Here is a 57,671-nt window from a genome sequence, read left to right as displayed (position 1 = left end):
TTGCGGGACTGGAAGGGCATCGCGCGGCCGGAGCTCTGGGACCCGGCGACGCTGTGCCTGTTCGGGCAGGTGTGCGGCGGCAGCCTGGCCCGGGCGCACGCCCGCTCCGGCGACCCGGTGGCGATCGCGGCCTACCTGGGGGGCGGCGACCGCTTCGACCGGGCCCTGACGGAGTTCGCGCGGGCCTACGCCGAGCAGAACGAGCGGGACTTCGAGGCGCTGGGCACGGCGGTGGCGACGGGCCGGGTCGAGGCCCGGGACATCTGAGAGGGCGGGACGTCCGACACGGCCGTACGGGACGGCGCCGTACGGCCGTGCCGCCGTGCCGTACGGGACGGCGGGGCGCGTGGCTCACTCCGGCAGTTGCCGCATCTCCACCACGCGCAGGCCCAGCGACTGGCAGCGGGCCAGGAGGCCGTACAGGTGCGCGTCGTCGACGATCGGCCCGAACAGCACGGTCTGGCCGGACATCACCACGTGGTCCAGTTCCGGGAAGAGTCTGGCCAGCGTCTCCGACATGTGCCCCTCGACGCGGATCTCGTAGCGCATGTGCTGCTCTCCCGCCGACAGCCGATGGCAGTCCTGTCATCGTCGCGCCGGGCCGCCGCCCCCACCTCACCCGGCGCAGGTGAGCCGGGGGCCGGTGGGGTGTCTCAGTGCGACACCACGATCTTGAACACGACGATCACGAGACCGAACAGCAGGTTGACGGCGGCGCTCAGGGCGATCAGCCGCCGGGTCGCGCCGGCCCGCGCCGCCGCCGCCACGGACCAGCCCACCTGCCCCGCGACGGCGACCGCCAGGGCCAGCCACGCGGTGCCGGAGAGGTCCAGGCCGAGCAGGGGGCTGACGGCCACGGCCACGGCCGGGGGGACGGCGGCCTTCACGATCGGCCACTCCTCGCGGCACACCTGCCAGACGGTCGCCCCGCTCCACGGGCGGTCGGCGAGCCGCGCGCCGAACAGCTGGGCGTGCACGTGCGCCGCCCAGAAGACCAGGCTCGTCAGGAGCAGCAGCACCACGAGCTCGGTGCGGTGGTAGGTGCCCAGGGCGCCGGCGCCGATCACCACCGACGCGGCCAGCATGGAGCCGTAGACGCCGCCGGTGTAGTCGGCGTGCGCCCACAGCCGCGCCCGGCGCTCCCGTGCGGTCGCCGGGTGCCCGGCATCCTGCCGGGCCGTCACAGGAGGTCCAGTTCACGGGCCCGCCGCACGGCGTCGTTGCGGCGGTTGACGGCGAGCTTGCGGTAGACGCTCTTCAGATGCGTCTTGACCGTGTTCACGGACACGTACAGGTCGGCGGCGATGTCCTCGGTGGACATCATCTGGGCGAGCCGCAGCAGCACGTCCCGTTCCCGTCCGCTCAGCGGCTCCACCGGGAAGGGCAGCGCTCCCCGGCCGGGTCCCATCGCCGGGGCGTCGGCCAGGTAGGGCCCGATCCACGGGCCGGCCTCGCGGAAGGGCCGCCGCAGCCGTTCGTGCCGGGCCTCCGCGACCGCCTGCGCGACCAACCGGCGGGCGGTCGCGGTGTCCCCGGCCGTGTGCGCGGCCTGCGCCCGCAGCAGCGTGGCGCGCACGAGCACCGCGGGGCCCGCGCCCACCACGGTCCCGGCCGGGTCGAGCAGTCCGAGCGCCGCGTCCGGGTCGCCCGCCGCGAGCCGGGCCCGGGCGGCGGCGACGGCGAGGACGGGGTGTTCGCCGCCGAGCTGCTCCAGCACCTTCGTCGCCAGGTCGGGCCGCCCCTCGGCGAGGTGCGCCGACGAGGCGACCTGCGCGGTGTGCACCCGCTGCCAAGGGGAGCGGACGGCGGCGGGCACGACGGGTTCGGCGGCCTCCAGCGCGGCGCGCGCCCGGCCGCGGGCCAGCAGCAGCCGGGCCGTCGCGAGCGAGCGGCCCGCCGCCGTGACCGGGTCGTGCACCGCCGGTCCGGGCGTCCCGTCGAGCAGGTCCCGCGCCTCGGTCAGGTCGTCGCGTTCGACGGCCACGGCGGCCAGGACGACGCGTCCGAGCCCGGTGCCGGCGCCTTCGGCCAGTCCGTACCGGTCGGTCTCGGCGAGCGCGGCGGACGCCTTGCGCTCCGCCGTGGCCGGCCGGCCGTCCAGGTGGTCGATGAGCGCCAGGAGTTCCAGGGCGTCCGCGCGCGGCAGGGCCGTAGCCGCCCCGGTCGTGGCGGCGACGGTGGTGAGCGCGGCCCGCGCCTCGTCGAGGTCGCCCGCCCACAGCCGGGCGGAGCCGAGGTGGGTCAGCAGCAGCGCGGACAGTTCCGGGTGCTTGTCCAGCAGGTCGGCGGGCAGTTCGTGCTGGAGCTCGCGCGCCGTGCGCACGGCGTCCTCGGCGCGCTGCGGGGAGCCCGTGACCCGGGCCGCCAGCGCCTCCAGCAGGGCGCAGCCGAGGCGGCCCGCGGCGGTGCCGCCGGGCCCGGCGGCGGCCAGCCGCTCCCGGACGGGCCCGAGGCGGGCCAGGGCGTGGTCGAGGTCGCCGCGGGACAGGTCGCGCGCCACCCGGACCAGGTCGGCGGCGGGGCTGGCCGCCGCCGGGTCCATGCCGGAGAACAGGTCGACGAGGTGGCCGGTGCGCAGCCCGGTGAAGAGCTGCCCGATCGCCAGGTCGTCGACGAGGGCCCCGGCGGTGAGGTCCCACTCCCCGGCGGCGGCCCCGTGCGTCAGCATCTCCGGCAGATGGCCGGAGCGGCCGAGCCAGTGCGCGGCCCGCAGGTGCAGCCGGGGCTCCAGCTCGGCGGAGCGTTCGCGCAGGTGCGCCCGGAGGATCTCCCGGAACAGCGGGTGCAGGCGGTACCAGCCGTGCCCGAGGTCCTCGACGAAGGCGTTCTCCCGGTGCAGGCCGGCGAGGATCGCCTCGGCGTCGCCGCGGCCCGTCAGCTCGTTGGCGAGGTCGGGGCAGAAGCGCTCCAGGACGCTGACGCGCAGCAGGAGGTCCTGGGTGGCGGACGGCTGCCGTTTGAGGACCTCGGCGAGCAGGAAGTCGGCGACCGCGCTGTGCCCGGCCTCGAACTCCTTGAGGTAGGCCTCCGGGTCGAGGTGCTCCTGCGCGGCCAGGGCGCACAGCCGCAGGCCGGCGGCCCAGCCCCCGGTGCGTTCGACGAGGGCGGCCGCGGCCTGCACGGACAGGCGCAGTCCGTGCCGCCGCAGCAGCGCGACCGTCTCCTCGGGGGTGAAGGCCAGTTCGGCGTTGCGGATCTCGGTGATGGCGCCGGACGCGCGGTAGCGGTGCAGCGGCAGCAGGGGCTCGGTGCGGGTGACGAGGACCACGTGCAGGCCGGGCCCGGCGTGGTGCAGGACGAACTCCAGCTGCTCGGCGACCTCGGGGGTGCCGATCCGGTCGTACTCGTCGAGCACGACGGTGAGCTCGTCGCCGTCGGTGCCGAGCTGGGCGGCGAGCCCGGTGAGCAGCGTGTGGGGCACGCGGCCGGCGTCGGCGGGTGTGCCGACCCCGTCGGCGACCGGCACCCCGTGGGTGCGCAGCGCCTGCAGCAGATGGGCCCAGAACATCCCCGGGCCGCCCAGCGACGGGTCGAGGCTCAGCCAGACAACCGGGTGCCGCAGGCCGGCCGCCCAGTCGGCGACCAGCAGGGTCTTGCCGGCTCCGGCGGCGCCGTTGACCATGGTCAGCGGGGTGCGGAGGGCCTGGTCGAGGTGGTGGACCAGGCGGGCGCGGCGCAGGAACGTGGCCGGCCGGGCGGGCAGCGCGAAGCGGGTCCGCAGGAAGGGGTCGCCGAGGGGGTCCGCGTGGGGGGAGCCCGGTCCGGGGGGTATGTCGTCGCTCTCTGCCACCTCGTTCACCGCCTTGCAGCGCGAGACCGGCCTGTCGTCCCCTCCCCCACCACCATCACAGCTTTCGGGGGTTCACGCTCGCCGGGGGCGGGGCACCCGCCGTGGCAGCGGTGACCGCGTCGTCCGGCACCGGTCCCTCCCCTCGTGGGGACCGGTGCCGGACGGCGGCGCGAGGGCCGGGCCACGACCTGTCTCCGGGCTCCGTGGGCCGGCGCGGGTCCGGGCGGGTCGGGCGGTACGACGGCGGCGCGACGCGCGCGACTCCCGCCGACAGCGAGGTGTGAAAGCTGTCCGAGAACGTGCGGCGCCGGATGAGGCGGCTTCGGGCTCTGCGGCTGGTGGGCCCGCCTCGGCGGCGCGCGGCGGCTCCCGCACCTGCGTCGTGATCCTGCCAGTCGGAGGGCGCCCGCGAGGAGGTTCCGGTCTCCGGAGCGGGTCTTCCTCGCAGGTCAGCCGTATAAAGTGAGTTTTCCGGTCCGGAAGACCAGGTGGCGCGCGAGTGAGGGAGTGAGGGTCTTGAGTTCCGAGTCGGCGGCGCGCGCGGCCTTCGCGGAACGGCTCGCGCTGCTCTACAAGGAGGCCGGGAACCCACCCCTGAAGAGCGTGGCCGAGGCGGTCGTCCGCCTCCAGCGGGTCGACGAGCGGGGACGCCCCGTCCGGGTGTCCGCCCAGCGGATCAGTGACTGGCGGCGCGCCAGGAACGTACCGGCGCAGTTCGCCGCCCTCTCGGCCGTCCTGCACGTCCTCGTCCCGCAGGCCCGGCGGCTGCGGCCGTCGCCCGTGTCGGCCGGTCTGTACGACCTGGTGCAGTGGCAGCACCTGTGGGAACGGGCCACCTCCGGGCAGGCGCAGGAGCCCGAGCAGACGGCCCCGGCGGGGGTGTCCGGCGGGGTGTGCCCGTACCGGGGGCTGGCCTCGTACCGGCAGGAGGACGCCCGCTGGTTCTTCGGCCGGGAGCGCAGCACGGACACCCTGGTCGCCCGGCTCCGCGCGGCGGAGCGCACCGGCGGCCTGGTGATGCTGGTCGGCGCCTCGGGCGCCGGGAAGTCCTCCCTCCTCAACGCCGGTCTGGTGCCGGCCGTGCGGGACGGCGCACTGGGCGGCGCCGACGCGCCCCGCGCGAGTGCCGTGCTCCAGCTCGTGCCGGGCGCCGATCCGCTGGGCGAGCTGGTACGCCGGGTGCCGGAGCTGACGGACGTGGTGGCCACTGTCTCCACCGCCCGCGCGCCGGACGGATCGGCTGACGGTGAGGCGGACCTCGTACGGGACGTGCACACGGCCGTCGTCGCCTGGGCCCGGCGCGAGGCCTCGGCCACCGGCCCGCCCGGGTCGCCGTCCGACGCGGCACCCGCCCCTCCCGTACTGATCGTCGACCAGTTCGAAGAAACCTTCACTCTCTGTGCCGACGAGGCCGACCGCCGCGCCTTCGTCCGTGTCCTGCACGCGGCCTGCGCCCCGCCCCGGCCCGGCGCCCCCGCCCCCGCCCTGGTCGTCCTCGGCATCCGCGCCGACTTCTACGAGCAGTGCCTGGTCCACCCCGAGCTGGCCGACGCCCTCCAGCACCGGCACATGGTCCTCGGCCCGCTCACCACCACCGAACTGCGGGAGGCCGTCACCGGCCCCGCCAAGGCGGTCGGACTGGAACTGGAACCGGGGCTCGCCGAGCTGATCGCCCGCGAGGTGGGCGCGGACGGCCCCCGCGGCGCCCATGACGCGGGGGTGCTGCCGCTGCTGTCGCACGCGATGCTCGTCACCTGGCAGCGGCGCAAGGCCGGCCGGCTCACCCTCGCCGGGTACCGCGCGGCCGGCGGCATCCAGGGAGCGGTCGCCGCGACCGCCGAGCGCGCATGGGCCCAGCTGGACCCTGCGGCCCGCACCGCCGCCCGGCTGCTGCTGCTGCGCCTGGTCCGGATCGGCGAGGACACCCAGGCCACCCGGCGCCGCGGCACCCGCCGCCAGCTCGCGGCCGAGGCGGCGGACCCCGCGAAGACGGAGGAGTCGCTGGAGGCGCTGGTCCGGGCCCGGCTGGTGACCCTGGACGCGGACACGGTCGAGATCACGCACGAGGCGCTGCTGCACGCCTGGCCCCGGCTGCGGGACTGGATCGAGGAGGACCGGCAGGGCCACCTGCTGCGTCAGCGCCTGGAGGAGGACGGCCGGGCCTGGGAGGAGTCCGAGCGTGACTCCGCCCTGCTCTACCGGGGCTCCCGGCTGGAGCAGGCGCACGAGTGGGCGCGGTCCGCCGGGGACACCTTCCTCACGCGCGGTGCCGTGGAGTTCCTGGCCGCCTCCGTCCGGCTGCGCCGGCGCACGGTGTGGATCCTGCGCGGCGGGGTCGCGGCGCTCGTCGCGCTGGCGCTGGTGGCCGTCGGAGCGGCGGCGGTGGCGTGGAAGCAGCGCGACGACGCCCTGTTCGCCCAGGTGCTCGCCGAGGCCGACCGCTTCCAGTACACCGACCCCTCGCTGTCCGCCCAGCTCGACCTGGTGGCCCACCGGCTGCGCCCGGACGACGAGGAGACCGGCAGCCGGCTCGTCTCGATCGTGAACGCGCCCCTGGCCACCCCGCTGAGCGGCCACTCCGGCGCGGTCTACCTCACCTCGTTCCGGCCCGACGGCGAGGTCCTGGCCACCGCCGGCTACGACCGGACCGTACGCCTGTGGGACGTGTCGGACGCGCGGCGCCCCCGCGCCCTGGGCAAGCCCCTCACCGGGCACCGCAGCTGGGTGAGCAGCGCGGTCTTCAGCCCCGACGGACGCACCCTCGCCAGCGCCGCCGACGACGGCACCGTACGGCTGTGGGACGTACGGCACCCGGAGCGGCCGAAGCCGCTCGGCGCACCCCTGACCGGGCACGAGGCCACGGTCTACCTGGTCGCGTTCAGCCCGGACGGCCGCACGCTGGCCTCCGTCAGCGAGGACCGCACGGTCCGCCTGTGGGATGTCGCCGACCCCGGGCACCCGGCGCCGCTCGCCACCCTCACCGGGGCGGAGGCCGCCGTGCGTTCGGTGGCGTTCAGCCCGGACGGCCGCACGCTGGCGGCGGGCGGCGACGACGACGCCGTACGGCTGTGGGACGTGTCGGACCGGCGCCGGCCCGAGCGGCCGGTCCGGCTGACCGGGCACACCGGGCTGGTGCACTCGGTGGCCTTCAGCCCCGACGGGCGCACCCTGGCCAGCGGCAGCGCCGACGACACCGTCCGGCTGTGGGACGTCTCCGACCGGGCCCGCGCCCACCAGATCGGCACCCCGCTGACCGGGCATCTGGGCCCCGTCTGGTCGGTTGCCTTCAACCCGGCCGGCACCATGCTCGCCGTCGCCAGCGCGGACAGCACCGCGAGCCTGTGGAACGTCAGCGACCCGGCGGACGCCTCGCAGGTCGGCGAGCCGCTGGCGGGCGGCAGCGGGGAGATGTACGCGCTCGGCTTCAGCCCGGACGGCCGCACTCTCGCCACCGGCAGCGGCGACGGCAAGGTCCGGCTGTGGTCCGTCCCGACGTCCGACATGACCGGCCGCACCGGTGCGTTCCGGCCCGACGGCAAGGTGCTGGCGACGGCCGCGCGGGACGGCAGCGTGCGTCTGTGGAACGTGTCCAGTCCCGACCGGCCCGTGCTGCTGAACAAGCCCTTTCTGCCCGGCGACGGCGGACAGCGCTCCCTGGTCTTCTCCCCCGACGGGCACACCCTCGCGGTGCTGACCGGCAGCAGGGCGGTCCATCTGTGGGACGTCCGCGACCCCGCCCACCCCTCCCCACTGGGCCCGCCCCTGACGCTGCGCACCCGATTCATGGGCCCCGACGCGCTCGCGTACAGCCCGGACGGCCGCACGCTGGCCACCGCCTACGACGACCGCACGATCCGGCTGTGGGACGTGCGCGACCCGGCGCACGCCGTGCCGCTCGGCAAGCCGCTGACCGGGCACGGCGGTTACATCAACTCGCTCGCCTTCAGCCCGGACGGGCACACCCTGGCCAGCGGCAGCGCGGACGCCACGGTCCGTCTGTGGGACGTGGCCAGGCCCGGCCGGGCGGCACCCCTCGGCGGCCCGCTCACCGGGCACGGCGGGCCGGTCAACTCCGTGGCCTACGCCCCTGACGGGCGCACCCTGGCCAGCGCGGGCGACGACGACGCGGTCCGGCTGTGGGACGTCACCGACCCGGCCGGGGCGCGGGCGCAGGGCCACCCGCTCACCGGCCACACCGAGGCGGTCGTCTCCCTGACGTTCGGCGCGGACGGCCGCACCCTCGCCAGCGGCGGCAACGACAACACGGTGCGGATGTGGGACGTCGGGGACCCGGAGCACGCCTCGGCGGTCGGACGGGCGATGAGCCCCAACGCGAGGACGGGCAACTTCCTGGCGTTCCGTCCCGCGAGCCGGATGCTCGGCGTCTCCAGCGGCACCGACACCGTCCGGCTGTGGAACCTGGACGTGGACCAGGCGATCCGCCGGGTCTGCTCGACGACCCAGGGCGTGCTCACCCGGGAGCGGTGGCACGAGTATCTGCCCCGGCTGTCCTACGAGCCGCCGTGCTCCGACTGAACCGGCGCGACGACTGCGACCGGCGCGACCGGCGCGACCGATGCGACCGATGCGACCGATGCGACCGATGCGGCCGAGCGGCCAGTGCGCAGCGTGAGGGAGCGGGAACGCAAGTGGTATGCCGGGGCTCCGCGGGACAGCGGTTTCCGTGATCCCGATCACAACGCCTCACCGCAGCCGATCCGTCGGCTCCCACGAGGCTCGCGGCCTTGTTACTGTTGGCCGCAGCCCGATCGCTGGTGCATCCCCCGTCGCCAGCGGTCGGGCCTTCGCATGTCCGTCGAAGGGTGGTGAGGGACCCGTGCTCCGGCGCGTCGTCGTCGTGACCGCTGTCCACGGACCGTCGGCGGAGTTCCTCCCGCAGGCCCACGCTTCACTGTGCGCACAGGAGTTACCGCCCGGCTGGGAATGGCACTGGGTGATACAGGAGGACGGCCGCGGCGACACCGTCCGCCCGCACGTTCCCCGCGACCCGAGGGTGACGTTCCGTCAAGGGCGGTCCGGCGGGCCGGGAGTGGCCCGCACGCTCGCGCTCGCCCACACCGAGGGCGCCTACGCGAAGATCCTCGACGCCGACGACCAGCTCACCCCGGGCGCCCTCGCCCGTGACCTGGCCGTCCTCGAAGGCCACCCGTCCGTCGGCTGGACGACGTCCCGGGTGCTCGACCTGCTGCCGGACGGCTCGACGGCCGCGTTCCCCGGCGACCCGGACGACGGCCCGATAGAGCCGGGCGCCCTCGTCGGCCCTTGGCGGGCGAACGACCACCTCGCGCCGGTCCACCCGGCGACCCTGTGCGTCCGCCGGGACCTGCTGCTCGCGCTCGGCGGCTGGATGGCGCTGCCCGCGTCGGAGGACACCGGACTGCTGCTCGCGCTCAACGCGGTCAGCCGCGGCTGGTTCTCGGCCCGGGTGGGGCTGCTCTACCGCAAGTGGGACGGCCAGGCGACGGGGCAGGCCGCCCATGCCGACCCCGCCGAACGGGCCGCGCGGATGGCGGTGGTGGAGGCCAGGGCCCGCGCGCTCGGCTCGTTCGGCTGGACGTATCCGCCGGTCACGGCGCCGGGCTGAGCTCGCGGTCGAAGGGCAGGTCGAGCATCCGGATCGCGTTGCCGCGCAGCAGCTTGTACGCCACCTCGTCGGACAGCCCGCCGACATGCTCCTCGGCGACCCGTTTCGTCTCCGGCCAGGTGGAGTCGACGTGCGGGTAGTCCGTCTCGAAGGTGGCGTTGTCGACGCCGACCGTCTCGATGGCCTCGATGCCGTGCCGGTCCCGGAAGAAGCAGCAGAAGATCTGCCGGTAGTAGTACGTCGACGGCGGCTCCGGGACGAGGTCCTTCACCCCGCCCCACGCCCGGTGCTCCTCCCAGACGTCGTCGGCGCGCTCCAGCGCGTACGGGATCCAGCCCATCTGGCCCTCGCTGTACGCCAGTTTCAGCCGGGGGAAGCGCACCAGGACGCCGGAGAAGAGGAAGTCCATCATCGACGCCATGGCGTTGTTGAAGCTCAGGGACGCCTGGACGGCGGGCGGCGCGTCGGGGGACGCGGCCGGCATCTGCGAGGACGACCCGATGTGCATGTTGACGACGGTGCCGGTGTCCTCGCAGGCCGCGAAGAACGGGTCCCAGTAGCCGGAGTGGATCGACGGCAGCCCGAGGTAGGTGGGGATCTCGCTGAACGTCACCGCGCGCACGCCCCGGGCCGCGTTGCGCCGGATCTCCGCGACCGCGAGACCGATGTCCCACAGCGGGATCAGGCACAGCGGGACGAGGCGACCGCCGCTGTCGCCGCACCACTCCTCCACCATCCAGTCGTTGTAGGCCCGCACACAGGCCAGGGCGACCTCCTTGTCCTGGGCCTCCGCGAAGGTCTGGCCGCAGAAGCGCGGGAAGGTGGGGAAGCAGAGCGATGCCTCGACGTGGTTGAGGTCCATGTCCGCGAGCCGGGCCTTGGGGTCCCAGCAGCCGCGCCGCATCTGCTCGCGCGTGATGCCGTCGAGGGTCATCTCGTCCCGCGAGAAGCCGACGGCCGCGATGATGCGCTTGTACGGGAACAGTCCACCCTCGTACTCCCACCAGTCGGTGATCTGGCCGTCCGGGTCGGTGGTGAACCGGTACTTCCCGCCGACGTAGGCGAGTTCGCCGATGCCGGCGGTGAGGGGCTTCGGGCCCCGGTCCCGGTACCTGGCCGGGAGCCAGGTCTCGAAGAGGTGCGCGGGCTCGATCACGTGATCGTCCACGCTGATGACCTTGGGCAGGTCCTTCGTGCCGCTCTCGGTGTGGGCCACGCCTACCTCCTGGCTGCTGCGCCGCTGCCCGTGGGTGCCTCGGAGCCTTTTTCTGACGATCCGTCAGATACGGGTCAGGGTAGTGCGCGGCCCGGGTCCCGCCAAGGGCTCACCGGGGGCGTGCGGCAAGGGAGTTCACCGGCTGTGGAACAACCGGTCACGATGAGGCAGGCTTCTCCCTCGTGGCAGTCCCGCAGCAGAACTCGACCAGTGACAGCGCCGCGCACATGGTGGTGTGCGGCGACGACGGGCTCGCGCACCGGCTGGCCGCCGAACTGCGCGGCGTGTACCGGGAACAGGTCACGCTCGTCGTCCCGCCGTCCGAGCGGACCGTACGGCCGCCGGTCGTCGGGCGGGCCCGGGCCGCGTCGGCGGCGCTGCTGGGGGCGGTGACCGCGGCCGTCAACCGCACGGGCACCGGCGCCCTCACCGCCGAACCGGGCGGCACCCGGGTCCTGGAGGCCGCCGAGCCGACCGAGGCGACCCTCGCCGAGGCCGGAGTCGAACGGGCCGCCGCCCTCGCCCTCGTCTACGACGACGACGAGACCAACATCCGCGCCGCCCTCACCGCCCGCCGCCTCAACCCGCGCCTGCGCCTCGTCCTGCGCCTGTACAACCGCCGCCTCGGCCAGCACATCGAGGAACTCCTCGACCAGGCCGCCTCGTTGGCGGCGGGCGTCGGCGAGGGCGGCCCGGACGCCTCCACCACCGTGCTGTCGGACGCCGACACGGCCGCCCCCGCGCTCACCGCCACCGCCGTCGCCGGCACCAGCAAGGTCGTGCAGACCGACGGCCTGTTACTGCGGGCGGTGGAACGGCCGCCGGGCGAGACGCGCCCCACCGACCTGGCCACCCTGGCGCTGCTGTCCACGACCCGCAGCGACCCGGCGGGCACGGACGGCTCGGAGGACAGCGGCGAGCACGGCCCCCTGCTGCTGCCGGACGCCGCCCAGGTCGCGGCGGCCGAGACACGCGGCACGGTCGTCCTGGAGCAGGTGTCCTACGCCGGTCCGCCGATGCCCCCGGGCAGCGGCGGACGGAGCCTGATGCCGTCCTTCGGCTCCCTGTTCTCGCGGCGGCTGCGCTGGTCCCTGGCCGGTCTGGTGACCTGTGTGGCGGGACTCGCGGTGGCGCTGACCGTGGTCAGCGGCGACCACCCGCTGCACGCGACCTATGTGACCCTGCTCGACCTCTTCGCCATCAACGAGCCCGCGCTCCACCAGCCCCTGGCCCACCAGATCCTCCAGCTGCTGTCCGGGCTGACCGGACTGCTGCTGCTCCCGGTGCTGCTGGCCGCGGTGCTGGAGGCCCTCGGCACCTTCCGCTCGGCGTCCGCGCTGCGCAAGCCGCCGCGCGGACTCGGGGGCCATGTGGTGCTGCTGGGGCTGGGCAAGATCGGCACCCGGGTGCTGACCCGCCTGCGCGAGCTGCACATCCCGGTGGTGTGCGTCGAGTCCGACCCCGAGGCACGCGGCATGCCCACGGCACGGCGGCTGCGAGTGCCGGTGGTGCTCGGCGACGTCACCCAGGAGGGTGTGCTGGAGGCCGCGAAGATCCATCGCGCACACGCCTTCCTCGCGGTGACCAGCGAGGACACCACCAATCTGGAAGCGGCCCTGTATGCCCGCTCGGTCCGCCCCGACCTGCGGGTCGTCCTGCGGCTGTACGACGACGACTTCGCCAAAGCCGTGTACCGCACCCTGCGCGCCGCGCACCCGCGCGGCTTCACGCGCAGCCGCAGCGTGACGCATCTGGCCGCGCCCGCGTTCGCCGGGGCGATGTCGGGGCGGCAGATCCTGGGCGCCATCCCGGTCGAGCGGCGGGTGCTGCTGTTCGCCACGCTGGAGGTGGGCGGCCACCCCCAACTGGAGGACCGGACCGTGGGCGAGGCGTTCCGGCCCGGCGCGTGGCGGGTGCTGGCGCTGGACCGGACCCCGCCCGGCGAACGCCGCGACGACCCGGCCGCCGAGCGGCCCCACGAGGACCGGACCGGCACCGGGTCCGGGTGGGTCTGGGACCTGCCCGACACCTACGTGCTGCAGCGCGAGGACCGCGTCGTCCTCGCGGCCACCCGCCAGGGCATGGCCGAACTGCTCAGACGCCGGGGCCGGGAGCGGGCCGGGGCCTGACCTGGCCGGCCGGTTCCGGCATGCGACCCAGGGCCTGACCTGGCCGGTTTCCGCCACGCGCCCCAGGACCTGACCTGGCCGGTGCCGGGGCGCGACCCGGTCGGTCCCGGGCCGTTCTGAACGACCGATTCCGGGTCGCTCCGGGCGGCCGGTTCCGGGCGGCCGGTTCCAGACGGTTCCCGGCGGCCGGTTCCGGGCGGGCGGCCCCGGAACCGGCGCACTCCGCAGCCCGGAGCCCCCGCTACTTCACGCGCGCCGGCAGGTGCCGCGCCGCGAAGTCCAGCTCCAGCCGCACCTGCTTGATCCGCTCGTCCACCACCAGCGAGCCGTGCCCCGCGTCGTACCGGTACACCTCGTGCACGGCGCCGCGCGCCTCCAGCCGCTTGACGTAGTTGTCGACCTGGCGGATCGGGCAGCGCGGGTCGTTGACCCCCGCGGAGATGTAGACCGGGGCCTTCACCTGGTCCACGTAGGTCAGCGGGGACGACGCCTCGAACCGCTCGGGCACCTCCTCGGGCGTACCGCCCAGGAGAGTGCGGTCCATGGCCTTCAGGGCTTCCATCTCGTCGTGGTACGCCGTCACGTAGTCGGCGACCGGGACCGCCGCGATGCCCAGCGTCCACGCATCCGGCTGCGTGCCGAGGCCGAGGAGCGTCAGATAGCCGCCCCAGGAACCGCCGGTCAGGACGAGCCGTTCCGGGTCGGCGAGACCCGAGGCGACCGCCCACTCCCGGACCGCCGCGATGTCCTCCAGCTCGATCAGCCCCACCCGGTGCTTCAGCGCGTCCGTCCAGGCCCGCCCGTAGCCCGTGGAGCCGCGGTAGTTGACCCGTACGACCGCGTACCCGTGGTCCACCCAGGCCGCCGGGCCGGCCGCGAACGAGTCGCTGTCGTGCCAGGTCGGGCCGCCGTGGAGGTCGAAGACCGTGGGGAGCGGGCCCTCGGCGCCGGCCGGGCGCTGCACCAGCGCGTGGATCCGGCCGCCGGGGCCGTCCACCCAGACGTCCTCCACCGGGACCGAGCCGGGGGACCTCATGCCGGGCGGGTCCAGCACCACCCGGCCGGTCGTGGACCGCACCGCCGACGGCTCGGCAGCCGACGACCACAGGTACTCGACGCTGCCGTCCGGCCGGGCCGTCGCCCCCGACACCGACCCCGCCGGGGTGTCGATGCGCTCCAGCGCCCGCCGGCCCAGGTCGTACCGGAACAGCTCGCTGCGGGCCTCGAAGCTGTGCACGATGAGCAGACCCGTGCCGTCCGGGTACCACTCCGCGCTGACGTCACCGGGCAGCTCCAGCGCCAGGTCCGTCTCCTCGCCGGTCGCCACGTCCCACACCAGGGGCTCCCAGCGGCCGCGCCGCTGATGCCCGACGAGCAGCCGGGCGTCGCCGACCACCGGGGCGAAGCCCAGCACCTCCAGGCCCAGCTCCTCGGTGCCGCCCTTGGTGTCGTCCAGCTCGGCGACCGTCGAACCGTCCGGGCGCAGCACCCGCAGCGCCGCGTGCATGGCGTCGCCGTGCTCGGTGTGCTCGACGGCGATCAGGGTGCCGTCGTGGGAGAAGTCGCCGACACCCGCCGACTCGCGGTGCCGGTAGATCTCCGCCGGCAGTTCGCCCGTGCGCACGAGGTGGATCGTGGTGCCCTCCTCGTCGGTGGAGCGGCCCACGACCGCGGTGCGGCCGTCCCGGCCGAGGGCGAGGCCCGCCGGGTAGGAGGCGTCCAGGCCCGGTGCCGCGGGCTCGTCCTCACCGCCGTCGAAGGGCTGGCGGCGCCAGACGCCGAACTCGTCGCCGTCCTTGTCGTCGAACCACCAGATCCACGCGCCGTCCGGGGAGAGCACGCCGTCCGTCGTGCCGTTCGGCCGGTCGGTCACCTGGCGCTGCTCGCCGGTCGCCCGGTCCCACGCGTACAGCTCGTACGTGCCCGTGGCGTTCGACACGAACAGCGCGCGGTCCGGGGCGTCCTCCGCCCAGTCGGGAAGCGACACCCGGGGCGCCCTGAAGCGCCGCTCCCAGTCCGGCATGTCCTCGTCCTGCTTCCGGTGATCCCGCGAAGCGGACCCGTGGCTCTCAGTCATGACCCCATAGTGCCTGGTCCGGACGACATCGTGCGGCCGGGATCCCCAGCCTGTGGAAAACTCCGCCCGAGCCCGGCCACGACGGCACCCCGCGCCCCGCGGCCGGCCCGCCGCACCGTACCGTTGTGGCGTGTACCGGTTTCTGCTGACGCCCCGCTGGTGGGGGATCAACGTCTTCGTGCTGCTCGCCATCCCGTTCTGCGTGTTCATGGGGTCCTGGCAGCTCGGCCGGTTCGAGGACCGCGTGCAGGACCACCGCAGCGCCGGCGACCAGGCCGCGGAGAACCGGAGCGAACCCGCCCGGCCGCTCGCCGAGCTGCTGCCTGTGGACAAGGGCACCGTGGGCCGCAAGGCCACCGCGCGCGGCCGGTACGCCGAGCAGCTGCTCGTCCCGGACCGCGAGGTCGACGGGAAGCGCGGCAGCTACGTGGTCACCCTGCTGCGCACCGACGACGGCAAGGCCCTCCCGGTGGTCCGCGGCTGGCTGCCCGGCGACGCCGACCCGTCCGCCGCCCCCGCCGCCCCGACCGGCGAGGTCACCGTCACCGGGGCGCTCCAGGCGTCCGAGGTCCCCGGCGAGAACGGCGTCCCCGCACGGGGAGGCCTGCCCGCCGGACAGACCGCGGCGATCAGCGCCGCGTCCCTGGTCAACCTGGTGCCCTACGACGTCTACGACGCCTGGATCACCCTCACGAAGGCCGACTCCGGGATGAAGGCGGTGCCGGTCGCCTCCGTGAACGACTCGGGCCTGGACCTGAAGGCGTTCCAGAACCTCGGCTACACCGGCGAGTGGTTCGTCTTCGCGGGCTTCGTGGTCTTCATGTGGTTCCGGCTGCTGCGCCGCGAGGCGGAGGCCGTACGGGACGCGGAGCTGGGTCTCCTCCCGGAGCCCGGCCCCGCGCCGGAGAAGGCCGACGCCTGACCCGCGGTACGGCTCACGCCCCCGCCAGCACGCCCGTCCAGTACACGGTCCCCGCGCAGGCGTTGGACACGGTCACCGCGGCCGTGGGCGCGGCCGCCCCGGTCGTGTTCGAGACCGTGACGCTGCCGTCGGCCGCCGGGTCCTCGCCCAGCAGCTGGGTGGAGGTGCCCGTGTCGCCGCCCGTCGAGGTGCCGGTCGTGGTGCCGCCGGTGCCTTCGGACGCGGTCGGGTCGGGCGTCGGGTCCGGACCGCCGGAACCGCCGCCGTCGCTCTCCCCCGTCGAGGGGCAGGTCGCCGACGGCACCCAGGCGAACTTCACCTCGTACGAGCCGCCCGGCTTGAGGACGAGGGCCGCGGTCTCCTGGGACGGGTCGGGCAGACCGGCCGCCGGGTCACCCGCGGCATGCCGGAGCTGGCCCACCTTCGTGGCGTCGGCCGCGCCCGCCACCGACAGCGACACCGAACCCGGGCCGCTCACCGTGCAGTCGGCGGTGGAGATGTTGCTGAAGCGGAAGGTGCCGTACACCGCACCGGACGAGTCGGGGACGCCCGCCTCCTGGCCGGCGACGCCGAGCTGGGCCGCGGTGCACGCCGGGACCCCGGCCGTGCTGGGGGCCAGCGGGTCGTCGGAGCCGCCGGTGCCGGCGCCCGGACCGGTGCCGGAGCCGTCGTCCTTGCCCTTGTCACCGCCCTTGCCCTGCCCCTGGCCGCCGCCGGAGGAACCGCCGGACGTGCTCTCGCCGCCCTGCGTCTCCTTGCCCTGGCCGGCGCCCCCCTGCGCCTGCTCGCCGTGCCCGGCGTTCGAGGAGTTGACGTTGGCGCCGCCGGAGTTCGACACGTGCACCAGGGCCGGGACTGCCGTGCCCACGAAGAGCACGGCGGCCGCCGCGCCGACCAGCGCCTGCCGTTTGCGGGCCCGGCGGGCCGGCACCGCCCGGCGCAGATGCTCGAGCGTGCCGTCGCGCGGTTCGATCTCCTGGACCGCGTCCTGCAGTATGCGGCGCAGTGCCAGCTCGTCCGAGTCGAGCCCGTCGGGGCCCTGGTCTTCGGGGCCGTGGTTCACAGTTCCGTTCCCAGCGTGCGATTGCTTCGGCTCATGCTCGTCCGGCCGCCCGGCCGGCCCGCTATGGTCCCCGCTCATGCCGGCGCCTCCATCGCCACCCGCAGCGCCGCGATGCCGCGCGAGCCGTACGCCTTCACCGAGCCCAGCGAGATGCCCAGCGTCTCGGCGACCTGCGCCTCCGTCATGTCCGCGAAGTACCGCAGGACCAGCACCTCGCGCTGACGGCGCTGCAGGCCCTTCATCGCCTTGATGAGGGAGTCCCGTTCCAGCTGGTCGTAGGCCCCCTCCTCGGCGCTCGCCATGTCGGGCATCGGCTTCGACAGCAGCTTCAGGCCGAGTATGCGGCGGCGCAGGGCGGAGCGGGACAGGTTGACGACGGTCTGGCGCAGGTAGGCGAGCGTCTTCTCCGGGTCCCGGACGCGTTTGCGCGCGGAGTGGACCCGGATGAACGCCTCCTGCACGACGTCCTCGCAGGAGGCCGTGTCGTCGAGGAGGAGCGCCGCGAGGCCCAGCAGCGAGCGGTAGTGCGCCCGGTAGGTCTCCGTGAGGTGGTCGACGGTCGTCCCGGCCGCCGCGGCGCTCTCCGCCTCGGAACCGTCACGCTGACTGGGGATGCGGGTCGGCCGCGCTGCGGGCATGGGCGCGATCACCGGCATGCCGCCGGGCGCACCGGGCATGCGGGGTCGGACGGGACGGCGGGGCGGCCGTAGGGCCGTACCGCGGGTCGCCGCGCTGAAGTCGAGAACCTCTGCCACGCCTGTTGGACACGCGTCCCCCCAGGAGGGTTGTACGTGCCGGACGTCACTTTTGCGTCAGTCGCCGCCACCGGCCCTCGCGTGCCAGGCAGCACGACCGACCGTGCGTCAAACGCCCACATGCCTACCCGCTCTTCCCTTGTGCCTCATCTGTGAACGGGCGTCCCCACGCCTGCTCGGTGGCGTCCCCACGCCGGAAAGACGCGTCTCCACGCGCTTGAAGGGCGACCGCAAAGACGCTCCCCGCCCTGCAAGCGGTTGCAGGCGCGGGGAGAAAAATCTTCTGTCGCCGCAACGGTCCTGATCAAGGGGCCAGGACCATCGATCGGCTCACATTCTTCACACAGATCCTACAAACGTGGTGGCCGGACCTCAGCGGGTTTTCCCGGCCACCGCCGCCTCAGGAGATTTCCGCCGCCACGAGCTCGGCGATCTGCGCGGTGTTGAGCGCGGCACCCTTGCGCAGGTTGTCGCCGCAGACGAAGAATTCCAGCGCCGTCGGGTCGTCGAGGGCGCGGCGCACCCGGCCCACCCAGGTCGGGTCGGTGCCCACGATGTCGGCGGGAGTGGGGAACTCGCCCGCCTCCGGGTCGTCGTAGAGCACGACGCCGGGCGCGGTGGCGAGGATCTCGCGGGCCTTGGCGACCGTGACCTCGCCCTCGAAGCCGGCGTGCACGGTCAGCGAGTGCCCGGTGAGCACGGGGACGCGGACGCACGTCACGGCGACCGGCAGCTGGGGCAGGCCGAGGATCTTGCGGGACTCGTCCCGCACCTTCATCTCCTCCGACGACCAGCCGTCCTCGCGCGGCGAACCGGCCCACGGCACGACGTTCAGCGCGACCGGCTCCGGGAACGGCCCGGTGTCGTCGCCGATCGCCCGCCGTACGTCGCCGGGAGCGGTCCCCAGCTCGGTGCCGGCGACCAGGGACAGCTGCCGGCGCAGGGTGTCGACGCCGGCCCGGCCGGCCCCGCTCACCGCCTGGTAGGAGGAGGCGACGAGGGAGCGCAGCCCGAACTCGGCGTGCAGCGCGCCGAGGGCCACGATCATGGAGAGCGTCGTGCAGTTGGGGTTGGACACGATCCCGCGCGGCCGCATCCGCACCGCGTGCGGATTGACCTCCGGCACCACCAGGGGCACCTCGGGGTCCATCCGGAAGGCGCCCGAGTTGTCCACCACCACCGCGCCCGCGGCGACGGCGACCGGCGCCCACCGGGCGGCCACCTCGTCGGGTACGTCGAACATGGCGACGTCGACCCCGGCGAGGGCCTCCTCGGTGAGCGCCACCACCTCGACTTCCTCCCCGCGCACGGCCAGCTTGCGGCCGGCCGAGCGAGGGGAGGCGATCAGACGGATCTCACCCCAGATGTCCGCGCGCTGGGACAGGATCTGGAGCATGACCGAGCCGACGGCCCCGGTCGCCCCCACGACCGCGAGCGTCGGGCGGTGCGTCATCGACCGGTGCCTCCGTACACGACAGCCTCGTCGCTGTCGGAGTCCAGGCCGAAGGCGGAGTGCACGGCCCGCACGGCCTCGTTGACGTCGTCGGCGCGGGTGACCACCGAGATGCGGATCTCGGACGTGGAGATCAGCTCGATGTTCACGCCCGCGTCGGACAGCGCCTTGAAGAAGTCGGCGGTGACGCCCGGGTTGGTCTTCATGCCGGCGCCGACCAGGGAGATCTTGCCGATCTGGTCGTCGTAGCGCAGGGAGTCGAAGCCGATGCGCGACCGGCTCTTCTCCAGCGCGTCGATGGCCTTGCGGCCCTCGGACTTCGGCAGCGTGAAGGAGATGTCCGTCAGCCCCGTGGAGGCGGCGGAGACGTTCTGCACGATCATGTCGATGTTGATCTCGGCGTCGGAGATCGCACGGAAGATCGCGGCGGCCTCGCCCGGCTTGTCCGGCACGCCGACGACCGTGACCTTGGCCTCGGACGTGTCGTGCGCGACTCCCGAGATGATGGCCTGCTCCACCTGCTTGTCCCCTCGCTGAATCGGCTCGCTGCTGACCCACGTGCCCTGGAGTCCGCTGAAGCTGGACCGGACGTGGATCGGGATGTTGTATCGGCGGGCGTACTCCACACAGCGGTGGAGCAGCACCTTCGAGCCGGACGCCGCCAGCTCCAGCATGTCCTCGAAGGAGATCCAGTCGATCTTCTTCGCCTTCTTGACCACGCGCGGGTCGGCGGTGAACACGCCGTCGACGTCGGTGTAGATCTCGCACACCTCGGCGTCGAGGGCCGCGGCCAGCGCGACGGCGGTCGTGTCGGAGCCGCCGCGGCCCAGCGTGGTGATGTCCTTGCTGTCCTGGCTCACGCCCTGGAAGCCGGCGACGATCGCGATGTTGCCCTCGTCCACCGACGTCCGGATGCGGCCCGGGGTGACGTCGATGATCCGGGCCTTGTTGTGGACCGAGTCGGTGATGACACCTGCCTGGCTGCCCGTGAACGACTGGGCGGAGTGGCCCAGGTTTTTGATCGCCATGGCCAGCAGGGCCATGGAGATCCGCTCTCCGGCGGTCAGCAGCATGTCGAGCTCGCGCCCGGCAGGCATCGGGGATACCTGCTCGGCGAGATCGATCAGCTCGTCCGTCGTGTCGCCCATCGCGGAAACCACGGCGACCACCTGGTGGCCGTTCTTCTTGGCTTCCACGATCCGCTTGGCGACGCGCTTGATGCCCTCGGCATCGGCTACGGAGGAGCCTCCGTACTTCTGCACGACAAGGCCCACGTGCGCTCCTCGCTCAGTCCGTGTGTGTCGGCTCATTTTACCGAGCGTCCGAAAACGACCATCGGGTTCCCAGATGGTGAGATTCGGTAGCTCCGGGATGGTCCCTGCCCGGTCGGGCGCGGACCACTCCGAAAGTGGGGGAGGTCACTCCGGGACGTACGGATGGCGGGAGCGCTCCGTCGGACACCCCCTAGGTCGCCGAGCGCAGCCCGAGCCGGCCGCCGATCTCCTGCTGCATGACCCGGCCGGCCTCGAACTCCAGGGTCTCGTCGCCCATGACGCCCTGGTCGGTGTCCAGGCCGTCCAGCTCCTCCAGCGGCTGGTCCAGCCGGATGTGGGCGAGGACGGAGTGCAGCGCGCGCAGGGTCGCCGACGCCGTGGAGCCCCAGTTGGAGAAGTAGGAGAACTGCCACCACCACAGCGCCTCGTCCGTGCGGCCGGCGCGGTAGTGGGCCATGCCGTGGCGCAGGTCGGCGATGACGTCGGCGAGGTCGTCGGAGATCCGGGCCGGGACCGGGGCCTTGCGGGGCTCGTAGGGGTCGAAGACCTCGGAGTAGACGTCCACCGGGTCCAGCAGGCGGGCCAGGTTCTCGCGGAGCTCGTCCACGTCCTGCTCGGGGCCCAGGTCGGGTTCGTAGCGCTCGTCGGGGACGATGTCCTCGTGGGCGCCGAGACGGCCGCCGGCGAGCAGCAGCTGGGAGACCTCCAGCAGCAGGAAGGGCACCGTCGAGCCCGGCTCGTCGCCCTTCGCGACCTCCGTCACCGCGACCAGGAAACTCTCGATCTGGTCCGCGATCTGGACCGCGAAGTCGTCCGGATTCGGCTCGGTCGCGTGCAGCGTGGCGTCAGACATCTAGGAGTCGTCTCCCCTCGAAGGCGCGGCCGAGGGTGACCTCGTCCGCGTATTCCAGGTCGCCACCCACCGGGAGGCCGCTGGCCAGGCGGGTGACCTTCAGGCCCATGGGCTTGATCATGCGCGCGAGGTACGTGGCCGTGGCCTCGCCCTCGAGATTCGGGTCCGTGGCCAGGATCAGCTCGGTGACCGTCCCGTCGGCCAGGCGCGCGAGGAGTTCCCTTATCCGCAGGTCGTCCGGGCCGACGCCCTCGATGGGGCTGATCGCGCCGCCCAGCACGTGGTACCGGCCGCGGAACTCGCGGGTCCGCTCGATCGCCACGACGTCCTTCGGCTCCTCGACCACGCAGATGACCGAGGGGTCGCGGCGGGTGTCGCGGCAGATGTTGCACAGCTCCTCCTGCGCGACGTTCCCGCACGTCGCGCAGAAGCGGACCTTCGCCTTGACCTCCATGAGGGCCTGCGCGAGACGCCGCACGTCCGTCGGCTCCGCCTGGAGGATGTGGAAGGCGATCCGCTGCGCGCTCTTGGGACCGACGCCGGGCAGCCGCCCCAGCTCGTCGATGAGGTCCTGGACCACGCCTTCGTACAACGGACTGCCGTCCTTCCTGGGTTCCTACGGTACGTACGGTAGTTGGCGCGGGCCCGCCCGTGGAAGGCGGCGGATGACGCGCCCTGGCTCAGAAGGGCAGACCCGGGATTCCTCCGCCGCCCAGGCCCTGGGCGAGCGGGCCCAGCTTCTGCTGCTGGAGGGTCTGCGCGTTCTCGTTGGCGGCCTGGACGGCGGCGACGACCAGGTCGGCCAGGGTCTCGGTGTCCTCCGGGTCGACGGCCTTCGGGTCGATCTTCAGCCCCCTGAGCTCGCCGGAGCCGGTCACCGTGGCCCGCACCAGGCCACCGCCCGCCTGGCCCTCGACCTCGGTCCGCGCCAGTTCCTCCTGCGCCCGCTGAAGATCCTGTTGCATCTTCTGCGCCTGCTGGAGCAACTGCTGCATGTTGGGCTGGCCACCACCGGGGATCACGTCGAGCTCCTCGCGTCTGTACGGCTTTCCCGTTCAGCACGAGCCTACGTGCTCCGGGCGGCCGTCGCCCCGGCACTCTTTCGAGTGAGAGGAACTCGAGAGAACTGGATTCCTATACCTGATCAAGACCCACTTCCGGGCGGAAAAGACGCGAAAGACATCTCTTCGCCACCCATTGGGCGGTAGGAAGGGTCCGGCGCGTCAGCCTCAGGTGTCGCGTGACGTTCCGTGCGCCACGGGGGTCGTACCCGGCGCGCGCGTCCCACGCACCGTGATCAGTAGGGAGTGCCGGGTGGGTCAGCCGGAGATGCAGCCCGAGAGGTCGCCGCAGGACGGGTGGGGCGGCGAGGGGGCTCCCGGACTTCGGCCGGGCGATCTGACGGGGCGGGCCTTCCCGCTCGGGGACTGGGGGGAGCCCGCGGTGCGGTTGCACGAGCTGTACCGGTGGGTGGAGCGCCGGGCGCTGGAGACCGCCGCGTGGTATCTCGCGGACCGGGTGTGGAAGCGGCGCGGGGCCAGGGCGCTGCGCGGCGGGGCGGCTGCGGGCGCGGCCGCCGGGGCGGCGCTGCCGCTGCTCGATATGACGGGCGCCCTGGACGGGGCGGCCCGCTGGGGGTATCTCGCGCTGCTGCTGTCCGTGGCCTGTGTCGCGGCCGACCGGTTCTTCGGGGTGACGTCCGGCTGGATAAGGGACGTCGCCACGGCCCAGGCCGTGCAGCGGCGGCTCCAGGCGCTCCAGTTCGACTGGGCGACGGAGAACGTGCGCGAGGTCCTCGGCCCGGCGGAGGGTACGGCGAGCGAGGCCGCCGAGCGGTGCCTGGGGGTGCTGCGGCGGTTCTCGGAGGACCTGAACGAACTGGTGCGGGCGGAGACGGCGGACTGGATGGTCGAGTTCCGCACCGGCTCGGCGCCCCTGGGCATCCAGTCGGCGCTGTCCGGCGGCGCCCGGCAGGACGCCGGGGCCGGCGCGGGCCGCTTCCCGGTCCCCCCGGCGAACGGCGCGCGCCCGAACATGCCCCGTCAGCGGCCGCCCGAGCCCCGGTGACGGCTATTGCCTGCTGTAGGTGAGCTTCTCGCCGCTGCCCACGGTCACCCGCTCCAGCCTGCCGTCGGGCAGCAGCCTGATCTGCGTGGCCTTGCCGGGCGAACAGGTGGGGGGCGCACCGGCGGTCACCGTGGACGGACCGATGGACAGTGTGTTGTCCGCGTTGGGCCCGGCGGCCAGTTCCGCCGTGAACTCGCAGTGGTAGGTGCCGCTCCCGGCGGGCCCGTCGGCGACGAGGGTGAGGACGGTGTCGCCCACCTCGCCCTGCCGGAGGGTCAGCCGGCGGCTGCTCGCGCCGTCGGCGGAGGCGATCGAGGCGTTCCAGGTGCCCAGCATCTCTGCGGGTACGGCGCCGTCCTCCGCCGAGTCGCTCGGGGACGGCGCCGGGGAGGCGGTCGTCGGGTCGCCGGCCGGGTCCTTCGTGGCGCCTGCGGTGGTGGGGGCGGGGGTCGGCCGGCCGCCGCCCTCGTCCTCGTGACCGCCACTCATCAGCGTGTAGACCGAGCCGCCCGCGGCGAGCGCCACGACCAGGGCCACGATCACCAGCACCACGGTGGACCGGCCGCCGCGACCCCCGCGGTCGGGCGGTGCGGGCTGGTACGCCGGGTCGTAGGAGGTGTGCCCGTACGGCGAACCCGGACCGTACGGCGGGGTCGCGCCGTGCGCGGGCGCCTGGCCGTGGGGTGCCTGCGGGTACGACGGGTTCGGGCCGGCCGGCGGATAGCCGTAGGCGTGCGGCTGGGGGTGCTGCTGCGGGACGCCGTAGCCGGGGTGGGCCGGGGCGGCACCGGGCGCGGAGGCCCCCGCCGGGCGGCCGGGAGGCCCGGGCGGCGGGGTGGCGACGTCTCCCGGCCGCGCGGTGACGGTCGGCAACTGATGCGTCGGCGTCACCGGCCCGGCAGCCGCGTGCTCGGGCGAACCGGCGGACACCGGCCCGGCGGGAGCGGGGGCGCCACGAGTGCCGGGAGTGCCGGACGCGGGGGAGCCGGGAACGCCGGGGGCGGGCGGAGCTGCGGGGCCGGGACCGAAGGGTCCGGGGGCACCGGCGGCGGGACCGGAGGCCGCGGGTACGGCGGGACCGGCAGGACCGGGACCCGCGGCACCGGGGACGGCGGGACCGGCAGCTCCGGATGCGGCGTGACCCGCAGGACCGGGACCCCCGGGACCGGAGGCGGCGTGACCGGCCTCCCCGGACGCGGCGTGATCCGCAGGATCAGCAGGTCCGGGGACCGCGGGACCGGAGACCGCGGGACCACCAGGCACGGTCCCCGCGGGACCGGAGACCGCAGGTCCGGCCCCGGAGGCTGCGGGGCCAGCCGAACCGCCGGGTCCGGGGACCGCGGAACCGGCCCCGGAGGCCGCGGGACCGGTGGCCCCGGACGCCGCAGGACCAGGGATCGCAGGCCCGGCACCGGACGCCGCAGGCCCAGCCCCGGACGCTGCGGGACCTCCCGGACCGGCGGGTCCAGGGACCGCAGGCCCGGAAGCCGCATGCCCGGCCGCCGGCCCGGAACCCGCAGGACCGTAAGCCGCATGCCCGGCCGGCCCGGAACCCGCCGCCGCGGAACCGGGTGCGGCCGGGCCCGGGGTCGCATCGGCCCTCCCGGGGCCGGGGGCCGGGGTGGGCGGCGCCGGTATCCCGCCCGGCTGTTCTCCCTCACGTCCCGGGGACGCGTCACCCCCGGCACCTGACGAACCGGCGGTGCCGGCCGGCACCGGGTCCTCCGCGTCCAGCAGCCGTACGGCGTGCCGGCCGAGCTGGGCGACCAGGGCGCTCGGCAGCCAGGGGTCGCGGGAGCGGCCCCCGGAGACGGTGTCCTCGGCGCCCGTGCGCTCCAGCAGCGCGTCCAGGGAGGGGCGGGCCTCCGGCGCCTTGCGCAGGCAGTCGCGGACCAGGTCGGCGATGCCCTCGGGCACCCCTTCCAGGTCGGGCTCGTCCTGGGCGATCCGGAACATCACGGCGTGCGCCCCGCTCTCGATCGAGCCGAAGGGCAGCCGCCCGGTCGCGGCGTAGGCGAGCACCGAGCCCAGGCAGAACACGTCGCACGCCGGGGTGATCCGGTCGCCCCGCACCTGCTCGGGCGCCATGAAGCCGGGGGAGCCGATGAGCGAGCCGGTACGCGTGAGGCCGGTCTCGTCGACCGTCTCCAGGGCCCGGGCGATCCCGAAGTCGATGACGCGGGGCCCGTCGATGGTGACCAGGACGTTCGAGGGCTTCAGGTCGCGGTGCACGATGCCGGCGGCGTGGATGTCCTTCAGGGCGTGCGCCAGCCCCGCCGTCAGGATGCGCACCGACCGCTCGGGCAGCGCCCCGTGGTCGTGGCCGACGACCCGCTGCAGGCTCGGCCCTGCCACGTACCCGGTGGCCACCCAGGGGACCTCGGCCTCGGTGTCCGCGTCGAGCACGGGCGCGGTCCAGAACCCGCCGACCTGCCGGGCGGCCCGCACCTCCTGCCGGAACCGGGCCCGGAACTCGTCCTGCGAGGCCAGCTCGCGCCGGACCAGCTTCACGGCGACGGTGCGCCCGCGGTCGGACCGGGCGAGGTACACGTCCCCCATGCCGCCCGCACCGAGCCGCGCCAGCAGCCGATACGCCCCGATCTGCGGCGGATCCCCCGGCCCCAGCTTCTCCATCGCACGCCCCCAACAGCCCCCGCCTATGCGTCGGCCCCACGATAGTGCGGCGTCATGAGGGGGGAGCGCGCCGGTCTCTACGGTTCGGTAACAGGAAGCCCGGCCTCCTCCAGCGCGGCCGACAGGCATTCCAGGAGGCGGACGGCCTCGGCGAGCTCCTCCTCCCCCATGGCCTCGGCCAGCCGGTCCGCGTAGGCGGCGTGGCCGGGGCCGATCCGGGAGACCGACGCGCGCCCGGCGTCGGTCGGCGCGAGGAGTTTGGCGCGCCGGTGCGCCGGGTTGGGCCGGTACTCGGCGAGGCCCTTGTCGACCAGGAGGTCGGCGACGCGCTGCACGCTCTGCCGGGTGATGCCCATGGCGCGGGCCACCCCGGCGACGGGCAACGGCTCGCGGAGCACCGCCCCGAGCACCTGCCACCACGTCGCCGTCAGCCCGGCGGGCCGGGCCAGCTCCTCGGCGACGGCGAGGAACTGCCCGTTGAGCCGGAACACCCCGAGCGCGCTCCGGCTGAGCAGGTCCTGACGGGTCCGGCTCACAGCACGCCGGCCTTCTCCAGGACGGCGTACGCGCCGGCGTCGGAGTCGTGGAAGAGCCGGTACCAGGCGTCGACGGCCTCGTCGTCGTAGACATGGAGCAGACGCAGGATCTCCCGTGCGAACGCGACCGGTTCGGTGGGCCCGGCGGTGACGAGCGAACCGTCGGTGACGGCGTCGGTGTCGACGTACCGGTCGCCGCCGCCGTATCCGGTGGCCGCCAGGTAGAAGGAGACGGCGCTGGTGTGGTCGCGGTCGTCGAGCAGGCCCTCGCGGGCCAGTCCGGCCGTCGCCCCGCAGATCGCGGCCACCGGCACGCCCGCGTCCAGGAAGGCGCGGGCCGTGCGGGCGAAGGGCGCGAGGTCGTCGCCGGCGTCCCACAGGTCGGCGCCCGGGAGGATCAGCAGGGCCGCGTCGGACGGCCGGACGTCGGCCAGAGCCAGGTCGGGCTGCACGCGCAGCCCGCCGACGCTGGTGACGGGCGCGAGGGTGGGGCCGACGGTACGGACCGGGTAGCCGGCCCGGGCCAGCTGGGCGGTGGCGTGACCGGTCTCCCAGTCGGCGAGGGTGTCGTAGACGGCGAGGTACACGGGCTTGCGGATGGTGCCGGGGCTGCTGTTCATGACTCCTCCTGGAGACGGTGACCGACCCTCGGACATGACAGCATCCTGTCACTTCGACAGTAGACTGTCAATCCTCTCCAGCCCTCCACCCGCCTCCCCACCAGCCCTCCCATCTCCCACCCGTCGACAACCTGTCGCTAAAAGCCCCCGACCGCAGACAGGACGCCGATTCCGCGTCCGGGCCGTCCGTGCCTACCCTCGGGCGCATGACCCCTCAGCCCAACCCCCAGGCCGGCGCCGCCGTGAAGGCCGCGGACCGCGCGCACGTGTTCCATTCCTGGTCCGCGCAGGAACTCATCGACCCGCTCGCCGTCGCCGGTGCGGAGGGCTCGTACTTCTGGGACTACGACGGCAGGCGCTACCTGGACTTCACCAGTGGGCTCGTCTACACCAACGTCGGCTACCAGCACCCGAAGGTCGTCGCCGCGATCCAGGAGCAGGCCGCGCGGATGACGACGTTCGCGCCCGCCTTCGCGGTCGAGGCGCGCTCGGAGGCCGCCCGGCTCATAGCCGAGCGCACGCCCGGCGACCTGGACAAGGTCTTCTTCACCAACGGCGGCGCGGACGCCGTGGAGCACGCCACGCGCATGGCCCGGCTGCACACGGGCCGCCCGAAGGTGCTGTCGGCGTACCGCTCGTACCACGGCGGCACCCAGCAGGCCGTGAACCTCACCGGCGACCCGCGCCGCTGGCCGTCCGACAGCGGCACCGCGGGTGTCGTGCACTTCTGGGCGCCCTACCTCTACCGCTCCCGCTTCTACGCCGAGACCGAGGAGCAGGAGTGCGCGCGGGCGCTGGAGCACCTGGAGACGACGATCGCCTTCGAGGGCCCCGGCACCATCGCCGCGATCATCCTGGAGACGATTCCCGGCACCGCCGGGATCATGGTCCCGCCGGCCGGCTACCTCGCCGGGGTCCGGGAGATCTGCGACAAGCACGGGATCGTCTTCGTCCTGGACGAGGTCATGGCCGGGTTCGGGCGGACCGGTGAGTGGTTCGCCGCGGACCTGTTCGGCGTCGTGCCCGACCTGATGACCTTCGCCAAGGGCGTGAACTCCGGGTACGTGCCGCTCGGCGGTGTCGCCATCTCCGAGGAGATCGCGCAGACCTTCGCCCGGCGCCCCTACCCCGGCGGTCTCACCTACTCCGGCCACCCGCTGGCCTGCGCCGCCGCCGTCGCCACCCTCCAGGTGATGGCCGAGGAGGGCGTCGTGGAGAACGCCGCGCGGCTCGGCCGTACGGTCGTCGGCCCGGCCCTCGCCGAGCTGGCCGAACGGCACCCGAGCGTCGGCGAGGTGCGCGGCACCGGCATGTTCTGGGCCGTCGAGCTGGTCCGCAGCAAGGAGACCCGCGAGCCGCTCGTGCCGTACAACGCGGCCGGTGAGGCGAACGCCCCGATGGCCGCCTTCGCCGCCGCCGCGAAGGAGCACGGCCTCTGGCCCTTCGTGAACATGAACCGCACCCACGTCGTCCCGCCCTGCAACGTCACGGAGGCCGAACTGAAGGAGGGTCTGGCCGCCCTCGACGCCGCTCTGGGCGTGGCGGACGAGTACACGGAATAACCCTTCGGCGACGGCGCCGCGGAAGGTGCCGTCAGGAAAACTCCCGCGGATGCCGAACGCGTAAGGTGGCGTGCTCGTAGACATGTACGTGCACTCGGACACGTGCACGCCACCTCATCGCTACGACGGGAGACGCCCTGACCATGGCCGGGATCGGCGGCACCGGCTCCGTGACGCGGAGCACCCTGCGGCAGCAGCTCGCGGACGCCCTGCGGGACGAGGTGCTGGCCGGCCGGCTCCAGGCGGGACGGGAGTTCACCGTGAAGGAGATCGCCGAGCAGTACGGCGTCTCCGCCACCCCCGTCCGCGAGGCCCTGGTCGACCTGTCCGCGCAGGGGCTGCTGGAGGCCGACCAGCACCGCGGTTTCCGGGTGCACGAGTACTCCGTCGACGACCACCGTGCCATCGTCGAGGCCCGCGGCCTGGTCATCGAGGGCATGTTCCAGGTCCTGGGCCGCGACATGACGGGCCGCCGCGACCCCGACGACCCACGCGTCGCCGCCGCCGTCGCGGGGGTGCGCCGCCGCGCCGAGGAGGCGCAGCGCGCCGCCACCGCAGGCGACCTCACCGTGCTCGTCGGCTACGACCTGCGCTTCTGGCGGGAACTGGGCGCCCTGTTCGGCAACCCCTACCTCGCCGACTTCCTGCACCGGCTGCGGGTGCAGGCCTGGGTCTGCACGGTGCAGCATCTGCGCCGGCTGCACGATCTGCGCGGGCATCTGTGGGCCCGTCACATCGAGCTGACCGACGCCCTCGCCGACCGGGACCTGGTCACGGCCCGCGCCATCATCGCCGCCCACGACCAGGACGCGCTCGCCCTGATCGAGCGGCTGGCGGCCGGATGAGCCATGAGCGGGGCCTGCCGGGAGCGTCCACCGACGACCGGCGGCCCGGCTCCGGCGCGCCCGCCCTGCCCGTGGTCGCCCCCGCCCTGCCCGTGGTCGCCCCAGCCCCGTCCGTGGTCGCCCCCGCCCTGTCCGTGGTCGTTCCCGCCTACAACGAACGGGACCGGCTCGCCCGCACCCTCGACACCGTCACCGAACACCTCGACGCCCCCGGCTCCCCGTGGGACGGCTGGGAGATCGTCGTCGTGGACGACGGCTCCACCGACGGCACCGCCGACCTCGTCACCGCGCGCGAGGACCCCCGCGTCCGGCTCGTCCCGGGCGCCCGCAACCGCGGCAAGGGCCACGCGCTGCGCCTCGGGGTCGCCGCCTCCCGGGGCCGCCGGGTCCTCGTCACGGACGCCGATCTCGCCACCCCCATCACGGAGTTGGCGGCGCTGGACGACGCCCTCGGCGCGGGCCACACCGCGGCCGTCGGCTCCCGCGCGGTCCCCGGCGCCACGATCGGCACCCGCCAGCACCGGCTGCGCGAACTCCTCGGCCGGGCCGGCAACGCGCTCATACGCCGGACCGCGCTGCCCGGCATCCGGGACACCCAGTGCGGTTTCAAGCTGTTCGACGGCGACCATGCCCGCGCCGCCTACGCGGCATCCCGCGTCCACGGCTGGGGCATCGATGTCGAGGTGCTGCGGCATCTGCGGCAGGCCGGGCTGAGCGTCACCGAGGTGCCCGTGCGCTGGTCCCACCGCCCCGGCTCCAAGGTCCGCCCGCTGGACTACCCGCGTGCCCTCGCCGAGGTCGTCCGGATCGCGGCGCGCTCCCTGCGCCCGGCCGACGTCCTCGCCGTCCTCCTCTTCTGCCTGATGTCCACGGCCCTGTACTCGGGCCGTCTCTTCGACCCGGCGCACCGCTATCTGCCGGACTCGATGCGCGACCAGAACCAGTGGGAGTGGTTCTTCGCCGTCACCGCGGACAACGTCGCCCACCTGCGCAACCCGCTCTTCACCGACCTCCAGGGCTTCCCGGAGGGCGTGAACCTGATGGCCAACACGGTCATGCTGGGCCTGTCCGTCCCGCTGACGCCCCTCACGCTGGCCGCCGGTCCCGCCGTCACCCTCAGCCTCGTCATGACGGTGGGTCTGGCCGCGACCGCCGCCGCCTGGTATCGGCTGCTGGTCCAACGTCTCGTGCACAGCAGGGTCGCGGCCCTCGCCGGCGCGTCCCTGGCTGCGTTCGCCCCGCCGATGGTCAGCCACGCCCACGCGCACCCGAACTTCGTGGTGCTGTTCATGATCCCGCTGATCATCGAACGGGCCCTGCGGCTGTGCGCGGGCACCCGCGTGGTCCGCGACGGCGTCGTCCTGGGCCTGATGGCGGCCTACCAGGTCCTGCTCGGCGAGGAGCCGTTGCTGCTGGCGGCGCTGGGCATGCTGCTCTTCGCCGCCGCCCACGCCGCCGTACGCCCCGGCGTGGCCCGCGCGTCCTGGCGCCCGCTGCTGCGCGGCGTGCTGATCGGGGCGTCGGTCTGTCTGCCGCTCGTGGTGTACCCGCTGATCTGGCAGTTCCACGGACCTCAGTCGTACACCGGCATCGAGCACAATCCCCGCACCTTCAACAGCCCGCTCGCCCTGCTCTCCTTCGCCGAGCGGTCCTGGCTCGCGGGCGACGCCGAGCGGGCGGACGCGCTGTCCTTCAACACCACCGAGCAGAACGCCTTCTACGGCTGGCCGCTGGTCCTGCTCGCCTTCGCGATCCTCGTCCTCATGCGCCGGCGGCCGCTGGTCCGGTCCCTGGCGTGCACGGCGGTGGCCGCCGCGTTCCTGTCCCTGGGCCGGGAGTTCCGCATCCCGCTGACGGACGTCACGCTGCCCGGCCCGTGGCGGCTCCTCGCCGACGCCCCGGTCTTCGAGGCGGTCATCGAGAGCCGGGTGGCGATGATCTGCGCACCCGTCCTGGGGATGCTCCTGGCCCTGGCCGTGGAACGCCTGCTCTCCGCCCCAGCCCGCATCCGACGGGCGGGCCTGGCCGCGGTCGCGCTGGCCCTCCTCCCCCTGATCCCCGCCCCGTTGCGGGCGGTCGACCGCGCCGAGGTGCCGGTCTTCATCGCGGAGGGCACCTGGAAGGGGTACGTCCGCGAAGGGGAGTCCCTGGTGCCGGTGCCGCTGCCGGACCCCGGCGACGCGGAGGCCCTGCACTGGCAGACCGAGGCCGGCCTCGGCTTCCGGCTGCCCGGCGGCTACTTCAACGGCCCCTACGGCGAGGAGCGCGTCGGCATCTACGGCGCCGAGCCGCGCTTCACGTCCAACCTGCTGCGCGACGTGAGCGCCTCGGGCGTCGTGCCGCCGGTCGAGGACTCCTGGCGCGACCAGGCCCGGGCGGACCTCGCCCACTGGCGGGCCGGCGTACTCGTCCTGGCCCCGCAGCCGCACGCCGGCGCCCTGCGCGAGACGGTCCGCGAACTCGTGGGCTCCCCCGGCAGGTGGGTCGACGGAGTATGGGTATGGGACCTGCACGGGCCGGGACGTCCGTGAGCGGTACTGATTATCCTTCCCTGACCACCGTGCTACGCCTTTTGCCACATCGTGCGACCGTCGTGTGAGGAGCCCCTTTTGGCCTGTGACCTGTGGCTGGTACCGCTCGTCGACGTGTTGTGCCACACCCCCGACAACCCGTTCGCCGAGGAACTCGCGCAATACAACAAGGTGCTCGCCGAGGCCGGACTTCCGCCGGTGCCGGTGTACCAGTACATGCCGGGCCTGTCCGGCGACGTCGCCCCGGTCGCCGGGTTCGACTACGACGCGCTGCACTTCCTGCGCCGGGCCCATCTCCTCCAGGTGTGCGGACTGCCGGTGACGCCGGTCGACGAACTCGGCGGTGACTACGAGCAGTTGCTGGAGATGTTCGAGTCGACGGCCCAGCAGTCCCATCTGGTCTGGCACTACGACCACGCGGGCGCCTACGTCCCCGTCGACTTCCCGCACCCGCTCGCCGACGACGACCTCCTCGCGGGCGGCGGCCCGCTGGGCTCCTCGCAGGCGCTGCTGCGTGAACTGGAGGCGGTGGCCCAGGTCATCGGCATCGACCCGGCCAACCCGCCCGCGGCCCCCCAGCCCCCGCTCGCGCCGACGGCCCTGGAGGAACCGGCGGTCCCGGCGCCCTACGACCCGAGCCCCTTCGCCCGCGAACGGCACGTGTGGCTGGGCCTGCACGCGGCGGCGACCCGGAGCCTGGCACAGGGTTCGATGATCGTCTTCAGCTGACGGACGCCCTCAGGGCCGGGAACGGGAGGGCACGCGTCGGAGCCCTCCCTTTCCGGTCATCGGTGCCGCGGCAACCTGATCGTCCGCACCAGGGGCATCTCCGCGTACAGGTCGGGGTCGGTGGTCAGCACCCGGCGACCGTCCGGCCAGTCCGGCGTCGGCCGGGACAAATGGACCGCGTGACCGAGCCGCCACTCCATCCCGTCACGCAGCAGGGCGCCCACGGTGGACGCCCCCGCGAAGTCCAGCTCGACGATCTCCACTGCGGGCAGCGCTCCGACGTGCTCGGCGAGTCCTTTGCGCATACCGTCGGCAGCGGCCAGGCACAGCGCGGGCACGTAGACGTGCCGGGTGGGCCCGTGCTCGGTGTTCGCGACGAACTGGGAGGCCAGTGAGTTGCCCGAGCCGAGCGCCAGCAGGGCCGACTCGTCGAACACGACGCCGGTCGACCCGGCCCTCGTGGCGCTCACAGGCTGTCCACGGGCCGGCCGGCCTCAAGGTCCTGCCAGACCTTCTCCACGCGGTCGTGGTCCTCGTCCGTGAGGGTCACACCGAAGTGCGTCTCGCAGTACGCCTTGGCCGCCTCGTAGCGCTTGCGCAGCTCTTCCCTGGTCGGTGTGGCCCCCGCCAGCTCGGCGATCAGGTCACGCATGGTCATCCCGCGCTCGCGGGCAAGGACCATGAGGCGGTCGCGGACGGCGGGATCGACCTTGACGGTGGTGTCAGCCATCACGACAGTATACCTGTGGTATACCACCTCGGGTCGCTCCAGTTCGACAGTCATCGAACACACTCCGTTTCTCTCGAAGAACCGCCGGCCGCAGGTCAGGCCGGTCGGCGTACGCGCACGCGGGAACCGCCCCGCAACCGCGCCTCGACATGGCCGTAAGCCGACGGCATCCACTCGGGCGCCCCCCACGTCACGGCCCTGCGCACCTCGGCGTCGGTCGCCCCCCGCCGCCACCACTCCTCCACCAGCGGCGCGAGCCGCACCGCCTCGGCGCCGGAGAGGCTGAAGGACCGGTCGTAGTCCCCGAAGGCGAGCAGCAGACGCGCCGCGGCGGCCGTGGAATTCCCCAGCGACGCACGCCGGCGCGGAACTTTTTCGGATTCACCCGTTCGTGGCGCGACGTCGCACGCAGCCTCGAACACCGTTTGCGCCAGGCGGAGTTGCCCCGCGCCCTCCGCTTCGGCCACCCCATGCCGCCGGCACCGAAGTTCGTCCAGCTCACGCAGAGTGGCGGCGATCCGCGCCCGCCCTTCGGCCCACACCTCGGCGAGCACCCGGAGGAGGACACGGGCGCCGGCCGGGAGGCCGGGCAGGTACGTCAGTACGCCCATCGCACACCAGAAGACGCCGCGGTCGTGCGGCAGGGCGGCGGAGAGACCTGAAATGACGCGCGCAGGCGTCGTACGATGACCACGCATTGGGAGGGCTAGCTCCTGGTGTCGAGCCCCCGGGTGTTGGCGCACCGCGGGGGCGTTCCTGTTGGCGTGACTCTAAGGCCACGCAGAGCTACGTTCGCAAGTCGAAACCGCCTTTTCCCAGGCGGGAGTTGATGTTCTTCACTCCTGCGAGTGACAACCGCCGACCGCTCCCCTCGTGCCCCCGCCCGGCGTGACCAGCCCCGTCTCGTAGGCCACCACCACCGCCTGCGCACGGTCCCGCAGCCGGAGCTTGGACAGGATGCGGGCGACGTGGGTCTTCACCGTGGCCTCGCTCAGGGCGAACCGGGCGGCGAGTTCGGCGTTGCTGAGGCCCGTGCCCAGACACTGCAGGACCTGCCGTTCGCGCGGGGTGAGGACCGCGAGGTCGCGATGGAGCGCGGCGGTCGCCGCATCCTGGGTGACGAAGCGTTCGACGAGGCGGCGGGTGATGGCCGGGGCGAGCAGCGCGTCGCCGGTGCAGGCCAGCCGGACGGCGGCGACGAGGTGTTCGGGGGTGACGTCCTTGAGGAGGAAGCCGCAGGCGCCCGTGGTGAGGGCGGCATAGACGTACCGGTCGAGGTCGTACGTGGTGAGGATCAGGACGCGGGGCGGGTCGGGGATCGCGCCGGAGAGGATGCGGCGGGTGGCCTCCAGGCCGTCGAGGCCCGGCATCCGGATGTCCATGAGGACGAGGTGGGGGCGGGTGCGCTCGACCGCCGCCACCGCCTCCTCGCCGTCCGCCGCCTCGGCCACCACGTCGATTCCGTCGGCGGTGAGGATCATCGCGAATCCGGTGCGGACCAGGGCCTGGTCGTCGGCGATCACCACACGCGGGGCGCCGGTCACGACGCCCCCTCGGCGGGCTGGTCCTCCCGCGTCCGCACCGGCAGCACCGCGCGCACCCGGAAACCTCCCGCGGGGCGCGGGCCCGCCTCCAGCGTGCCGCCGTAGACGGCGAGCCGCTCCCGCAGACCGAGCAGGCCCCGGCCGCCCCCGGGACCGGTTGGAGCCGCGGCGGTGCCCCCGGTGTCGGACACCTCCACATGGACGGCCTCGGGTGTGTGGGCGACGGACACCGTCACCCGCGCCCCGGGGGCGTGCTTGACGACGTTCGTCAGCGCCTCCTGCACCACCCGGTACACGGCGAGGCCGGGGCCGGCGGCCAACGGCTCCGGGGCACCGGTGACGGTCAGCTCGACGGGGACGCCGGTCGCGCGGACGCGGTCCACGAGCACGTCGAGCTGGGCGAGCCCCGGCTGCGGGGCGAGGCCCGTGTCGGTGGCCGGGTCGGCGCCCGCGTCCCCGTCCATCGTCAGCAGGCCCATCACGTGGCGCAGTTCGGCCATCGCGGTGCGTCCGCCCGCCTCGACGGCCAGCAGCGCCTCGCGGGCGCGGTGCGGCGCGGCGTCCATCACCTTGCGGGCCGCTCCGGCCTGGATCACCATCACGCTCACATTGTGGGTGACGACGTCGTGCAACTCACGGGCGATCCGGGCACGTTCGCGTTCGACCGCGAGGCGGGTGGCGGTCTCCTGGTGTTCCTGGAGGTCCCGGACGCGCTGCTGCCAGGTGTGGATCGCGTTCGCCCCGAGTCCCACCCCGAGCAGCACCAGGAACGGCACGAAGCTCTGGGTGAAGTACGGGAAGTACTCCTCGTGGAACACCGCCATCAGCGCCGCGCCGAGCACGACGCCCGCCAGTGCCGGAACGCGGCGCGGACTGTGCACGGCGGCGCTGTACGCGGCGACCACGCACGACAGGAACGTGTACACGGTCGCGTCCGTCGCGCCGGACCGCTGGCCGAACACCAGGGTCGCCCCGAGCACGGCCCAGAACGCGGCCAGCGGACAACGGCGGCGCGCGATCAGGGGAAGCGCGGTCAGCGCGGCGAGGACCAGCTCCCCGGGGTCGGGCGAGGGGACGGCGAGGACGCCCGGCGGCACGGAGGGCGGCAGGACGGCCGTCTCCCCCATGCCGAGTCTCGGCATCCGCACGGCGGCGTCCTGTTCCAGCGCGGCGCCGACCGTGCACACGGCGAGCACGAGGGCGAGGACCGCGTCGGCCGTCCACATCCACCGCGACGGCCGCGGCAGGGCCGTGCCGGCGGCCCTCCATCGCCCCGCACCCGCCCGTCCGAACATCCCGGCCACCCCGCTCATGGGGCCAGTCTGGCAAGGGCACGGCGCGCCCACATCCCTCCCGCCGAGGACGGCGGCGACGGGCCGTACATCCTCCTCGTACATCTCAGGGATGACGTCCCCGCCGGGTCACCCCGGTACGGCAGCCGCTCTCGCCGTCGCGGGCGACGCGCCCGGCACGCCCCCGCGCCTAGCGTCACGCCGGACCGATCGCACCAGCCGGGGAGAGCCCATGACCACGACCGCGCCGCCTCTGATCGACATCCGTGACGTGAGCAGGACGTACGGGGAGGGGCCGCCGGCGCTGGCCGGAGTGAGCCTGGGCGTGCGGGCCGGGGAGGCGCTGGCCGTCCTCGGGCCGTCGGGCAGCGGCAAGTCGACGCTGCTCAACCTGATCGCGGGCCTGGACCGGCCGAGCGGCGGGAGCGTCACCGTCGACGGGCTGCGGGTGGACCGGCTCGGCGAGTCCGCGTCGGCGCGGTACCGCAGGGCCCGGATCGGCATGGTCTTCCAGTTCTTCAACCTGCTGGAGGACCTGACGGTCGCCGACAACGTCCTGCTGCCCGCCCAGCTCGCCGGCGTGCCCCGCGCCGAGGCCCGGCAGCGCGCCGCGGAGCTGCTGGCCCGCCTCGGAGTCGAGCGGCACGCGGGCGCCCACCCCGCCCGGCTGTCCGGTGGTGAGCGGCAACGCGTCGCGGTGGCCCGCGCCCTGATGAACCGTCCGCCGCTGCTGCTGGCCGACGAGCCGACCGGCGCGCTGGACACCGCGTCCGGCGACGACGTACGGGAGCTGCTGGCCGCGCTCAACGCGGACGGGCAGACGATCGTGCTGGTCACCCATGACCTGGGACTCGCCGCGTCCTGCGCGACCCGGACGATCGAGCTGGTCGACGGCCGGATCGTCCGGGACTCCCGGGACGTCCGTCCGGCGGTGGCCCGGTGAGCGCCCTGGGCGGGGTGGTCCGCGCGGGCGTCGGACGGCGCCGGACGCAGACCGTGGTGCTGGTGCTGACCACGCTCGTCGCGGTCGCGGCGTCCGTCGTGGCCGCCGGGGTGCTCACCGCGTCCCGCGCCCCGTTCGAGCACGCGATGGCCGAGGGGCGCGGCGCCCATCTGGCCGCCCAGTTCGACGGCGACGAGGTCACCGGGCAGGAGCTCGCGGCGACGGCACGGGTGCCCGGTGTGACGGCCGCGGCCGGACCGTTTCGCACCCTGCGGCTGCGTCCGCGCACGCTTTCGGAGTCCGCCGCGCTGCCGGCCGGTGTCACCCTGCCCGCGCTGCAGGTGACCGGACGTGCGGACCCCGGGGGCCCGGTCGACCGGCTGCGGCTGACCGCGGGCCGCTGGGCCACCGGGCCGGGCGAGATCGTGCTGGCCGGGGACGAGTGGCCGCTGCGGCCGGGAGACAGGCTGGCCCTCCCCGGCGCGGCGGGCGGCCCGGCGCTGACCGTGGTCGGCCTCGCCCGGTCGGTCACCGGCACCGCGGACGCCTGGGTGACCCCCGCCCAGGCCGCGGCTCTCTCCCCGGGGTCCGGCGCCGTCACGTACGAGATGCTGTACCGCTTCCGGCACGCCGGCACGGAGGCGCGGATGTCCGCCGCGCGCGCCGCGATCGCCGGCGCCGTGCCGCCGGGTGCCCTGACCGGAACGCGGTCCCACCTCGTCGTCCGGCAGGAACAGCTCGCCAACGCGCTGGCGTTCGTGCCCTTCGTGGCCGCGTTCGGTGTGCTGGGCCTGGCCCTGTCGGTACTGATCGTCGGCATCGTCGTCAGCGGCGCCGTGGGCGCCGCCACCCGGCGTATCGGCGTCCTCAAGTCCCTCGGCTTCACCCCGGCCCAGGTGGTCCGGGCGTACGTCGCCCAGGCGCTGGTCCCGGCCACGCTCGGCTGCGCGCTGGGGGTGGCGCTCGGCAACGTGCTGGCGTGGCCGGTGCTCGGCGACATCGACGACGTGTACGGCGGCGCGCCCGCGTCGGTGCCCTGGTGGGTCGACGTGGCGGCGTCCGCCGCCACCCTCGCGCTGGTGGCGGTCTCCGCTCTCCTGCCCGCGCTGCGCGCCGGCCGGCTGCGCACGGTGGAGGCGATCTCCGTGGGGCGGGCGGCGGCAGGCGTACGGGGGCGGACGGCCCGGCGGATCACCGGGCGGTTGCCGTTGCCGCGCCCGGTCGGGCTCGGTCTGGCGCACCCGTTCGCCCGCCCGGCCCGCTCGCTCACGACGGCCGCCGCGGTGGCCGTCGCCGCCGTCACGGTCACCTTCGCGGCCGGGATGGCGCTGACTCTCGGCGCCGTGCAGTCGCACCGGATGCTCGACTCCACCGCTCCGGTCGTCGTCGGCACCGGGGGTGGGCAGGGGCCGCCCGGCGCCCAGGTCGTCCGGGCCCCCGGTCAGCCGGATAGGCCGGCCGCCGATCCGGCCGAGGTCGCCGCCGTCCTGCGCGCCCAGGAGGGGACCCGCCGCTTCTACGGCACCGCGCGGGCGGAGGTGGGCGCGGCCGGTGTCGCCGGCCGCACCCTCGTGACCGGGTACGAGGGCGACGCGTCCTGGGCCGCTCCGGACCTGGTCGCGGGTACCTGGCCGACCGGGCCCGGCCAGGCGGTGGTCACGCGGCGGTTCCTCGACGCCGCCGGGATCGGGCTCGGTGACCGCCTGACCCTGACGGAGGCCGGCCGCCGCACCACCGTCCGCGTCGTCGGGGAGGCGTTCTTCACCGAGAACGACGGCATGACCGTGCTGACTCCGGCCGGCACCCTGACCGCCCTGGGGGTGGACGCCGGGCCGACGAGCTTCTACGTCCAGCCGTACCCGGGAGTCTCGGAGGACGCCTACCTGGCCTCCCTGAACAAGGCCCTGGACGACCTGGGCGCGTACGCGCACCCGGGCGGGGACGGCTCCTCCGACGTGATCGCGGCCATGGACGCGCTGATCGGCACACTCACCCTGCTGCTGGTGACGGTCGCGGGTTTGGGGGTGTTCAGCACGGTCGTCCTCGACACCCGCGACCGCGTCCACGAACTCGGCGTCCACAAATCGCTGGGCATGACGCCTCGTCAAGTCGTCGGCATGGTGCTCACGTCGGTCGCCGGCATCGGCGTGGTCGCCTCGACGGCCGGGATCCCGCTCGGCATCGCCCTGCATCACGGGGTGACGCCGCTGATGGGCGACGCGGTGGGGATGGACCTGCCCGGCGCCTACCTCGCCGTGTACGCCCCGCCGGTCCTGGCCCTGCTCCTGCTGGGCGGTCCGGCGATCGCGGTGGCGGGCGCACTGCTCCCGGCGGGCCGGGCGGCCGGGACGGACGCGGCCGGGGCCCTGCGCACCGAGTGAGGTGTGAACGCGCGAGCGCCCGGCCGGGGTTGCCGGCCGGGCGCTCACATGTGTGGTCCTACAGGAACGAGTTGACCTCGATCGTCTCGTCCCGGCCCGGGCCCACGCCGATCGCGGAGATCGGGGCGCCGGACATCTCCTCCAGCGCCTTGACGTACGCCTGGGCGTTCTTCGGCAGGTCGGAGAACGTCTTCGCCTTCGAGATGTCCTCGGACCAGCCGGGCAGCATCTCGTAGACCGGCTTGGCGTGGTGGAAGTCGGACTGCGAGTACGGCAGTTCCTCGACCCGCTTGCCGTCGATCTCGTAGGCCACGCAGACCGGGATCTGCTCCCAGCCGGTGAGGACGTCGAGCTTGGTCAGGAAGAAGTCGGTCAGGCCGTTGACCCGGGTCGCGTACCGGGCGATCACCGCGTCGAACCAGCCGCAGCGCCGGTCACGCCCGGTGGTGACGCCCCGCTCGCCGCCGATCCGGCGCAGCGCCTCGCCGTCCTCGTCGAACAGCTCGGTCGGGAACGGGCCGGCGCCGACCCGGGTCGTGTACGCCTTGAGGATGCCGATGACCCGGCTGATCTTCGTCGGGCCCACGCCCGCGCCCGTGCAGGCGCCGCCCGCGGTCGGGTTGCTGGACGTCACGAAGGGGTACGTGCCGTGGTCGATGTCCAGCAGGGTGCCCTGGCCGCCCTCGAACAGGACGACCTTGTCGTCCTCCAGCGCCTGGTTGAGCACCAGGACGGTGTCGGCGACGAACGGCCGCAGCTTCTCCGCGTAGCCCAGCAGCTCCTCGACGACCTGGTCGACGGCGATCGCGCGCCGGTTGTAGAGCTTGGTGAGGATCTGGTTCTTGACGTCGAGCGCCGCCTCGACCTTCTGGGTCAGGATCGACTCGTCGTACAGGTCCTGGACGCGGATGCCGACGCGGTTGATCTTGTCGGCGTAGGTCGGGCCGATGCCGCGCCCGGTGGTGCCGATCTTCCGCTTGCCGAGGAAGCGTTCCGTCACCTTGTCGACGGTGACGTTGTACGGCGTGATGATGTGGGCGTTGCCGCTGATCAGGAGCTTGGACGTGTCGACGCCACGCTCGTTCAGACCGCTCAGCTCGGAGAGCAGGACCGACGGGTCGACGACGACTCCGTTGCCGATGACCGGGGTGCACCCCGGGGACAGGATTCCGGAAGGGAGCAGGTGGAGGGCGTACTTCTGGTCACCCACGACTACCGTGTGGCCGGCGTTGTTGCCGCCCTGGTAGCGCACCACATAGTCGACGGATCCGCCTAGCAGGTCCGTCGCCTTTCCCTTGCCTTCGTCACCCCACTGAGCACCGAGCAGCACAAGTGCGGGCACGCGCGTACACCCCTTCCGGGCGGGGCATGTCCAAGGTCAGGGGTGTACGCCGCACGTGTGCGGGTGATACACCGGCGACCTTCGTTGGCCGCAAACCGTCGGACCGGATGCCCCGGAATAGACGAAGCCCCTGGCGCAATAGCGCAAGGGGCTCTTGCACAAAGATGCTACCCGAGGAAGCGAGGCATGGCCGAGGTGGCGACTTTCGCGAGGTCCGATCAGCTGCTGGTGGTGATCGATCCGGTTGCTCGCAGGACGGACGGAGAGTCCGTGCGGATCGCGAAAGACGTGCTCAGCGCGGGTGCGACCACCAAGGTGTGCCTGCCGGAGGACGGCGACGAGTTCGCCCGGGCGCTGGTGCGGCGCGGTGCGCGCCGCCCGGTCGTGATCGGTGACGACGGCGCGCTGCTGCGCGCGGTGTCCCTGCTGCACCGGCAGCGGCAGCTGGCCGAATGCGTGCTGTCGGTGGTGCCGGTGGGCGCCGCGCTGTCGCTGGCCGCGTCCCTCGGAGTGCCGCTGGGTGCGGTGGCGGCGGCCCGCGCGGCGCTGGACGGCGCGGAGCGGCGGCTGGACCTGCTGGTCGACGACAGCGACGGCGTGGTCCTGGGCGGGCTGCGGATACCGCCGGTGCGCGATCCGGCGGACCCGGCGTGGCCCACCGCGGTGGGCCCGGGCCCCGCGCGGCCGTGGCTGCGCACCTGCCAGTCCCTCGTACGGACGCTGGTGCCGGCGCGCGGCACCCCGGCGGCGGCCTTCGGCGGGCCGTCCCGCCTGCGGATCGAGGTCGACGGGGACACGCTGGTGGACCTGGACGAGCCGGTGCACGCGGTGTCGGTGACGCCGGGCGCCTCGGGGGTCGCCGCGGTGGAGGTGCACCGGGTGTCGGTGGGCGCGGCCGCGGTGCCGCTGCGGGCCGAGGGCCGTACGGTCACCGTGTCGGGCGCGCACTTCCGCTACCGGGCGGACGCGTCGGTGTCGGGCCCGGTGCGCAGCCGCACCTGGACGGTGGGCGCGGGCGCGCTGCGGCTGGTCCTGCCGGGGCGCTGAGCCGCGCACCGACCCCCGCTCAGTGGCCGAAGGTCTTCACCCGGTGCTCGCGCCACCGCTCCATGAGGGCGGCGAGCTCCCCTTCCAGGTACTCGAAGAAGGCGACCGTCTCGGCGAGCCGCCGGCCGCCGGGGGTGTCCGCGCCGAGGCTGTCGACGCCGTCGCGCAGGGTGCGCTCCCAGCGCCGCAGGACGGCGTCGCGATTGGTCAGCGCCTCGTACCACTGGTCGGAGTGCACCCGGTAGCGCTCGCGCCGTGAGCCGGGCTCGCGCTCACGGGAGACCATGTGCACCTGGGAGAGGTAGCGCACGGCGCCGGAGATCGCGGCCGGGCTGACCTGGAGCCGTTCGCCGAGTTCCGCGGAGGTCAGGGCGCCCGCGTCGGACGCGAGCAGCGCGGCGAACACCCGGGCGGCCATCCGCTGCATGCCGGCCTCGACCAGCTGCGCGGCGAAGGCCTCCACGAAGTCCGACACCGCCTGGGGGTCGCGTTCCGCCTCGGTCGGCTCCGTCACCTGTCGATCACTCCCTGCGTCCGGCCTGCTCACGCCCCTTCACCGAGTGTATCCACGGTTCACTTCCTTCCTTATCTTCACAAATTTCTGAAGGAAGCGTAGCTTCTGAAGCATGACGAAGGCCATCACCGTGTCCGGACTGCGCAAGTCGTTCGGACGCACCCACGCCCTCGACGGGCTCGACCTGGACGTCGAGACCGGCGAGGTCCACGGCTTCCTCGGCCCGAACGGCTCGGGGAAGTCCACGACCATCCGCGTCCTGCTCGGCCTGCTGCGCGCCGACTCCGGCGCCGCCCAGGTGCTGGGCCGGGACCCCTGGAAGGACGCGGTCGAGGCGCACCGCCGTATCGCCTACGTCCCCGGCGACGTGACCCTGTGGCGCAACCTCTCCGGCGGCGAGGTCATCGACCTGTACGGCAGGCTGCGCGGCGGCCTCGACCCGCGCCGCCGCGCGGAACTGGTCGAACGGTTCGAGCTGGACCCGACGAAGAAGGGCCGCACCTACTCCAAGGGCAACCGGCAGAAGGTCGCCCTGGTCGCCGCCTTCGCCTCCGACGTCGACCTGCTCATCCTCGACGAGCCGACCTCCGGCCTCGACCCGCTGATGGAGGAGGTGTTCCGGCGCTGCGTCGAGGAGGAGCGCGACCGCGGACGCACGGTCCTGCTGTCCTCCCACATCCTCGGCGAGGTCGAGCAGCTGTGCGACCGGGTCAGCATCATCCGCAACGGCCGTACGGTCGAGAGCGGGTCACTGGCCGACCTGCGCCATCTGACCCGGACCAGCGTGACGGCCGAACTGTCCGGCCCGCCCGACGGGCTGGCGGACCTCCCCGGCGTCCACGGCCTGGAGGTGCGGGGCCACCAGGTCCGCCTACAGGTCGACCCCGGCGGGCTCGACGCCGTCCTGCGCTCGCTCGGCGCGTCCGGCGTACGGTCGCTGACGTCGGCGCCGCCCACCCTGGAAGAGCTGTTCCTGCGGCACTACCAGGCCGACGCCGTGCGCGAGGGGGCCGCCCGATGACCGCCGTGGCGCTCGCGTCGGCCGGCTCGCGTCCCCTCGCCGGCACCGGTGTGCTGCTGCGACTGGCCCTGCGCCGCGACCGGGTGCTGATCCCGGTGTGGGTGGCGGTGACCGCGCTGATGGTCCTCTCCATGCCGGGCACCCTGGAGAGCCTGTACGGCACCCCCGCCGAGCGGGCGGACCTCCTGCGCGGCACCGCCGCGAACCCGTCCTTCCGGGCGCTGATCGGCCCGGTCTTCGGCGACTCGACCGGCGCCCTGACGGCCTGGCGGGTCGGCGTGTACGCGGGAGCGCTCGCCGCCGTCATGAGCCTGCTCGTCGTCGTCCGGCACACCCGGGACGAGGAGGAGAGCGGGCGTCAGGAACTGGTGGCCGCCGGGATGGTGGGGCGCCGGGCGTCCCTGACCGCCGCGCTGCTGGCGGCAGCCGTCGCGAACGCCGCCCTGGCCCTGCTCGTCACGGCCGGACTGGCGGGCCTCGGCGTCGCGGGCGCGCTCGCCCTCGGGCTGGGCCTCGCCGGGACCGGCATGGTCTTCGCGACCCTGACGGCGATCGTCGCCCAGTTCACGCAGAGCGCGCGGCTCGCACGAGGGCTGACGGCCGGGCTGCTGGGCGCCGCCTTCGTGCTGCGCGCCGCGGGCGACGCGGCGTCCGACGACGGCTCCTCCGCCCTGACCTGGGCGTCTCCGCTGGGCTGGCTGGAGAACCTGCGCGCGTTCGCCGGGGAACGCTGGTGGGTGCTGTGGCTGTGCACGTTGGCCACCTGCGCCCAGGCGGCTGTGGCGTACGCCCTCGCCGGGCGCCGGGACGTCGGCATGAGCTTCTGGCCCGCCCGGCCCGGCCCCGCGACCGGCCGGCTCGGCACACCGGGGGCGCTTGCCTGGCGGCTCCAGCGGGGCTCCGTCCTCGGCTGGGGCACCGGGTTCTTCCTGGCCGGGGTCGTCTACGGCGGGCTGGCCGACGGGGTGACCGACCTGGTCGGCGACAACGCCGGCGCCCGCGCGATCTTCGAGCGCATGGGCGGCCGGTCGGGCCTGACGGACGCGTTCCTGGCCTCGATGTCCGGGATGCTCGGGCTGGTCGCCGCCCTGTTCGTGGTCGGCTCGGTCCTGCGCCTGCACGGCGAGGAGACCTCGCTGCGTGCGGAACCCGTGCTGGCGAACGCGGTGGGCCGGGTGCGCTGGGCCGCCGGGCATCTGCTGATCGCCTTCGCCGGCTCGGCCCTGATCATGCTGCTCGCGGGCCTGGGCCTGGCCGCCGGCCACGGCCGCCGCGTCGGCCCCCTCCTGGCCGGCTGCCTCGTCCAGCTCCCCGCGATCTGGCTGGTCGGCGCCCTGGCGGTCCTGCTGTACGGGGTGCTGCCACGGGCGGCGACGGCGGCCTGGGGCATCGCCGGCGCGGTCCTGCTGATCGGCTGGGTGGGCCCCGCCCTGGACCTACCGCGGGCGGTCCTGGACCTCTCCCCCTACGGCCACCTGCCCAAGCTCCCCGGCGGGACGATGGAGTGGCCCCCGGTCCTCACCCTCCTCGCCCTGGCGGCGGCGCTCACGGCGGCGGGGCTGGCGGGGTTGCGGGGGCGGGATGTGGCCGGGTGAGGGGTCGGTCGACGACGTCCTTGAGTTCGGCGGTGTCGATGTCGATGCCGACGGGGTCCGCACGCCCTGCCATGACCGTCGCGGTCCATCGGGTGGTCAGCCCACCTCGACCCGCAGGCCCTCCAGGCCCCGGATCACGAAGTTCGGCTTGCGTTCCGGGTCCGACACCGGGCGCAGGCCGGGGGCCTGATCCAGGAGGGCCGTCATCGAGGCCGCCAGTTCGATACGGGCCAGCGGAGCGCCGATGCAGTAGTGGATGCCCGCGCTGAAGGAGATGTGCGGGTTCTCCGTACGGGTCAGGTCCAGGCGCTCCGGGTCGGCGAAGACGGCCGGGTCGTGGTTGGCGGAGCCGAAGAGCATCGCGATCTCCGCGCCGCGCGGGATCGTGGTCCCGTCGATCTCGACGTCGTCCAGCACCCAGCGCTCGAAGAGCTGGAGCGGGGTGTCGTAGCGCATCAGCTCCTCGATCGCGGACGGGATCAGCGCGTGGTCGGCGCGCAGGGCCGCGAGCTGGCCGGGGTTGCGGAACAGCGCCCACCAGCCGTTGACCGTGGCGTTCACCGTGGCCTCGTGCCCGGCGTTGAGCAGCAGGACCGCCGTCGAGATCATCTCCTGCTCGGTGAGCCGGTCGCCCTCGTCGTGCGCGGCGATCAGCCCGGAGATCAGGTCGTCGCCCGGCTCCTTGCGGCGGGCCGCGATCAGCTCCCGCAGGTAGTCGGAGAACTCCACCGAGGCGCGGACCGCCTTCGCGGCCGTCTCCTTCGACGGGTTCAGCTCGTACATCCCGCAGATGTCCGCCGACCAGGGGCGCAGCGGTCCGCGGTCGGACTCCGGGATGCCGAGCATCTCCGCGATCACGGCGACCGGCAGCGGCTCGGCGACCTCCTTCAGCAGGTCGCCGCCGCCCCGCGCGACCAGCCCGGCCACCAGCTCGCCGGCGAGGTCGCGCACGTACGGCTTGAGCCGCTCGACGGTGCGCGGGGTGAACGCCTTCGACACCAGGCGCCGGATGCGGGTGTGGTCCGGCGGCTCCAGGTCGAGCATGCCGTGGTCGTTGAGCGTGTGGAACGGCTCGTGCTCCGGCGGCGGCGCGCCGCGCCCGAACTCCTCGTGGGTGAACCGGTGCTGGTACGTCCGGCCCAGCCGGCGGTCGCGCAGCAGCGCGGAGACGTCGGCGTGGTGCGGCACCAGCCACTGGTTCGTGGGCTCGAACCAGTGCACCCGGCCCCGGGCGCGCAGTTCGGCGTAGGCGGGGTACGGGTCGGCGAGGAACGCCGGGTCCCACGGGTCGAAACCGAGGTCGAAAGGAGCTGCCATGAACGGACGGTAGACCGCCGTCCCCCCTTCTGACCAGGGTTTCAGGGGGACACCCGCTAGGCCGCGCCGAAGTCCGGGAGCGTGACCGTGCCGTCGTCGGCCAGCGGGAAGGACGGGTTGTGGGCGACCTCCCACGGGTGCCCGTCGGGGTCGGTGAAGGCGCCCGAGTAGAAGCCGACGACGTTGACGGCCGCCGGCTTGGTGACCGTCCCGCCCGCGTCGGTCACGGCCGCGAGCAGGGCGTCGACCTCGGCCCGCGAGCGGACGTTGTGCGCGAGGACGACGCCGCCGAACCCGCCGGGCTCCCCCGGCTCCAGCCCGCAGTCCCGGGCCAGCTTCTCCCGGCTCCACAGCACCAGCCCGAGGCCGCCCGCCTGGAAGAAGACCGTCTCCTCGACCTCCTGCCCCCGCCAGCCCAGCGCCGCGTAGAAGGACTTCGCGCGGGCGAGGTCGGAGACTCCCAGCGTGATCAGGGTGATGCGCTGTTCCATGAGGTCACCGTAGCCCCGCCGGACGTCGGTCTCAGCCGGGCGTGACCAGCCGGGCCTCGTACGCGAACACCGCCGCCTGCGTCCGGTCGCGCAGCCCGAGCTTGACCAGGATGCGGCTGACGTGGGTCTTGATCGTGGACTCGGCGACCACGAGCCGCTCGGCGATCTCGGAGTTCGACAGGCCCTGCGCGATCAGCACCAGCACCTCCGTCTCCCGCTCGGTCAGCTCCCCGTACGCCGCGTGCGCGGACGACATCGCGCGCGGGGCGTCGGACAGCTTGGAGAACTCGGTGATCAGCCGCCGGGTGACCGAGGGGGCGAGCAGCGCCTCCCCGGCGGCCACCACCCGCACCCCGTCCGCGAGCTGGCGCGCGGAGGCGTCCTTCAGCAGGAAGCCCGACGCCCCGGCCCGCAGCGCCTGGTACACGTACTCGTCGAGGTCGAACGTGGTCAGGACCAGCACCTTCGCCGCCCCGTCGGCGGCGACGATCTCGCGCGTCGCCTCGATGCCGTTCAGCTCGGGCATGCGGATGTCCATCAGCACCACGTCAGGGGCCAGCTCGCGGACCCGTTCCACCGCCTCGCGGCCGTTGACGGCCTCCCCGACGACCTCGATGTCCGGCATCGCGTTCAGCAGGACCGAGAAGCCCTCGCGGACCATCATCTGGTCGTCGGCGATCAGTACCCGGATGGTCATGCGCTGTCCTCCGCGGCCGCCTCGACGGGCAGGAACACCGCCACCTCGTAGCCGCCGTCGTCCGTCGCGGCGGCCGTCATCCGCCCGTTGAGCATGGAGACCCGCTCCCGCATGCCGGTGATGCCGTGCCCGGCGCCCGGCGACGGTTTCACCAGGGCCGGCGCGGGCGGCGGGCCGTTGACTATGCGCAGGCCGAGCCCGCCGAGGACATGGCCGACCTCGACCTGGGCGCTCGCGCCGGGCGCGTGCCGCAGGCTGTTGCTCAGCGCCTCCTGCACGATCCGGTACGCGGACAGCTCCACGCCGGGCGGCAGGTCGCGGACCGCGCCGGTCACCGTCTTGCGCACATCCAGCCCGGCCTCCCGCACATTGGCGAGCAGGGCGTCCAGGTCGGCGAGCGTGGGCTGGGGGGCGTCCGGGGCCTCGTAGTCCTCGGCGCGGACGACCCCGAGGATGCGGCGCAGCTCGGTGAGGGCGGCGACCGCGTTCTCCCGGATGGTGGCGAAGGCGCGCTCCAGCTCCTCGGGCGGGTTCTCCACCCGGTAGGGCGCGGCCTCGGCCTGGATGGCGACCACCGACATGTGGTGGGCGACCACGTCGTGCAGCTCGCGGGCGATCGTGGTGCGCTCCTCCAGCAGGGTGCGCCGGGACCGCTCCTGCGCGGTGACCGTCTGCTGGGCGGTCACCTCCTGCTGCGCGGCCTGGCGGACGTGCCGCAGGGACACCACGAGCAGGGCGAACGCGGACGTCACCAGCATCGGGGCGCCGTTGGAGTAGTAGTACGACCCTCCGATGACGCCGTCCGAGAGGACGACGTACACGGCGGTGACGACCCACATCCAGACGGCGGTGCGGGGCCGGGTGCGCAGCGCCACCACGACCAGCACCGTGAGGTGGCAGAGGAACGCGCCGGGCATCCACGGCCAGTCCGACCCGCCGCCGTTGAGGGCCGCGGTCACCGGTGTGATCGCGAGGGACAGCCAGAACGCGCCGACGGGCCGGGTCAGCGTGGTGACGACGGGCAGCGCGCACAGCAGACCGGTCAGCAGGGCCCTGCCGTCCCCGCCGGGCGCGCTGCCGGACAGGCTGCCGATCAGCAGCGTGAACAGCGCGATCCCGGCGACCACCGCGTGCGGGAGGCGTTCGGCGGCGGTGCGTATCCGGGCGGGAAGGCGGCGCAGGAACGGGCCGTCGGTGTGCCGGGGCGGCAGCGGACGGTAGGCGAAGGGGTCGCGGAACAGGTCCTCGCGCAGTCCCTGCAGCGAGTTGCGGGCCAGCCGGTACTCCGGGCTGCGCTGCTTGCCCGCGTCGCCCGGCGGCGGGGGCGGCATCTGGGTCGTCTCGGTCACGTACAGCACCGTAGGCGCAGGGCGGGGGTCCGGTCGTCCCCATGGAGGCGGGTTCTCCCGCGTACATCTCAGGTACTACGCGGAGCACCGCAGGTCGCGGGGGGTGCGGCCGGTGCGGCGGGCCACGGCCCGCCCGCTCACCACGCCAGCTGGGCGATCTCCTCGGCCACGACCGCGCAGGCGTCCGCCGCCGGGTCGATCAGCGGGAAGTGGCCGACGTCCTCCAGCAGGGTCAGCCCGGCCACCTCGCCCGCCTTCGCCGCGGCGTCCGCGTACGCCTCGGCGACGGCCTGCGGGACCACGATGTCGGTACGGCCCTGGACCAGCGTCGTCGCGATGCCGGTGGGCAGCAGCAGCGCGGGATCGGCGTACGGCTGCCGCTCGGCGAACTCCGGTCCGCTGCCGAGGAGCTGGCGTACGGCGCCGCCGCAGACCTCCAGCTTGTCGGCGACGGAGAGGTCGGCGATCGGGGCGAGCGCCACGACCCCGCGCAGCGGCGGGGGCCCGTCGGTGCGCCACACGGAGCCGGCGGGCAGGACGTGCCGGGCGGCCGCCCACAGCGCCAGGTGCCCTCCGGCGGAGTGCCCGGCGAGCACCATCCGGCGCGGGTCCGCCTGCGGCAGCGCCTTCCCGGCCAGCGCGGGCAGCGCGTCCAGGGCGGCGGCCACGTCGTCGAAGGTGTCCGGCCAGCGCCCGGCGTCCGTCTCGGACCCTTCGGCGCCCCGCCGGTACTCCACGTTGGCCACGGCGAAGCCGCGCCGGGCCAGGAAGTCCGCGAACGGGGTGAGGTGCCGCCGGTCGTAGGGGGCCCGCCAGGCGCCGCCGTGCAGCAGGACGACCAGGGGTACCGGACCGGCGGGCACGTCGGTGCCGCGCGGCGCGTAGAAGTCGACGACCTGGTCGGGGTGGGGACCGTAGGAGGCGGTGGCGTCGGGTTCGACGGGCGGGTGCGAGAAGGCCGACTCCTCCTCGGCGGCGTCCCGGGCAGCGGCGACGGCGTCCGGCATGCTCCAACCTCTCAGCGGCGAAACGGAATTGGACGGAAGCGGGGGTGACGGACCAGGGGACACCTCGGCCGTTGGCGGGGACGCTATCAGGCGGATGACGTGCGCGAACACACGCGTGTCACGCACGGTGAGGTCCCACGGGCGGCCGGCACCGGAACGCCCCCGCCGCGCACGCGGCGCGGCGGGGGCGTTCGTCCCTGAAACCGGCCCGGTCTAGCCGCCCAGCACGTCCGCCAGGACGCGGGCCGCCCGCTCGGTGTCCGCGAAGGACACGTACAGCGGCGTGAAGCCGAAACGCAGCACGTCGGGGTGGCGGAAGTCGCCGACCACGCCCCGCGCGATCAGCTCCCGCATCACGTCCCCGGCGTCGGCACACCGCAGCGCGACCTGGCTGCCGCGCTCGGCGTGCGCGGCCGGCGTGACCGACTCCACCCGCCCGGCGGGCGCGTACGCCTCGACGCACTCCAGGAAGAAGTCCGTCAACGCGAGCGACTTGGCCCGCACCGCCTCCACCGGCACCCCGTCCCACACGTCCAGGGCCGCCTCCAGGGCCAGCATGGACAGGATGTCGGGCGTGCCGACCCGGCCGCGCAGGGCGCCGGGGGCCGCGGCGAAGTCCCGGTGCATGCCGAAGGGTTCGGCATGCGAGTTCCACCCCGGCAGCGGCGAGTCGAACCGGTCCTGGAGGCCGTGGCGCACGTACAGGTACGCCGGTGAACCCGGGCCGCCGTTCAGGTACTTGTAGGTGCAGCCGACCGCCAGGTCCACGCCGTGCTCGTCCAGCCCGACGGGCAGCGCGCCCGCGCTGTGGCACAGGTCCCACACGGACACGGCGCCCGCCGCGCGCACGGCGGCCGTGAGCGACGGCAGGTCGTGCAGCCGCCCGGTGCGGTAGTCGACGTGGTTGAGCAGCACGGCGGCCGTCCGGTCGCCCAGCGCGTCCGGCACCTCGGCCGGCGTCACGGGCCGCAGCGTACGGCCGGTCATCCGGGCCGCCGACTCGGCGATGTACCCGTCGGTGGGGAACGTGGTCGCGTCGACGAGGATCTCGTCGCGGCCGTCCCCGGCGATGCGCACGGCGGCCACCAGTGCCTTGAAGACGTTGACGCTGGTGGAGTCGCCGACGACGATCTGCCCGGCCGCCGCGCCGACCAGCGGGGCGATCCGGTCGCCGATCCGCTCGGGCGCGGTCCACCAGCCGCTCTCGTCCCAGGAGCGGATGCGCAGCTCGCCCCACTGCCGGCGCACGACGTCCTCGACCCGGCCGGGGACGTGCGCGGGCAGGGCGCCCAGGGAGTTGCCGTCGAGGTAGACGACGTCGTCCAGGACGAACCGCGCGCGGACGCCCGCGAGGTCGTCCGCGGCGTCCAGCTTCTCGGCCCGCGCGGCGAGCTCGGTCGGCTCAGACATGGGACCTCGCCGTCCACAGCTCCGGGAAGACGTTCTTCTGGGCGCGCTTCTCCAGCCAGGCCACCCCGGCCGAGCCGCCGGTGCCGGCCTTGGCGCCCATCGCGCGGCGGGTCGCGACCAGGTGGTCGTTGCGCCAGCGCCACACCAGTTCGGCGACGTCCGTCAGCGCCTCGCCCAGACGGGTGAGCTCGGCGTTCTGGTCGCCGGTGTAGATCTCCGTCCAGACCGCCTCGACGTCCTCCGAGGGCTCGTAGCGGCGGGTGACGTCCCGCGTGAGCACCGCATCGGGGACGGCGTGGCCGCGCCGGGCGAGGAAGCGCAGCACCTCGTCGTACAGGCTCGGCTCGTGCAGGGCCTTCTCCAGCTCCGCGTGGACGCGCGGCGCGCCGCGGTGCGGGACCAGCATGGACGCCGACTTCTCGCCGAGCAGGAACTCCAGCCGGCGGTACATCGCGGACTGGAAGCCGGACCCCTCGCCGAGGGCGCTGCGGTAGGAGTTGAACTGGGCCGGCGTGAGCTGTCCGAGCGGCGTCCAGGAGGCGTTCAGGGCCTCCAGCTCCCGCACGGACCGCTTGAGGGCGTCGACGGCCACACCGGGGCGGTCCTCGCGCAGCGCGCGGGCCGCGGTCTCCCACTCGTGGACGATGACGGTGAACCACAGCTCCATGACCTGGGTCGTGACCAGGAAGACCATCTCTCCGGGATCGTCGGAGAGGGTGTGCTGCAGGTGGGTGAGGACGTCCGCCTTGACGTAGTCCTCGTACGGTGTCGTACCCGCGAAGTCGAGGTTCGGGGTCTCGGGCTCCTGAGTCCCCGCGGTGGTGTCCGCGGACCGATGAGCCTGCTGGGACATCGCTGTCTCCTGTGTAACTACGGGTAGCGGTCCGCCCTGCCGTTATCGGCAAAGGGGCCCCGGTCCCCACCGGCATCCTCAGCCATGCCCCCGGAACCTCGCAAGGCCCGCCCGGTCACACGGGTCGGGCCTCGCGGGGGCACCCGGAACGGCTAGCCCAGCGTCTGGGCGGCCGTGGGCGAGGAGTCCTTCAGGAACTGCGAGCAGCGCTCGTACTCGTCCTGCTCACCGATCGACCCGGCGGCCCGGGCGAGGGCGTGCAGGGCGCGCAGGAAGCCCCGGTTCGGCTCGTGCTCCCACGGCACGGGCCCGTGGCCCTTCCAGCCGCTGCGGCGCAGCGCGTCCAGGCCCCGGTGGTAGCCGGTCCGGGCGTAGGCGTACGACTCGACGACGCTGCCCCGCTCGAACGCCTCGTCGGCGAGCTGGGCCCAGGCCAGGGAGGAGGTCGGGTACCGGGCGGCGACGTCCGAGGGCGCGGTACCGCTCGCGAGCGCCTCGCGGGGCTCCGGGTCGTCGGGCAGATGGGTCGGGGGCGGACCCCCGAGCAGGTTCTCGTGAATGGCCATGCCCCCAGTGTGGTCCATCCGCCCACCCAACCCACCGCGCCCCCACCAGCCCGTCCGGCGCTCGAGGACGAGGCCCGTCCAGGGCCGAAGCGGGGGCCCGGGGGCGGCAGCCCCCGGAGACGGCCCTACTCCCCCAGCCGCGCCTTGCTCCGCTGCCCCTCCAACGGAGGCGTCACCACGGAAGCGTGCCGCAGGCACTCCGGCTTACGGCAGCCGGGCGGCAGCGACCGCACGGTCGCGAACGCCACCACCGCCCCCACCACCAGCACCCCCGCACAGATCGGCATGGCCCGCCGGAACGCGGCGTCGAACGCCGGCGCCGACCGGTACGCCTCCTCGCCCATCCCCGCGAGCAGCGGCAGCGCGGCCACCGCGATCAGCCCCGCCGCCCGCGCCGCCGCGTTGTTGATCCCGCTGGCCAGCCCCGCCCGGGCGGTGTCGACGGACCCGAGGACGGTCGCCGTCAGCGGGGCGACCAGCGTGACCATGCCGGTGCCCAGCACGAGCAGCGCGGGCAGCACGTCGGACACGTACACGGCGTCCGGGCCCACCCGCAGCATCAGCAGCATCCCGGCCGCGCACACCAGCGGCCCCACGGTGAGCGGGATGCGCGGGCCGATCCGGTCCGCGAGGGCGCCCGAGCGCGCCGAGAACAGCAGCATCAGCCCGGTCGTCGGCAGCAGGGCCGCGCCGGCCGCGAGCGCCGAGTACCCGGCGACCACCTGGAGCTGGAGCGCGGCCAGGAAGAAGAAGCCGCCGAAGGCCGCGTACACGCACAGCGTGACCAGGTTGACGGCCGTGAACTGCCGCGAGCGGAAGATGTCGGGCGGCATCATCGGATCGCTCCGGTGCCGCTCGACCCGCACGAAGGCGGCCCCGGCGCCCACACCCGCCACCGCGGCCACCGCGACCGTCGCCGACCCCTTCGGCGCCTCGATCAGCGCGTACGTCACGAGGGCCAGGGACAGCGCGCCCAGGGCGGCCCCGAGCACGTCGAAGCGGCCGTGCCGGGTCCCGTCGCCCGACTCGGGGACGTGCCGCACGGCGATCGGCGCGCACACCAGCGCCACCGGGACGTTCAGCAGGAAGACCCAGCGCCAGCCCGGCCCGTCGACCAGCCAGCCGCCCACGAAGGGCCCGACGGCCGCCCCGATCCCGCCGAACCCGGACCACAGGCCGACCGCCCGCGCCCGGTCGTCGGGGTGGAAGGAGGCCTGGATCAGCGCCAGCGACCCGGGGGTGAGCAGCGCCCCGCCGATGCCCTGGAGGGCGCGCGCGGCGATCAGCACCTCGACGCCGGGCGCGAGCCCGCACAGCAGGGAGGCCGCCGCGAACCACACCACGCCCACGACGAAGACGCGGCGCCGCCCGTACCGGTCGCCGAGGGAGCCGCCGAGCAGGATCAGCCCGGCCAGCGTCAGCATGTACGCGTTGACGGTCCACTGGAGCGCGGCGAGGTCGGCGTCGAGGTCGCGGCCGATGCGCGGCAGGGCGACGTTGACGACGGTGGAGTCCAGCATCGCCATGCTGGAGCCGAGGACGGTGGTGAGCAGGATCCACCGGCCCTGCGTTGAGGCCAGCCGGACATCGGGCATGTCCCCAGGTATACAGCGAGCCCGGCGCCAAGGGCAGGCGCCGGGCTCGCGGGTCCCCGGAGGGACGAGAACTACTTGATCTTCGTACCGGCGGAGCGCAGGTGCGTGCAGGCCTCGGTCACACGCGCGGCCATGGACGCCTCGGCGAGCTTGCCCCAGGTCCGCGGGTCGTAGGTCTTCTTGTTGCCGACCTCGCCGTCGACCTTCAGGACGCCGTCGTAGTTGCGGAACATGTGGTCCGCGACCGGACGCGTGAACGCGTACTGGGTGTCGGTGTCGATGTTCATCTTGACGACGCCGTTCTCCAGCGCGGTGCGGATCTCCTCCTCGGTGGAGCCCGAGCCGCCGTGGAAGACGAAGTCGAACGGCTGCGAGCCGGCCGGCTTGCCGTACTTGGCGGCGATGCCCTCGTTGAGCTCCTTCAGCAGCTCGGGACGCAGGACGACGTTGCCCGGCTTGTACACGCCGTGGACGTTGCCGAAGGACGCGGCGAGCAGGTAGCGGCCCTTCTCGCCCAGGCCCAGGGCCTCGGCGGTGCGGACCGCGTCGTCGACCGTGGTGTAGAGGGAGTCGTTGATCTCGTGGGTGACGCCGTCCTCCTCGCCACCGGTCGGGGTGATCTCGACCTCGAGGATGATCTTGGCGGCGCGGGCGCGCTCCAGCAGCTCCTGCGCGATGGCGAGGTTGTCGGCCAGGGTCTCCGCCGAGCCGTCCCACATGTGCGACTGGAACAGCGGGTTCTCACCGCGCGCGACGCGCTCCTCGGACACCGCGAGCAGCGGGCGTACGTACCCGTCGAGCTTGTCCTTCGGGCAGTGGTCGGTGTGCAGCGCGACGGTGACGTCGTACTTATTGGCGACGATGTGCGCGAACTCGGCCAGGGCGACGGCGCCGGTGACCATGTCCTTGCTGTGCTGACCGCCCAGGAACTCGGCACCACCCGTGGAGATCTGGATGATGCCGTCGCTCTCCGCCTCCGCGAAGCCGCGCAGGGCCGCGTGCAGGGTCTGGGAGGAGGTCACGTTGATGGCCGGGTAGGCGAACTTGCCTGCCTTCGCCCGGTCGAGCATCTCGTTGTAGACCTCGGGGGTTGCGATGGGCATCTGTCCGCTCCTTGGAGTGTGCGGGTCGGCGTACTGCGTACGGCGTTCTTCTTGGCCCTGACCTAGACCTTGGGGGGTGTGACGTCGTCGTCGGCGCCCATCTTTCCAGACGAACCCGGATGCTCCGAGCGTCTGTCACCAGCCGAGACGGACCCGGCCGGCGGGCAAGGTCAGTCCAGGCCGAGCTCGTCCTTGGAGTACGCGTACAGGTACGGCACTTGGGCGCCCTCGCGGATCTTCTCGGCGGCACCGGTGGCCCGGTCGACGATGGTCGCGACGCCGGCGACCTCGGCGCCCGCCTCGCGTACGGCCTCGACGGCGGTGAGCGGCGAACCGCCGGTGGTGGAGGTGTCCTCGACGACGAGCACGCGGCGGCCCGCGATGTCCGGTCCCTCGACGCGGCGCTGGAGGCCGTGCGCCTTGGCGGCCTTGCGGACGACGAAGGCGTCGAGCCGGCGGCCGCGCGCGGCGGCGGCGTGCAGCATGGCGGCGGCGACCGGGTCGGCGCCCATGGTCAGCCCGCCCACGGCGTCGAACTCCAGGTCGGCGGTCAGGTCGAGCAGCACCTGCCCGACCAGCGGGGCGGCCTCGCCGTCGAGCGTGATGCGCCGCAGGTCGACGTAGTAGTCGGCCTCGAGGCCCGACGACAGGGTCACCTTGCCGTGCACCACGGCCTTGTCCTTGATCTGCTGCAGCAGCGCCGCGCGAACGTCAGTCATGCCGCCCAGCTTAGAGGCGGTGCCAGGTCCAGACGGTCGTGGCCTCCAGCGGCTCCAGGGGCGTGACCAGGCGGGGGAGGGTGTTCAGGCCGTCGGGCGGCCCGGTCTGCGGTTCGACGCAGACGGCGGCCTCCTGCTCGTCGTAGACGACGACCCACTCCTCACGGCTGGTCACCTTCAGCTCCAGGCGCCCGGGCCAGGTGAGGGTGACGTCGACGCCGCCGGGCATCCCGAAGCAGTCGTCCCAGGGGCCGGGCCTCGGCTCGACCCGGTTGCCGGTGGGGAGGTGGTCGTCGCCGCGCTCCTCCTGCCAGGCCGGGGTGAAGTCGAGCCGCACGTCCTGGCCGCCGTCGCCGAGGTTCCGGTTGAACCAGGGGTGCCAGCCGATCTGCGCCGGGAAGGACGCGTCGTACGTCTCCACGGACATGGTCAGGCTGAGGCTGTCCGGGGTGAGCGTGACGGCCTGGGTGACCCGGCCCGGGTAGGGCCACGGCTCGACGAGGTCGTAGGTGAGGACTGCCTCGGCGCCGGTGTGCCGGGCGACCTTCCAGGCGTCGTCGCGGGCCGTTCCGTGGATGGCGTGGGGCGGTGCGTTGAGCGGCATCTGCCGTACCTCTGCGCCGTCACGGAAGCGGCCGTCGCGGATGCGCCCGCACCAGGGCACCATCGGGAAGCAGCCGAACCGCTCCCCCTGCCGCAGCAGCTCCGTCCCGCCGACGCGCAGTCCCCCGACCCGTCCGCCGTTGCCCGGCAGCACGTCCACCTCCGCGTCGCCCGCGGTCAGCGTGATCTGTTCGGTACGCACAGGACGACCCTACCGGGGGCGATCAAGACCGCCCGGCGGGTCAGCGGCGGCGGCGCAGCATCCGGCCGGCCACGATCGCCGAGGCCAGCACGACCGCGGCGGCCGGGGCGGCCCAGCGCAGCGTGGAGTTCGGTGCGAGGGACTGCGGCGGCGGCACCGGCGCGTACCGGCCGCGCGGCGGGGCGTGGTCGACCTCCTCGGCGCTGCGTCCGATCATCGTGCGCCGGGCGTGCGCGGCCTCCGCGACGGGCGCCTCGCCGTCGGTCCCATCGGTCTCGTCGGTCGCGTCGTTCTCGTCGGCCGCGTCGTTCTCGTCGGCCGCTTCGGGTTCCGCCTCCGTGTCGGCCTCCGGGTCCAGCGCCGGTGGCGGCACCTCGGTGTCGAACACGGACGCCGGGTCGGGAACCGGCGGGTCCTCCGCGTCCGGTGTCGTCTCGAAGTCGCTGGTCACGCGGGGCTCGAACTCGCCCGGCGCCAGCGCCTCCTCGACCCCTTCTCCGGCGGTCTCCGGCCCGGCGGACTCCGCCGCCACCGCGCCGAGCTGCTCGGCGAACCGGTTCAGCAGCCGGGTGACGGCCGCGTGCACGGCGTCGGCCTCGAACTCGGTGACCCGCCCGTCCGCGGAGGCGCCGCCCTCGACGGCGAGCGTCGAACCGCCGTCGGCGTCGCGCACGCGCAGGGTGAGCGCG

49 protein-coding genes and 1 pseudogene (2 of these 50 cut by a window edge) are annotated in these 57,671 nt (G+C 74.0%); 15 read left to right on the top strand and 35 right to left on the bottom strand.

Going from position 1 to position 57,671, the window contains the following annotated elements:
• A protein-coding gene (locus ADL34_RS16125; protein WP_062673703.1) for a DUF2252 domain-containing protein crosses the window boundary here: on the top strand, positions 1-267 show its final stretch. The gene continues 1,143 nt to the left of window position 1, outside the view; 267 of the gene's 1,410 nt are visible here — the last part of the coding sequence; its start codon lies beyond the left edge, outside the window; it ends in the stop codon at positions 265-267.
• An 84-nt stretch (positions 268-351) separates the two neighbouring features.
• Here the strand turns inward: ADL34_RS16125 and ADL34_RS16120 are convergent, their stop codons facing one another.
• The 3 genes from ADL34_RS16120 to ADL34_RS16110 form a co-directional block, all read right to left on the bottom strand.
• Positions 352-549, bottom strand: a complete 198-nt coding sequence (locus ADL34_RS16120; RefSeq protein WP_062673701.1) for a hypothetical protein — start codon at positions 547-549, stop codon at positions 352-354.
• A 104-nt stretch (positions 550-653) separates the two neighbouring features.
• A complete protein-coding gene (locus ADL34_RS16115; protein WP_062673698.1) occupies positions 654-1,184 on the bottom strand; it encodes a hypothetical protein in 531 nt (176 codons plus the stop codon).
• Positions 1,181-3,790 (bottom strand): LuxR C-terminal-related transcriptional regulator, encoded by a 2,610-nt coding sequence (locus ADL34_RS16110; RefSeq protein WP_062673815.1) that lies wholly within the window; start codon positions 3,788-3,790, stop codon positions 1,181-1,183. The genes ADL34_RS16115 and ADL34_RS16110 overlap by 4 nt, the downstream gene beginning before the upstream one ends.
• Before the next feature lie 507 nt (positions 3,791-4,297).
• On the opposite strand from ADL34_RS16110, the gene ADL34_RS16105 reads away from it, so the two are divergent.
• Both ADL34_RS16105 and ADL34_RS16100 read left to right on the top strand, forming a co-directional pair.
• Positions 4,298-8,326: an NACHT and WD repeat domain-containing protein gene (locus ADL34_RS16105; protein WP_107115752.1), complete on the top strand. Its 4,029-nt coding sequence runs from the start codon at positions 4,298-4,300 to the stop codon at positions 8,324-8,326.
• A 301-nt stretch (positions 8,327-8,627) separates the two neighbouring features.
• On the top strand, positions 8,628-9,395 hold the full coding sequence (locus ADL34_RS16100) for a glycosyltransferase family 2 protein (RefSeq protein ID WP_062673695.1): 768 nt from the start codon (positions 8,628-8,630) through the stop codon (positions 9,393-9,395).
• Here ADL34_RS16100 and ADL34_RS16095 read toward each other — a convergent pair.
• Complete coding sequence (locus ADL34_RS16095) at positions 9,379-10,611, bottom strand: amidohydrolase family protein (protein ID WP_062673693.1); 1,233 nt, start codon at positions 10,609-10,611, stop codon at positions 9,379-9,381. The two genes, ADL34_RS16100 and ADL34_RS16095, sit on opposite strands and share 17 nt — an antisense overlap.
• Positions 10,612-10,838: 227 nt before the next feature.
• Here ADL34_RS16095 and ADL34_RS16090 point away from each other — a divergent pair, with 227 nt between their 5' ends.
• Positions 10,839-12,740: an NAD-binding protein gene (locus tag ADL34_RS16090; protein ID WP_062673813.1), complete on the top strand. Its 1,902-nt coding sequence runs from the start codon at positions 10,839-10,841 to the stop codon at positions 12,738-12,740.
• Between the two features lie 241 nt (positions 12,741-12,981).
• Here the strand turns inward: ADL34_RS16090 and ADL34_RS16085 are convergent, their stop codons facing one another.
• Entirely contained in the window at positions 12,982-14,817 is a 1,836-nt protein-coding gene (locus tag ADL34_RS16085; protein WP_062673690.1) for a prolyl oligopeptidase family serine peptidase, read from the bottom strand.
• A gap of 130 nt (positions 14,818-14,947) precedes the next feature.
• On the opposite strand from ADL34_RS16085, the gene ADL34_RS16080 reads away from it, so the two are divergent.
• Entirely contained in the window at positions 14,948-15,739 is a 792-nt protein-coding gene (locus ADL34_RS16080; RefSeq protein WP_062673689.1) for an SURF1 family protein, read from the top strand.
• 13 nt (positions 15,740-15,752) lie between these two features.
• On the opposite strand, the gene ADL34_RS16075 is transcribed toward ADL34_RS16080, so the two are convergent.
• The 7 genes from ADL34_RS16075 to ADL34_RS16045 all read right to left on the bottom strand — a co-directional run bounded on the left by ADL34_RS16075 (position 15,753) and on the right by ADL34_RS16045 (position 22,159).
• The gene (locus ADL34_RS16075) at positions 15,753-16,802 is read right to left on the bottom strand and encodes a hypothetical protein (protein ID WP_062673687.1); all 1,050 of its coding nucleotides are present in this window, start codon (positions 16,800-16,802) and stop codon (positions 15,753-15,755) included.
• A gap of 74 nt (positions 16,803-16,876) precedes the next feature.
• A complete protein-coding gene (locus tag ADL34_RS16070; RefSeq protein ID WP_086866933.1) occupies positions 16,877-17,479 on the bottom strand; it encodes a SigE family RNA polymerase sigma factor in 603 nt (200 codons plus the stop codon).
• A 478-nt stretch (positions 17,480-17,957) separates the two neighbouring features.
• Complete coding sequence (locus ADL34_RS16065) at positions 17,958-19,010, bottom strand: aspartate-semialdehyde dehydrogenase (RefSeq protein ID WP_062673683.1); 1,053 nt, start codon at positions 19,008-19,010, stop codon at positions 17,958-17,960.
• The gene (locus ADL34_RS16060) at positions 19,007-20,284 is read right to left on the bottom strand and encodes an aspartate kinase (protein WP_062673681.1); all 1,278 of its coding nucleotides are present in this window, start codon (positions 20,282-20,284) and stop codon (positions 19,007-19,009) included. Before ADL34_RS16060 ends, ADL34_RS16065 begins: the two co-directional genes overlap by 4 nt.
• Before the next feature lie 190 nt (positions 20,285-20,474).
• Positions 20,475-21,137, bottom strand: coding sequence for a DUF5063 domain-containing protein (locus ADL34_RS16055; protein WP_062673679.1), 663 nt, complete (start codon positions 21,135-21,137; stop codon positions 20,475-20,477).
• A complete protein-coding gene (recR, locus tag ADL34_RS16050; protein ID WP_055536881.1) occupies positions 21,130-21,729 on the bottom strand; it encodes a recombination mediator RecR in 600 nt (199 codons plus the stop codon). Before recR ends, ADL34_RS16055 begins: the two co-directional genes overlap by 8 nt.
• An 88-nt stretch (positions 21,730-21,817) precedes the next feature.
• On the bottom strand, positions 21,818-22,159 hold the full coding sequence (locus ADL34_RS16045; RefSeq protein WP_062739792.1) for a YbaB/EbfC family nucleoid-associated protein: 342 nt from the start codon (positions 22,157-22,159) through the stop codon (positions 21,818-21,820).
• 292 nt (positions 22,160-22,451) lie between these two features.
• Here ADL34_RS16045 and ADL34_RS16040 point away from each other — a divergent pair, with 292 nt between their 5' ends.
• Entirely contained in the window at positions 22,452-23,204 is a 753-nt protein-coding gene (locus ADL34_RS16040) for an SLATT domain-containing protein (RefSeq protein WP_062673675.1), read from the top strand.
• A 1,694-nt stretch (positions 23,205-24,898) separates the two neighbouring features.
• Here ADL34_RS16040 and ADL34_RS37235 read toward each other — a convergent pair.
• From ADL34_RS37235 to ADL34_RS16025, 3 genes and pseudogenes are all read right to left on the bottom strand, one after another.
• Positions 24,899-25,838, bottom strand: a pseudogene (locus ADL34_RS37235) (serine/threonine-protein kinase); the annotation flags it as partial.
• Positions 25,839-25,915: 77 nt separating this feature from the next.
• Positions 25,916-26,374, bottom strand: a complete 459-nt coding sequence (locus ADL34_RS16030) for a MarR family winged helix-turn-helix transcriptional regulator (protein ID WP_062673672.1) — start codon at positions 26,372-26,374, stop codon at positions 25,916-25,918.
• Complete coding sequence (locus ADL34_RS16025; RefSeq protein WP_062673670.1) at positions 26,371-26,994, bottom strand: type 1 glutamine amidotransferase family protein; 624 nt, start codon at positions 26,992-26,994, stop codon at positions 26,371-26,373. The genes ADL34_RS16030 and ADL34_RS16025 overlap by 4 nt, the downstream gene beginning before the upstream one ends.
• A 206-nt stretch (positions 26,995-27,200) precedes the next feature.
• Here ADL34_RS16025 and ADL34_RS16020 point away from each other — a divergent pair, with 206 nt between their 5' ends.
• The 4 genes from ADL34_RS16020 to ADL34_RS16005 all read left to right on the top strand — a co-directional run bounded on the left by ADL34_RS16020 (position 27,201) and on the right by ADL34_RS16005 (position 32,661).
• Entirely contained in the window at positions 27,201-28,556 is a 1,356-nt protein-coding gene (locus ADL34_RS16020) for an aspartate aminotransferase family protein (protein WP_062673811.1), read from the top strand.
• 143 nt (positions 28,557-28,699) lie between these two features.
• On the top strand, positions 28,700-29,401 hold the full coding sequence (locus ADL34_RS16015; protein WP_062673668.1) for a GntR family transcriptional regulator: 702 nt from the start codon (positions 28,700-28,702) through the stop codon (positions 29,399-29,401).
• Positions 29,398-31,932, top strand: coding sequence for a dolichyl-phosphate beta-glucosyltransferase (locus ADL34_RS16010; RefSeq protein WP_079034441.1), 2,535 nt, complete (start codon positions 29,398-29,400; stop codon positions 31,930-31,932). The genes ADL34_RS16015 and ADL34_RS16010 overlap by 4 nt, the downstream gene beginning before the upstream one ends.
• A 78-nt stretch (positions 31,933-32,010) precedes the next feature.
• Positions 32,011-32,661 (top strand): hypothetical protein, encoded by a 651-nt coding sequence (locus ADL34_RS16005; protein ID WP_062673666.1) that lies wholly within the window; start codon positions 32,011-32,013, stop codon positions 32,659-32,661.
• 56 nt (positions 32,662-32,717) lie between these two features.
• Here ADL34_RS16005 and ADL34_RS16000 read toward each other — a convergent pair whose 3' ends face one another.
• From ADL34_RS16000 to ADL34_RS15980, 5 genes are all read right to left on the bottom strand, one after another.
• Complete coding sequence (locus ADL34_RS16000) at positions 32,718-33,131, bottom strand: hypothetical protein (RefSeq protein WP_062673664.1); 414 nt, start codon at positions 33,129-33,131, stop codon at positions 32,718-32,720.
• On the bottom strand, positions 33,128-33,391 hold the full coding sequence (locus ADL34_RS15995) for a hypothetical protein (RefSeq protein ID WP_234375030.1): 264 nt from the start codon (positions 33,389-33,391) through the stop codon (positions 33,128-33,130). Before ADL34_RS15995 ends, ADL34_RS16000 begins: the two co-directional genes overlap by 4 nt.
• A gap of 95 nt (positions 33,392-33,486) precedes the next feature.
• Positions 33,487-34,002: a hypothetical protein gene (locus ADL34_RS15990; RefSeq protein ID WP_062673660.1), complete on the bottom strand. Its 516-nt coding sequence runs from the start codon at positions 34,000-34,002 to the stop codon at positions 33,487-33,489.
• Between the two features lie 225 nt (positions 34,003-34,227).
• Positions 34,228-34,935, bottom strand: a complete 708-nt coding sequence (locus ADL34_RS15985) for a response regulator (RefSeq protein WP_062673658.1) — start codon at positions 34,933-34,935, stop codon at positions 34,228-34,230.
• A complete protein-coding gene (locus tag ADL34_RS15980; RefSeq protein WP_324610593.1) occupies positions 34,932-36,248 on the bottom strand; it encodes a sensor histidine kinase in 1,317 nt (438 codons plus the stop codon). Before ADL34_RS15980 ends, ADL34_RS15985 begins: the two co-directional genes overlap by 4 nt.
• Positions 36,249-36,459: 211 nt before the next feature.
• On the opposite strand from ADL34_RS15980, the gene ADL34_RS15975 reads away from it, so the two are divergent.
• Positions 36,460-37,170, top strand: a complete 711-nt coding sequence (locus tag ADL34_RS15975; RefSeq protein ID WP_062673656.1) for an ABC transporter ATP-binding protein — start codon at positions 36,460-36,462, stop codon at positions 37,168-37,170.
• Positions 37,167-39,551, top strand: coding sequence for an ABC transporter permease (locus ADL34_RS15970; RefSeq protein ID WP_062673654.1), 2,385 nt, complete (start codon positions 37,167-37,169; stop codon positions 39,549-39,551). The genes ADL34_RS15975 and ADL34_RS15970 overlap by 4 nt, the downstream gene beginning before the upstream one ends.
• 58 nt (positions 39,552-39,609) lie before the next feature.
• Here ADL34_RS15970 and ADL34_RS15965 read toward each other — a convergent pair whose 3' ends face one another.
• Entirely contained in the window at positions 39,610-40,893 is a 1,284-nt protein-coding gene (locus tag ADL34_RS15965) for an adenylosuccinate synthase (RefSeq protein WP_062673652.1), read from the bottom strand.
• A 186-nt stretch (positions 40,894-41,079) separates the two neighbouring features.
• On the opposite strand from ADL34_RS15965, the gene ADL34_RS15960 reads away from it, so the two are divergent.
• Positions 41,080-41,940, top strand: coding sequence for a diacylglycerol kinase family protein (locus tag ADL34_RS15960; RefSeq protein ID WP_062673650.1), 861 nt, complete (start codon positions 41,080-41,082; stop codon positions 41,938-41,940).
• Positions 41,941-41,959: 19 nt separating this feature from the next.
• On the opposite strand, the gene ADL34_RS15955 is transcribed toward ADL34_RS15960, so the two are convergent.
• Complete coding sequence (locus tag ADL34_RS15955; protein WP_062673648.1) at positions 41,960-42,454, bottom strand: GbsR/MarR family transcriptional regulator; 495 nt, start codon at positions 42,452-42,454, stop codon at positions 41,960-41,962.
• Between the two features lie 112 nt (positions 42,455-42,566).
• Here ADL34_RS15955 and ADL34_RS15950 point away from each other — a divergent pair, with 112 nt between their 5' ends.
• Together ADL34_RS15950 and ADL34_RS15945 are read left to right on the top strand one after the other, a co-directional pair.
• On the top strand, positions 42,567-43,475 hold the full coding sequence (locus ADL34_RS15950; protein ID WP_062673646.1) for an ABC transporter ATP-binding protein: 909 nt from the start codon (positions 42,567-42,569) through the stop codon (positions 43,473-43,475).
• On the top strand, positions 43,472-45,070 hold the full coding sequence (locus ADL34_RS15945; RefSeq protein ID WP_062673644.1) for an ABC transporter permease: 1,599 nt from the start codon (positions 43,472-43,474) through the stop codon (positions 45,068-45,070). The genes ADL34_RS15950 and ADL34_RS15945 overlap by 4 nt, the downstream gene beginning before the upstream one ends.
• Positions 45,071-45,166: 96 nt before the next feature.
• Here the strand turns inward: ADL34_RS15945 and ADL34_RS15940 are convergent, their stop codons facing one another.
• From ADL34_RS15940 to ADL34_RS15880, 13 genes are all read right to left on the bottom strand, one after another.
• Positions 45,167-46,387 carry a cytochrome P450 gene (locus ADL34_RS15940; RefSeq protein ID WP_062673642.1) on the bottom strand — a complete coding sequence of 407 codons (1,221 nt, stop codon included), beginning with the start codon at positions 46,385-46,387 and terminating at the stop codon, positions 45,167-45,169.
• A gap of 56 nt (positions 46,388-46,443) precedes the next feature.
• Positions 46,444-46,878 carry a VOC family protein gene (locus tag ADL34_RS15935; RefSeq protein WP_062673640.1) on the bottom strand — a complete coding sequence of 145 codons (435 nt, stop codon included), beginning with the start codon at positions 46,876-46,878 and terminating at the stop codon, positions 46,444-46,446.
• 31 nt (positions 46,879-46,909) lie between these two features.
• Positions 46,910-47,575 (bottom strand): response regulator, encoded by a 666-nt coding sequence (locus ADL34_RS15930; RefSeq protein WP_062673638.1) that lies wholly within the window; start codon positions 47,573-47,575, stop codon positions 46,910-46,912.
• Positions 47,572-48,924 carry a sensor histidine kinase gene (locus ADL34_RS15925; protein WP_062673806.1) on the bottom strand — a complete coding sequence of 451 codons (1,353 nt, stop codon included), beginning with the start codon at positions 48,922-48,924 and terminating at the stop codon, positions 47,572-47,574. Before ADL34_RS15925 ends, ADL34_RS15930 begins: the two co-directional genes overlap by 4 nt.
• A gap of 137 nt (positions 48,925-49,061) precedes the next feature.
• Positions 49,062-49,931 (bottom strand): alpha/beta hydrolase, encoded by an 870-nt coding sequence (locus ADL34_RS15920; RefSeq protein ID WP_062673636.1) that lies wholly within the window; start codon positions 49,929-49,931, stop codon positions 49,062-49,064.
• A gap of 213 nt (positions 49,932-50,144) precedes the next feature.
• Positions 50,145-51,341, bottom strand: a complete 1,197-nt coding sequence (kynU, locus tag ADL34_RS15915; protein WP_062673634.1) for a kynureninase — start codon at positions 51,339-51,341, stop codon at positions 50,145-50,147.
• A complete protein-coding gene (locus ADL34_RS15910; protein ID WP_062673632.1) occupies positions 51,334-52,194 on the bottom strand; it encodes a tryptophan 2,3-dioxygenase family protein in 861 nt (286 codons plus the stop codon). Before ADL34_RS15910 ends, kynU begins: the two co-directional genes overlap by 8 nt.
• Before the next feature lie 152 nt (positions 52,195-52,346).
• Complete coding sequence (locus tag ADL34_RS15905; RefSeq protein ID WP_062673630.1) at positions 52,347-52,760, bottom strand: DUF3151 domain-containing protein; 414 nt, start codon at positions 52,758-52,760, stop codon at positions 52,347-52,349.
• A 125-nt stretch (positions 52,761-52,885) separates the two neighbouring features.
• On the bottom strand, positions 52,886-54,355 hold the full coding sequence (locus ADL34_RS15900) for an MFS transporter (RefSeq protein WP_062673628.1): 1,470 nt from the start codon (positions 54,353-54,355) through the stop codon (positions 52,886-52,888).
• Positions 54,356-54,426: 71 nt separating this feature from the next.
• Positions 54,427-55,458, bottom strand: coding sequence for a class II fructose-bisphosphate aldolase (gene fbaA, locus ADL34_RS15895; protein WP_062673627.1), 1,032 nt, complete (start codon positions 55,456-55,458; stop codon positions 54,427-54,429).
• A 170-nt stretch (positions 55,459-55,628) separates the two neighbouring features.
• Positions 55,629-56,177 (bottom strand): orotate phosphoribosyltransferase, encoded by a 549-nt coding sequence (gene pyrE / locus ADL34_RS15890; RefSeq protein ID WP_055621234.1) that lies wholly within the window; start codon positions 56,175-56,177, stop codon positions 55,629-55,631.
• A gap of 10 nt (positions 56,178-56,187) precedes the next feature.
• The gene (locus ADL34_RS15885; RefSeq protein ID WP_062673625.1) at positions 56,188-56,982 is read right to left on the bottom strand and encodes an aldose epimerase; all 795 of its coding nucleotides are present in this window, start codon (positions 56,980-56,982) and stop codon (positions 56,188-56,190) included.
• A gap of 40 nt (positions 56,983-57,022) precedes the next feature.
• Positions 57,023-57,671, bottom strand: partial view of an SRPBCC family protein gene (locus ADL34_RS15880; protein ID WP_062673623.1) — the 3' portion only. It continues 257 nt past the right edge of the window; 649 of the gene's 906 nt are visible here — the last part of the coding sequence; the start codon falls outside the window, past its right edge — the gene reads right to left on this strand; it ends in the stop codon at positions 57,023-57,025.

It is taken from the genome of Streptomyces sp. NRRL WC-3605, from assembly GCF_001509795.1.
GTDB lineage: Bacteria > Actinomycetota > Actinomycetes > Streptomycetales > Streptomycetaceae > Streptomyces > Streptomyces viridochromogenes.
This window is presented reverse-complemented; position numbering and strand designations above follow the sequence as displayed.

Coding starts and splice junctions, on each gene's coding strand:
- ADL34_RS16120 (WP_062673701.1), bottom strand. CDS start 549: ATGCGCTACGAGATCCGCGTCGAGGGGCACATGTCGGAGACGCTGGCC.
- ADL34_RS16090 (WP_062673813.1), top strand. CDS start 10,839: ATGGTGGTGTGCGGCGACGACGGGCTCGCGCACCGGCTGGCCGCCGAA.
- ADL34_RS16085 (WP_062673690.1), bottom strand. CDS start 14,817: ATGACTGAGAGCCACGGGTCCGCTTCGCGGGATCACCGGAAGCAGGAC.
- ADL34_RS16070 (WP_086866933.1), bottom strand. CDS start 17,479: ATGCCCGGTGCGCCCGGCGGCATGCCGGTGATCGCGCCCATGCCCGCA.
- ADL34_RS16065 (WP_062673683.1), bottom strand. CDS start 19,010: ATGACGCACCGCCCGACGCTCGCGGTCGTGGGGGCGACCGGGGCCGTC.
- ADL34_RS16055 (WP_062673679.1), bottom strand. CDS start 21,137: ATGTCTGACGCCACGCTGCACGCGACCGAGCCGAATCCGGACGACTTC.
- ADL34_RS16025 (WP_062673670.1), bottom strand. CDS start 26,994: ATGAACAGCAGCCCCGGCACCATCCGCAAGCCCGTGTACCTCGCCGTC.
- ADL34_RS16020 (WP_062673811.1), top strand. CDS start 27,201: ATGACCCCTCAGCCCAACCCCCAGGCCGGCGCCGCCGTGAAGGCCGCG.
- ADL34_RS16015 (WP_062673668.1), top strand. CDS start 28,700: ATGGCCGGGATCGGCGGCACCGGCTCCGTGACGCGGAGCACCCTGCGG.
- ADL34_RS16010 (WP_079034441.1), top strand. CDS start 29,398: ATGAGCCATGAGCGGGGCCTGCCGGGAGCGTCCACCGACGACCGGCGG.
- ADL34_RS15995 (WP_234375030.1), bottom strand. CDS start 33,391: ATGGCTGACACCACCGTCAAGGTCGATCCCGCCGTCCGCGACCGCCTC.
- ADL34_RS15990 (WP_062673660.1), bottom strand. CDS start 34,002: ATGGGCGTACTGACGTACCTGCCCGGCCTCCCGGCCGGCGCCCGTGTC.
- ADL34_RS15980 (WP_324610593.1), bottom strand. CDS start 36,248: ATGAGCGGGGTGGCCGGGATGTTCGGACGGGCGGGTGCGGGGCGATGG.
- ADL34_RS15975 (WP_062673656.1), top strand. CDS start 36,460: ATGACCACGACCGCGCCGCCTCTGATCGACATCCGTGACGTGAGCAGG.
- ADL34_RS15960 (WP_062673650.1), top strand. CDS start 41,080: ATGGCCGAGGTGGCGACTTTCGCGAGGTCCGATCAGCTGCTGGTGGTG.
- ADL34_RS15950 (WP_062673646.1), top strand. CDS start 42,567: ATGACGAAGGCCATCACCGTGTCCGGACTGCGCAAGTCGTTCGGACGC.
- ADL34_RS15945 (WP_062673644.1), top strand. CDS start 43,472: ATGACCGCCGTGGCGCTCGCGTCGGCCGGCTCGCGTCCCCTCGCCGGC.
- ADL34_RS15940 (WP_062673642.1), bottom strand. CDS start 46,387: ATGGCAGCTCCTTTCGACCTCGGTTTCGACCCGTGGGACCCGGCGTTC.
- ADL34_RS15935 (WP_062673640.1), bottom strand. CDS start 46,878: ATGGAACAGCGCATCACCCTGATCACGCTGGGAGTCTCCGACCTCGCC.
- ADL34_RS15930 (WP_062673638.1), bottom strand. CDS start 47,575: ATGACCATCCGGGTACTGATCGCCGACGACCAGATGATGGTCCGCGAG.
- ADL34_RS15920 (WP_062673636.1), bottom strand. CDS start 49,931: ATGCCGGACGCCGTCGCCGCTGCCCGGGACGCCGCCGAGGAGGAGTCG.
- kynU (WP_062673634.1), bottom strand. CDS start 51,341: ATGTCTGAGCCGACCGAGCTCGCCGCGCGGGCCGAGAAGCTGGACGCC.
- ADL34_RS15910 (WP_062673632.1), bottom strand. CDS start 52,194: ATGTCCCAGCAGGCTCATCGGTCCGCGGACACCACCGCGGGGACTCAG.
- ADL34_RS15905 (WP_062673630.1), bottom strand. CDS start 52,760: ATGGCCATTCACGAGAACCTGCTCGGGGGTCCGCCCCCGACCCATCTG.
- ADL34_RS15900 (WP_062673628.1), bottom strand. CDS start 54,355: ATGCCCGATGTCCGGCTGGCCTCAACGCAGGGCCGGTGGATCCTGCTC.
- fbaA (WP_062673627.1), bottom strand. CDS start 55,458: ATGCCCATCGCAACCCCCGAGGTCTACAACGAGATGCTCGACCGGGCG.
- pyrE (WP_055621234.1), bottom strand. CDS start 56,177: ATGACTGACGTTCGCGCGGCGCTGCTGCAGCAGATCAAGGACAAGGCC.